Source organism: Colwellia polaris (genome assembly GCF_002104515.1).
In the GTDB taxonomy this organism is placed as follows: Bacteria; Pseudomonadota; Gammaproteobacteria; order Enterobacterales; family Alteromonadaceae; genus Cognaticolwellia; species Cognaticolwellia polaris.
Genome location: NZ_NBOE01000009.1, coordinates 1 through 57,671, shown reverse-complemented (window position 1 = coordinate 57,671; position 57,671 = coordinate 1). Strand labels below are relative to the sequence as shown.

Here is a 57,671-nt window from a genome sequence, read left to right as displayed (position 1 = left end):
CCGAATAATACAGAAAAACAGCCACTGATACCAACAAATATCATCAGTAGTTTAGCAGCTAGTGTTAATTTCATCGATAAAACTCCCTACTAAACTCACTGCAGCTTGTTGATGTTGTGCTAGGGTTTTACCCGACTTAACCCGAGGCTTTAAATCATGATCGCCATCATCAAAGAAATGTACTTGGCAACGAGGTGATATTTTATAGCTGTTAACTTCTGCTTTACTGCCTAAGGCATCTCTGTCACCTTGCAGTATCAAGACAGGAATTTGGCTTTCTTGCAGCGGTAACAAACGTAACTTTTCTGGCTTTTTTATTGGGTGAAATGGATAACCTAAACAAACCACTCCTTTAATGTTATGCATACCCATAAAAGATTTATTATTTGCTAGCGTTGCCGCTACTCTGCCGCCCATAGATTTTCCACCAATAAATATTGGCAAATCGGTTTTTACATGAGTGATTAATGACTGATAACAATCGATCAATACTGGCATTCTATCAGGTGGTCGCCTTTTGCCATCAAGTTTTCGTTTATCCATATAAGGAAAATTAAAACACAATACATTGAGGCGCTGTTCGTTCATCAGCTGAGTTAATACTTCCATATACTCATGGTTCATATCAGCCCCAGCACCATGGGCGAAAATAACTAAAGCTTTCGCGTTGTCAACTTCAAAAAACATACTACTCATCGTAGCTTCACTGTTTATAGACCCTTTTGGGCTAACCTTTAAGTTATTATTACTCACACCAATTGTCCTTCATCAATTACCGGTTGTTCATCAGCCACAGTTTGTAATACCCATTCTCTAAATGCCGTTATTTTACCTAGTTCTAACTGTTGCTCTCGACAAACGATATAGTATGAATTTTTACTGATTAATACTTCTTTAAAAGGACAAACCAGTCGCCCACTATCAATATCAGGCTTAGCTAGTACACTATGTGCAAGTGCAACGCCCTGCCCGTGAATGGCAGCCTGAAGTACCATAGCAGAATGGCTAAAAATGGGGCCATGATTAACATTCCCTCCTTTAACATTAACGTGCTTAAACCATCGTTTCCAATCACGTCTGGAGGTATCATGCAATAAGGTATGATTTGCTAGATCTTCAATACTGTTTAATGGCTTTTTACCATCAAGTAATAAAGGCGAGCAAACGGGGATCAAATACTCGGTATGCAACTGTTCAGCATGTATGCCTTTCCAACGACCACGGCCATAGTATATAGCCAAATCTACATCTTCAGTTAACGAGTTCTCGGGTTGATCAACCGCTTTAATCCGCACGTCAATATCAGGATGCAATAAATTAAATGTGTTTAATCTAGGTACAAGCCACTGTATTGCAAAACTTGGCTGTAAGCTAACAGTAATAGCGCCTTTTTCACCCCGAGCTAATAACCTTTCAGTGGCATCATGGAGGGCATTAAAAACATCTTTAATATCGAGATAATAAGATTGGCCTTCTTCAGTGAGTAAAAGCGACCTATTCTTACGCATAAATAATTTTATGCCTAAATTGTCTTCCAGTGCTTTTATTTGATGACTGATCGCGGCTTGAGTGACGAATAATTCTTCAGCTGCCTTAGTGAAGCTTAGCTGGCGAGCTGAAGCCTCAAATGCCCTAATAGCGTTTAATGGCGGTAGTCTGTTAGCCAAGATTCACCTTTAAAATATTTATATACTTATTAAAGTTATGCATATTTTATCAAATTAACCGCATAACCATGTCGGATTAGTTTTTCTAATGAATAACATTATAATTAGTCAGTTTAATATTTACCAGCATTACCTTACTATAGCCGCATTAGATGAAGGACTTCATCTTTACCCGGAATTAATCGGTGAGAATCAAACAGGCTCCCAACCCTTGTTTGCAATAGAAAAGAAAGAGTCCCAAAACATCTATAAATACTATTGACGTTTTATTACAGGTGACTTATGAAAAACATTATTAAACTATCAACCATCGCTATGTTCGCTTTAATTGCTAACACTGGCCAAGCAACACAATTAGTAGAAGTACAGGCTATCAACGCTGTTGAGCTGATAGAAACAACTAAATTACATCTAGCACAATCAATTAAATTGAATACGATAGCACTTAACCCTATCGAAAAAACAGCGCGTGCTCAAGTCGCTATGAACGACTCTACAAGCACTGAAAATGTAGATACCATCAGCAAAAGTATCACACTTGCTGAATAAGTTAAATTTACAAACTATAAAGGTGCTCGATGGCACCTTTTTTTGTTAGTTCACTTCAAAGTTAACTTATCATTCAACCCCACTCTATTTGACTAAAGTGAGTCAGCTTAGGTTTTATCTTTGCGTGAAATAACATAAAGCTTCTCAAGTAAATAGTCGACATCAAACTGCCTTTGAGCAAATTGCTTATCTTTAATCTCATGTGTTGCAATATATTCAATGTTAAAGTCAGAGAATAGACTATTCACGTCAGCTTCGGTTACCGCGAACGGCGGACCGCTTAATTGTGCCTGTGGAAACTCCACTGTTACTAAAAACAGACGAGTTTGCGATGAAAAAAACGTTTTTAGATGTTCTACGTATTTCTGCTGCATAACCTTGGGTAGTGCAATTAGCGCTGCACGATCATATATCCAATCGAGATTACCGATTAAATCAGGTGTCAGCTTAAAATAATCACCTTGTAATAAGGTAAGCTGCCGGCAAGTATAATGCTCGTACTCGCCTAGCTTTTGCTGTTTAAAGGGAAGATTGTTTTCGACAAAAAAGTCTTTGCAGGCAATGGCACTTAATTCATTACCTGTTACCTTCATCAGTCGAGCTAAGTAGCTCATATCGAGTGTTTTACCACATAAAGGTACAAAAACATGCTTATCTGTAGATACCAGCATTTTCTCGAAATACTGAGTTAGAAACGGGTGCACAACATGTTGGTGAAAACCTAGCATGTTGCGCTCCCAGCATTTATGCCAAAAACTATTTTCCATAGTGATTATGTCATTTGCATTTTTAGAACCGAGTTAAACGATTAGCCCGGAAATATGCGGTTGTTTTGCCAAACTTTACTGATGATTGCATCAAAAGATAAAGATGCCGCTTTTGAGAACTTTTCAGCCAAGCCCTTTTTAGTCGCATACTTAATTTGCACTATCTTATGAGATTTACAACGTGCTTGTAAGTAGTCATCACTGGTCTCTAGCTCATCAACAAGACCTAAATCTTTAGCTTGTGTACCAAACCAATGTTCTCCAGTTGCCACTTTAGCAATATCAAGGCTTGGGCGGTGCTCACTAACAAAATTTTTGAAGAGAACGTGTGTTTCTTCTAATTCTTCAACGAATTTTTCACGACCTTTCTCTGTGTTTTCACCAAACATAGTCACCGTGCGTTTAAATTCACCGGCAGTAAATTGTTCAAAGTCTACATCGTTCTTCTTTAATAACTTATGAAAGTTTGGTACTTGGGCAATAACGCCAATTGAACCAATGATAGCAAAGGGTGCAGAAACAATTTTATTAGCAACACATGCCATCATATAACCGCCACTGGCAGCCACTTTATCTACACAGGCAGTAAGCGGAATGTTTTTCTGGCGTACACGATCAAGTTGCGATGCAGCTAAGCCGTAGCCATGTACCATACCGCCGCCGCTTTCTAGACGAACAAATACTTCATCGCTCGGTTTTGCAACGGTTAATATAGCGCTTATTTCTTCACGCAACGAACCTACTTCTTTTGCGTCGATGCTGCCATTAAAATCTACGACAAACAGACGTGGAGTTTCAGTTTTTTCTTCGCTGTCGTCTTTACTTGCTTTTTTAGCAATTTTTGCTTGTTCTTTTTCAGCTTTCTTATCTTTTTTCTCTTTTTCTTTTAGTGCTTCTTTTGACAATAAGTGATGAATAATATCATCTTCAACTTCGCTGTATTGTTCAGATAAGTCGGTAATTTCTAAATCACCTTTTTTGCCGCCTTGTTTCATTGCTGACGATGCAATAGCAATAATAATCGCAATAACTGCTATAACAAATGTAATAGCTTTCGCTAAAAACAAACCGTATTCATACAAAAATTCCAATGTTTTTCTCCTAAACAACAAATTTACTTATTTTGGTTCTGTTGTTGTGTATTAATTTTAAAATTTATTCTATTAAACAATATGGGGTATTTAGTTAATAAATAAAGGTTAGACACTAAATTAATCGTTAAAGTTAACCGTGTAAATAACACCCAATAAAAAAGCCCTCAAACGAGGGCTTTTTTTAGACGTAAACTAAAACTTAGTCTTGTTTAACTACAGCAGCATCCGTCACTGTAATTAACTGTCCCATGCTCGCAAAGAATGTCGCAACTTGCGTTTGCATTTCTTGGGTAGCTCGTGCACTTAATTCAGCGTCTGGTGAAGCACCTGCTGCATCAGGACGTGGATCAAGAATCGAACTATGATGACCATTAACAAATCTTACTGCACCAGAACCCGGCGTTGTTTCGCTAATTCCAGGCAAACCTAAGAAAGCGATTGCAGGTTCAGTACCACCCATTGGTGTAAATGGCGCAGTATTAGTAACTGTTTGATCTGGCAAGTTGTCACCGCCGTTACCCACTACTTCAATTAAGTGTGTAGGCGTTTGGGTAGCTGCTAATGTTTGCACATAGGCAATTGGGTCACCTGAGTCAGTTACTGTTTGTGCTGCAAAAGTAAACTGTGCAAAACCTGCATCTAATGTTGCTTTTTGTTCAACCGTTAAAGCATTGTAAAAAGCAAAGTAGAAACCACTCAATTGCTCTTGAGTATAGTCGCTAGGTAGGTTTGCATCTACAGCCGCTTTAAAATCTGGCGACAATTCTAAAGTAAGGTTAGATTTTGCTAAGCCTTCAAATGCTGGTGAATCAAGGCCAAAGTTGGCTAACATTAATCCAGGCATAGCTAATGAAGTACTCGCGATGTTAAACAAACTATCAACTTGTGGGCTTAACTCAGTATTTGCTAAACCAACCGCATTCATACCATATATACCACCTAATGAATGACCTAACAGATGTACTTTAGAGCTATCGATTTTGATTGCATTACCTTCAGCATGAACACCACCTAAGAAGTTCATACCTAAGCGTAAACCTAATAAATCAGCAGTACTTTGACGAGTATTATCACGCATAGTTAACATGCTAGCTAAGTTTACATAATGTAACGTTGACACTGTGCTGGTGTTAATTTCGTCAACATCATCACCATTTAAATCAAAACCACGGCTACCATGTAGTGGTTGATCAATCGCGATAGTGGCGATACCAAATACAGATAAAATACCGGTGATAGGTAACATTTGCTCTTTAGAAGATGTAATACCGTGCACTAACATCGCTACTGGCCAACCGTTTTCAGGCTCTTCTAGCGCTGGTAATCCCATGCTAGCACGAACAGGGTTAGCCCAAGCTAGATCTGGTGTCGTCATTTGTACGTCAATTGGTAACATCGCACTCGTGGCTGGAATTGGATTAAACTTAGTTAAATTACGTTCAGTATCAATCGCCATAACTGAGCTTAAATCACGTAAGCCAAAATTCATACAAAAGCCATCATTTTCATCAAGAGGCCCAGCAGGAATTGCAGCAGGGTTGGCAGCTGCAAGACCGGCAAGTGTTGCACCTGAGTCGCATCGTGCGCGCCACCAGTCATTTACTGGCGCTAATGGGTTTTCTGCTGAAGGGACACCAGAATAGTACGGTAATGTAACAGAACCGCGAATATAGTTAGCTGCAGAATATAAAGGTACTAAATCTGCTGGGATCATACCGGTTAATACGGTAGCAACTGAAATACCTGTATCTTGCACACCAATGGCAGGATTGCCAGCTTGTGCAGCAGCAACCATTTGCGGTACACCAGCAGCCATTACTGACTTAACCGTATTTAATACAAGTGTAGTCGATTGAGTAGTCATTGCGGCACTATAAATAATAGTATCGCTATCTACCCCTGCAGCAACGAGTGCAGCTTCATAACTGTTAACTGCTGCTTGTAAGACTAACTGTGATTCATTACCCAAAGGTAAAGTGTTTATATCTTGGCGAGCTAATTCATAAGTGCTTGAACCAGCAATCGCTTTACCATTATTATCACGAAGATTGTTAGACATCATCATAATGTAAGTGGTTTCCGCTTTTAGCGGTTGCGTTGGAATAACCGTAACACTCGTACCAGCGCCTTGAGTAACAAAATCTTGTCCAAAAACTAATTCGCCAACAATTTTACAAGCAAGGCCGCGCTCTACTGCGGTACAGTCACTATCGTTAGCGTCTCCCCCCATAACCGCTTCAAAAATTCTTACTGAAGCAGGGTCTTGTGCGCTGCTGTTTTCTAAAGAAGTGCCAGCAGGGAAGTCAATAGCTAATGAGAATGGTTGAGAAATAGACCAACCATCAAGGGCGCTTATAGCAACAAAAGGATCAGAGCCATCGGTAGGGTCTTCAACAGGTATTTCTAAGGTACCGTCTTGTGTGCCAGAGAAAATCAAATCATTTGGAATAGAAAGTCCAGCAGCACCAGCTGCAGGATCAAATTTAACGCGTGCTGTCGCTGTTACGGCAGAACCATTTTCAGCAACTTCTTGTTCAACATCTTGTATGGTTTCGTCTCCACAAGCACTTAAACCTAATGTGCTGGCTATTGCGAGACTGAGTACTAGCTTTTTCATTTTATCTCCCCACGGTCTAGTCTTTATTTTATATGTTGAGAAGTTTTCTAAACATATATTTATTATTCTTCATCATTGTTGATTTTTATACTTATCCTAGCATTAACTTCAACTTGTTCGACCAGTCAAACTTAACTCAAGAATAGATCAAGTGCTAGTGATTTTTTCATTAATTAACAGTTTTATACTGAACATTTAGATTTCTCGCGAAAAAACTCGTCAGCCTAGTAGTGAAAGTAGTAGAATTATTAACAAATTTTTTAATCAATTAATCATATGTTTGAATACACAATAACACCACAGATTTTAGCAAACAAAACCATTTTAGTTACCGGCGCAGGTGCAGGAATTGGGCGCCAAGCCGCACTAACTTACGCAGAGTTAGGCGCAACGGTTATTTTATTGGGTAAAACCGTCGCAAAACTAGAAGCTGTTTATGATGATATTCTCGCTAAAGGCTTTCCTGAGCCAGCAATAGTACCTTTAGATTTAAAAGGCGCAACAAAACAAAATTATATCGATTTAGCATCAACGATTGAAAATCAGTTTGGTCAGCTTGATGGCGCATTACTTAATGCTTCTATCCTTGGTGAATTAACACCATTTAACCAAATACATGAACAAACTTGGCATGATGTAATGCAAGTCAATGTTAATGCGCAATTTTTGTTAGCACAAGCATTATTACCTGTATTGCTTAAATCGCAGAGCTCATCACTCGTTTTTACTTCTTCAGGTGTTGGCAATAAAGGTAAAGCGTATTGGGGGGCTTATAGTATTTCTAAGTTTGCGACTGAAGGTATGATGCAAGTGATTGCTGATGAGTATGATAACAGCGCACTTAGAACTAACGTTATTAACCCTGGCGGCACAAATACAAATATGCGCTCTTCAGCTTACCCTGCTGAAGATAAAAGCACTATCGCAGCCCCAGAAGATATTATGCCTTTGTATGTATATTTAATGGCTGATGATAGCAAGGCAATTAACGGTCAACGTTTGAACGCACAGTAGAGCATAGTGACTAGGTAAGTTTTTATACTTTTTAAAACATCGCACCGTTAACGGTAGACATAGGTTTAAACTTACTTCCTAAACTCTAAACTAAAAAGGCCAACAATAGTTGGCCTTTTATTTTTCTGCATATGTCTAGGTTACTGTCTAACTTGTGCCTTAAAGAACTAGCTATGAAATAACTTGTCTTTAACACATAGCTAATAGTTGATTTAGCTTAGCTTAGCGTAGTTCACGTCGCAAAATTTTACCTACATTAGTTTTAGGTAACTCATCACGAAACTCAACCAACTTAGGCACTTTGTAATTTGTTAAGTTTGCACGGCAGTGCTTAATTAATTCAGCTTCAGTTAAATTTGGATCTTTACGAACTACAAACACCTTAACAACTTCACCACTGGCTTCGTGAGGAATACCGACAGCTGCAGCTTCAAGCACACCATCATGGCTTGCTAAAACTTCTTCAATTTCATTCGGGAAGACATTAAAACCAGAAACAATAATCATATCTTTTTTGCGATCTACAATTTTGAAAAATCCATCTTCATCCATGCAAGCAATATCGCCTGTTGCTAACCAACCATCTTTTAAGATTTCATCGGTCGCTTCTTGGCGATTGTAATACCCTTTCATTACTTGTGGGCCTTTAACCCACATTTCACCGGCCTCACCAATTTTGGCATTACTACCATCTTCTAACACAATACGAATATCGGTTGATGATGCAGGTAAACCAATTGTACCGCTGTAATGTTGCTGGTTGTATGGACATAATGTTACTAATGGTGCACATTCCGTTAACCCATAACCTTCAAGTAAACGTGTTTTAGTTACGCTTTCCCACTTTTCAGCAACCGGACGTTGTACAGCCATTCCGCCACCTAATGACAATTTCAATTTAGAAAAATCTAACTCACTAAAGCCTGGCGTGTTCAATAAGCCATTGAACAAGGTATTAACACCAGTAATTGCCGTAAAGTCATATTTTGCTAACTCTTTAACAAAACCGGGCATATCACGAGGATTAGTAATTAATAAATTTGTGCCGCCTAAAGTAATAAAAGTCAGGCAATTCGCGGTTAAAGCGAAAATATGATAAAGCGGTAAAGCGGTAACAACCAACTCTTTACCTTCTTCTAGTTGTGGTTTAATTGCAGCTTTTGCCTGCTCTAAATTTGCAACCATATTACGATGAGTCAGCATCGCGCCTTTTGACACACCTGTTGTTCCGCCGGTATATTGTAAAAAAGCTAAATCTTCGCCTGTTAAGCTCACAGGGCTAAATGACAATTTTGAGCCTTTAGCAAGTACCTTATTAAAACGTTCGGTATTAGCAAGACTAAAAGCAGGTACCATTTTTTTAACGTATTTAACTACGCCATTCACAATAGCGCCTTTAACTGTACCAAGGCGATCACCTAATGACGTTAGAATAACTTTTTCAACCGGTGTTTTTTCAACAACTTTTTCTAAAATACTGGCAAAGTTTTCAATAATTAAAATAGCTTTTGTATTTGAATCATTTAATTGATGTTTTAATTCGCGGGCTGTATAAAGTGGATTAACATTAACCACGGTTAATCCGGCTAATAATGCACCAAAAAGTGCAATTGGATACTGCAAACAGTTAGGCACCATAATGGCAAATTTATCGCCTTTTACTAACCCTAAATCTTGCTGCAAGTAGGCCGCAAAGTCAGTAGCTTGGTCTAAAAGTTCACGATAGCTTATTTCAGCGCCCATATTAATAAACGCTGTTCGCTCGGCATAAACTTTCGTATATTTATGGAACATATCGACAATTGAAGCGTATTTATCTGGATCTATTTCAAACGGAACGCCGGGGGGATAACTCTTCTCAAGCCAAATTTTTTCCACAGTACCTTTCCTCTTTATACTCTTATACTTTAATAATGATACTTTTTAACAAATTTTTACTGGTCGATCCAGTTAATTTAAACACTTGTTTAAATTAACTGTAAAATGAGACTACATATTATAGCTGATTTAACACAAAAACTCGCTTAACTCACTTAATATACATTAATGCTTTTAGCTCACTTCTAACGCATTAATATGCGCATTTATAAGTTTTGCTGTTTGTTCTGGTTGTTCCATATGAACATGATGACCGCCGGCTAATTTATGTACATCAAGTGTTTTAAACAAAGGTCTAAAATGATTCAAACCTTTAGTTACCATAGACATGCCTTCGCTAGCATAAATCAACTGTACGGGTATTTTAATGTCCGCAATAACCTGTTCTGCTTGTGCCATACTAAAGCGGTAGGTTGATACAGATCGTAAGCGGTTGTCAGAGCGCCATCGAAAGCCTAAACCGGTTTCTTCGATGCCACGTTGAACAATTATTGCGGCGTTGGGTTTATCTAAATCTGATACTTGCACTCTAGCCTCAATGGCTGAATCAAGACTACTATGATATTTCTTAGCACTTACATCGCGAGTTAAGCGACTTAATATACCTTTACGTAATTGAGTCGTTGTTGTTTCTTCGTCAGATGTTAATAAGCCAATAGCATCAACCACAGTTAATGTTCTTACATGTTCAGGAAATGCAGCTGCAAACGCAGAAGCGATCATCCCTCCCATAGAATGCCCTACAATATCTACCGCTTGCCATTGTTGTGAACGGAACAAAGCCGTTAAATCATAGATCCAATCTACAAAATGGTAGTGAGCATCTACACTTCGATGATCAGAAAAACCATGACCTGGCCAGTCAATGGCAATAACATGGTAGTGCGATAAATAAGGAAGTAGCGGTTGAAAGCTCGCAGCATTATCAAGCCAGCCATGCAAACATAAAAGTAACTTCCCTTGCTCGTTACCATTACTGATACCGCTAATTTTTCGGCCGTTTACCTCAAAGGTTACCGTTTTAACTTTGTGATTGCTTGGCATAAAACTCCTTAAGTTAGACAATTAATATCAGGCCATGATGCAAGGTAAAAAGTTGTGTTCAAATTAACCTTTAGCGCGTAATGACACTTTACTCAATCTATAAATGGCGAATAATGCGACAGAAAACCAAATAGCAACCCAAATGACTTCAGGAATAAAAGTTAAGTCAGCTAACGCTGCTCCATCGCCGCGAGCTTGGCCATCAAGTAGATACAGTGGGCTCATCAAACTGTTAATTAACACTAATAAACCAGTAACTTGTAATATTTTTTGAAGATAATTATGTGCAGAGTACTTTATTTTCGCTAGTACTAAAGCGAGTAAAATTAAAACAATAAATAAGGTTAATAAATCACGCACCCAAAATAAAATACTACTGGCCAATAACCCAAGCAGTAGCACAGAAAATACCAAAGCAACTTTACGGTGAGTAGACGCTAGATAGAATATTAAACTGCCCCATAAAATAGCTCCGCCATATCCCATCAAGCTTATAAAAAATGCTGATCCGCCGCGCGTTGTACATAAACCAGCACCATTGGGAAATAGTTGTATTTTTACTATGCTACCGCCAGTGAGTATTGCCGTTAAACCATGGCTAATCTCATGAAAATAACTTTCTAACCACTTGAATGGAATAGAAATAAAAGGTAGTTGCAAGATAATTAGGGCAGTTAAAAACATTAACCAAAAGTGGTATTTAGGTTTAATAAGCATTATTGGAGTTTCGGTGCAGCAATGATAATTTATATCCTATACATCAGGCGTCAGGAAAAATTAGGCGAACAAGTCAACGCCGAAAATTTGTTGAATATCGTCACGTTGGGCAATGGCACCCACTGATTGATAAGCAGCGACAGCTAATTGATTTTGACTTGATGGTGAATCATAGCCGCTATTGGGATTGTTTGATTGACCATTTTGTTGATTACTTTGCTCTGCATTACGGCTATCAAATTGAGCAAGCTGGTCTCGCTCGATTAATGATATAGCTTGCTCGTCAAAATCTAGACGTTGTCGGCTGTTAGTGTCAGCTTGTGCGTTTTGAGCTTTATTTTCTTCGTTGTTAAGTTTTTCACGCGCAGCTACATTTTGGCGCTGTTCCTGGGCAGGTACAGCACTCGTATTTCCAAGTCTTATCGGCGCTTGGGCAGCTAAATTGGCGGAATTATTTATTTGCATGAAAGTAATTTAACAAATTCTAGTTAAGGTGAATACTATTTTTTTATCAGGTTAAAACCCTAGCTCGTCAGTAACTAGCGTTTAACCTATTCAATTTACGAGTATAGATACCACCAAAATTAATTAAAATATTATAAAAATTCATAAGAAATTATTAACTTTGTATAACTGTTTTAACTTAGAAAAATTAACGCCCGGGCAGTTTTTTCCAAGAAACAGTATCACGCACGTATTTAGGTTGCGCGTTTTCAGCATCAACGCTGTGTTTGTCAAAGTCTTCTTGACCAATTTTTAGCATAGCTGAAGCCGTTGGATATAAAATATCAATAGCATCAAGGTTAGAAATTAAACTGGCAAGTTCAGCATAAGCCCCCCAACCTGTTCCAACGCCGTAGGCGGGCAGCGTTAAACCTTGGTAATATTGAGCTACAAGCTCAGGAGACAATACTGTTTCTTGCGTTTTAGGTTGCATAATACCTTGTGAGTCTACCTCATAATAACAAGTGTAAACTTCTGACATGCGAGCATCTATAGCGGCAATAACGTTATGTACGCCTTTTTCATCATAAGCTTGCTGAGCCATAGCCTGTAAAGTAGACACGCCGCGCGCAGACAATTGTGCAGAAAATGCTAAGCCCTGTGTTACACCAATGCCGATGCGTACACCTGTAAAACTACCAGGTCCGCGGCCGAAGATAATCCCGTTAAGATCAGATAACTTAACATTCGCCTGTTTTAACACACTGTCTACCATAGGAAGTAAACGCAAACTATGCGATTGAGGACACAATTCATATTCACTGAACTGTTTGTCATTATATTTAATTGCTACTGAACATGCTTCAGTTGAGGCATCAATGGCCAGAAAATTCACGTAAAAAACCTTTTAGTAATACTTCATAACTTATTGGGCGAGTTTAACATTATTTTAAGTTAATCCCATAAACCTTTAAAGTTACAAGTTTGAATTTTAAAATGTAATAGATATAACACGATGAAAAAAATAATTAGCGCACAGTTGTGATAAATTTATTCAAAATCAACAAGGCTTGCTAAAAACGTTGCCGCTTGATTAATATCACGACTGCGTTTCATATCGGGTAAACTTTTAAGAAATACTTCACCGTATGGGCGATTTACTAATCTGTCATCACAGATAACCAGAATACCATTATCATTTACATCTCGAATTAAGCGCCCTACGCCCTGCTTTAAGGCAATAACGGCTTGAGGAAGTTGAATTTGCGCGAAAGGGTCTTTTCCTTGTCGTTTTACATCTTCACTTCGAGCCTGCAACAATGGGTCGTTAGGAGAAGCAAAAGGTAGCTTGTCGATAATAACACACGTTAACTTATCGCCTCTAACATCAACCCCTTCCCAAAAACTTGCAGTTGCAAGTAATACAGCACTGTCTTGCTCTACAAATTCTTCTAACAACTTACGTTTGCCCATTTGACCTTGAACCAACAAAGGGTTATCAATTTGCTGATTTAAAAGCTCTGCTACCTGATGCATAACACGATAACTGGTAAATAGCATAAAACAGGCGCCAGCGCTGGCTTCAATTAAGGGGGTAGCCAATTCACATAAAGCTTTAGCGCGATTCATATCATTAGCCGCTGGTAAATAACGCGGTATTATCAATTGTGATTGCTTTGCATAGTCAAACGGGCTATCGAGTAACAAGCTGGCTGAATTGTCTAAACCTAAGTGGCTTGAAAAATGTTTAAAAGCACCATCAACAGCCAATGTTGCTGAGGTAAATATCCAACCCGCCCCCGATTCTTTCACATAGTTACCAAATTTATCGGCAACAGATAATGGCGTTTTGTGTAGCACAACATGGCGAGGTGTTGTTTCATACCAAAAACTCATCCCCATGGCATCAACATCTGCCATGACTTCATATTGGGCTAATAAATTTACCGCGCGATCAAAGCAATTATCGATAGCCTCGTTGCGTGAAACGCAAAGTTTAATCACTTGATAAAGAAAATCTAAATCAGTTTTTAGTAGTTTAAATGCATGGGCAAACTGCTGTTGTTGATGTTTTTCGCGCCAGTTTCCACGTTCAGGGTCATAATTAAATAACAACCTAAATTCTTGACTCGTTTTTAACAGCTTTTCTGCCGCTTTTGCTAATTGTTTTACGTCAGTTAATTCTGTTCGATAAACTTGCATAACATCGCTGCAAAGGTCCAACATTTGTCGAGTAGAAAATGCCTCGCCAAAGTATTCACTGGCGATATCGGCTATCTGGTGTGCTTCATCAAAGATCATGACATCGGCTTTTGGGATTAACTCACCAAATCCACTGTCTTTTAACGCCATATCAGCAAAAAACAAATGATGATTTACCACAACAATATCTGCGTCAATAGCTTTGGTTCGTGCTTTTATTAAATAACAGTCTTCAATGTTAGGACAGTCTTTGGCCAGACAATTATCCACGGTGCTAGTAACAAATGGGAACACTGGAGAACCTTCAGTAACATTAACTAGCTCACCTATATCACCACTGTGCGTGCCATTTGCCCACGCTCGCACTTTAACAAAGTCAGCTAATGTTTGAGCATCAAGCTGCCCGCGCGATTGTTGGTATTGCTCTAATCGATAAATACAAAGGTAGTTTGCTCGCCCTTTTAATAAAGCGACTTGGGCGTTACTGGTAAGGGCTTTTCGTATTAACGGTAAATCTTTATGAAATAATTGTTCCTGAAGGTTTTTAGTGCCGGTTGAAACAATGATTTTTAGCTGGCCAGCATCTTTTTCAGCCTGGGCTTTATTTGCAATAAGTGCAGGGATTAAATAAGCAAAGGTTTTGCCTGTTCCTGTACCCGCTTCTACAATCAAACTATTTTTAAGTTCAATAGCTTTTGCTACTTCTAATGCCATATCAAGCTGAGCTTGGCGCGGAGAAAAGCCCTGAATAGCTTTAGCTAAAGCTCCTTGATGTGAAAACGCATGTTCAACAGCATTCATGATAATACGACATTACTAAATTTGCGCTCATTATAATCATCGCAGTAAAAAATAACAGGGGAATTATGGTCAAATTCCCCTCATGCCAACCAAACGAATACTCTATTAATTACTTAACACTGTTTTCATGTAACTGATCTCCAGCGCACTTAATGCTTAAGTAAGCAACCTTGTATAAATTCCAAATTAGTTTATATATAAATATCTAGGTGTGGTTTATCATCTTTTTCTGAAGAAACACTTTCACTATCGTCAAAGGTATCAACAAGCAACCCTGTTTTATCTTCAGGTACTGCTGAAGGCTCTTCAGCATCGCTTCTTGCGTCATTAGAATGGCTTTCTTTATCTGATATTTTACTTTTTTTTGATTGATATACAGCTGAATCTTCTAAGCCATCTATATCGTCAGAGACCGCATTTGCCGCTGCTCCCTTTGCTAATGCTTTAACTTTTAAATCTGTCGGTTTTATAGGAGTAGCAACAACACGGGTTAATACTGTAGTAAATATGTCCATTATCGCCCCCTTTAATTACTTTTTCGCCTGTTTAGTTATTTATGCTATATATACAACTCAAATCTAAGCTCTCATAACTCAGTTTTATGTTACTTAGAACTAAACAATACTAGCTTAGTTCAAAATTTCATACTAATAGGGTGTTAATCGCTTGATCTGGCCTAAAATTCAACGTACTGTAAGTGCAAATTAAAGTAACTGCTTTAATTTAATGTAGACTAAGCATTTAGCTTAAAGAACTAACTTACACATTTTAATGATTACTTAAGAGTAAATAAAACATGACTTTAAATCTGAACGCCATCCATCATCATCACCATCATACGGATTAGCTGCTCAGGTTTTTTCGCTGAGGGGCTTTGAACCTTTCAGCGGTGTAAGATAAAGAAAAATTAATTTCTAAACCCCCGAAAGAGTTCACCTCTCTCGGGGGTTTTCGCATTTTTATGGCTATACAATTGTATATACATGACAAATTTAACCATATTAAATGCGACTAAATAGATTAAGAATTTAAAAAATTTAATAGGAAAATAACATGACAACAGAACCACGTTTACGTATAGCAATGCAAAAATCAGGTCGTTTGAGCGACGACACCCAAGCACTATTAAAGCGCTGTGGCCTTAAACTTAATGTTACTGATCGCCGTTTACTTGCTCATGTTACTAATATGCCAATAGATATTATGCGCGTTCGCAGTAGCGATATTCCCGGGCTAGTAATGGACGGCGTTTGTGATTTAGGTATTGTTGGAGACAACACACTAGAAGAAGCGGCGTTAGAGCGTGCTTTAATGGGACAAAAATCGCAATACATTCGCACATCAGGTTTGAATTTTGGTGGTTGTCGTTTATCAATTGCCATGCCTGAAGGTTTTAACTATAAAGGTATAAAGAGTCTCGACGGACATAGATTCGCAACCACCTATCCGCAACTACTTAATCGTTATGCTAAGAAAAATGGTATTAATGTTGAGTTTTGTTTATTAAAAGGCTCAGTTGAAGTAGCACCACGTGTTGGCTTGTCAGACGGTATTTGTGATTTAGTCTCAACAGGTGCAACGTTAGAAGCTAACGGATTAGTAGAAGTTGAAGAAATTTTTCAATCAAAAGCCTCTTTAATCCAAACAGCCTCTTCATTATCGCCAGAAAAACAAGCGATTCTTGATACATTATTACCGCGTATTCAAGGTGTAATGAAAGCACAAGAAAGCAAATACATTATGCTACACGCACCTAAAGACAAAATTGCTCAAGTAAGCGCATTAATGCCAGGTAAAGAAACGCCAACCATTTTACCGCTAGCAGATCGTGACGATCTTGTAGCCGTGCACGTAGTAGCAACCGAAACATTTTTCTGGGAAACTATGGAGGAACTTAATGCTTTAGGTTGTAACTCTATACTTGTCATGCCAATTGAAAAAATGATGGGCTAAAAAATGAGCACAAATACTTCACAAAACGCGTTAAAGGCTTCCATTATTTGGCAAAATTTGTCAGCTAGTGAGCGAAGCTTTGCGCTTGCTAGACCGGCAATTTCAGAAAGTGCCTTATTAACACAGCAAGTAGAAAATATTCTTGCAAACGTGAAAGAAAATGGTGACAAAGCTTTAGTTGATTTAACGGAAAAATTTGATGGCGTGTTACTCCCTAATTTGCGAGTAACGCCAGATCAAGTTAAATCAGCAAAGAAACGATTAAGCGCAAAACGGTTAAAAGCCATTGAAACCGCTTATGGACAAATTAAACGTTTTCATCAAGCACAAGTTAATGACGATATTCGTGTTGAAACCACACCAGGCGTGGTTTGTACTTTAAAAACGGAAGCCATTGCCAATGTAGGCTTATACATTCCAGCCGGCAGTGCACCATTACCTTCAACCGTTTTAATGTTAGGTGTGCCTGCTCAACTGGCTAAATGTCCACGTAAAGTCTTGGTTTGCCCGCCAAATAAAAATGGCCAATTAGCTGACGAAATATTAGTGGCCGCCTCGTTCTGTGAAATTGACGAAATATACAGCGTAGGTGGAGCACAAGCTTGTGCCGCCCTCGCCTTTGGCACAGAAACTATTGCTCCGGTAAATAAGATATTTGGCCCCGGAAACAAGTATGTTACTGAAGCTAAAAAGCAGTTAGCTTCTCAGGTAAATGGTTTTGCTATTGATATGCCAGCAGGTCCATCAGAAGTACTGGTTATTGCTGATGCGAATGCCAATGCAAGCTTTGTCGCCGCAGATTTATTATCGCAAGCCGAGCACGGCCCTGACAGCCAAGTTATTTTATTGTCTGATAGCCAAGCATTAATCAATCAAGTGCAATTAGCGTTAGAAGCACAACTTGCGACTCTATCTCGTGCCAATATAGCGCGCCAAGCATTACAGCAAAGCCGCTTAATATTAACCAAAGACTTAGATCAAGCGGTTGAAGTTTCAAACGAATATGGCCCTGAGCATTTAATTGTTCAAACTGACAACGCTCAAGAATTATTAGCAAACTTGCGTAATGCTGGTTCAATTTTTGTTGGTGCATATACACCAGAATCAGCCGGTGATTACGCCAGCGGTACTAACCACGTATTGCCAACTTACGGTTACTCAAAAGTTATTAGCAGCTTATCGTTAGCGGATTTTTCTAGACGCTTTACCGTGCAAGAAATAACCCGCCAAGGATTAAGCGCTTTAGCTGAATGTATTTGTGAGTTAACTGACGCTGAAGGGTTAGATGCCCACAAGCGAGCAGTAACTATTCGTTTAGAAACTGATTCTGCGACTAATAGTTCGGAGGCATAAATGACTATTGTAAACAAACTTGCTCGTAAAGAGCTGATAGACATGGTGCCTTACCAGTCAGCACGCCGACTTTTTGCTAGCAGCAGTGCTACCGAAGGTAAAGTATGGTTAAACGCAAACGAGGCTTCTGGCTCAGGTAATTATCAAATCAGCAGCACGAGCATTAACCGCTACCCTGACTTTCAACCTGAAAAGTTGATCAGCGCTTATAGCCAATACAGTGAAGTATCAGCCGAAAACTTGTTAGCTACACGTGGCGCCGACGAAGGTATCGAGTTAATCATTCGAACATTCTGTACGGCTTATCAAGACAGCATTATTATATGTCCACCTACTTATGGTATGTATGCGATTAGTGCAGAAAATCACGGTGCAGATATTATTAAAGTGCCGCTGAACGAAACAATGTCTCTGGACTTAGCGGGCTTACAAGCACAAGTGGGCAAAGCCAAAGTGGTATTTTTATGCTCACCAGGTAACCCAACTGGCAATTTATTATCTCAGCAAGAGATTAAAACCGCGCTTGAGCTTTTTGCTGAAAGCGCTATTGTTGTGGTTGACGAAGCTTATATCGAATTTAGCCCAGAGCAAACAGTTGCAAGTTGGCTAAAAACTTATCCGCATTTAGTGGTACTAAGAACGCTATCAAAAGCTTTTGCTTTAGCCGGTTTACGCTGTGGCTTTACCCTCGCGAATAAAGAGGTTATTACCATGCTCAGTAAGGTTATAGCGCCTTACCCCATTTCAGCGCCCGTTGCAGATATTGCTAGTGAAGCACTCGCAAAACCGGGTCTTGGACAAATGAACCAACGCGTACTAGAAACAAACACACTGCGAGCACATTTAGCCACCTGGTTAGCAAAGCAAAGCTGGTGCAGTGAAGTCTTTAGCAGCGATGCCAACTTTATTTTATTTCGTTGTCAAAACAATGAGCTAAAAGATTTTATTTTTAATTGCTTAGTAGAGAACGATATTTTAATACGCGACCAGTCAAAGCAGCAAAATTTAGAAAATTGCTTACGTATTAGTATTGGCAGTGAACGCGAACTTTCATTATTACAACAAACTATCACGCAAAGTTTTACTAACAACTACGCTGCTAAAGCAACAGCCGAAACGTTATCACAAGAGAATTAATATGAGCCAAGAAAATATTTTATTTATCGACCGAGACGGTACTTTAATTGAAGAGCCAATTACCGATAAACAAGTTGATAGCCTAGAAAAGTTAGTCTTTGAACCGAACGTAATTCCGGTATTAATAGCCTTACAGAAAAAAGGTTTTCGCTTAGTTATGGTGTCTAACCAAGATGGTTTAGGTACCACAAGCTATCCACAAAGCGACTTTGATTTGCCTCACGATAAAATGATGGCGATGTTTGCATCACAAGGTATAACCTTTGATGACGTACTTCTTTGCCCACACTTTGAAGCAGATAATTGTAGTTGTCGCAAGCCTAAGCTAGGTCTAGTAAGCGGTTATTTACAGCAAGGTAAAGTGAACTTTGCTAACTCTTATGTCATTGGCGACCGTGATACCGATGTTGCGCTAGCTGCAAACATGGGCATAAAAGCGATTAAATACGATCGTAAAACCCTTAATTGGGACCACATCGCCGAGCAACTACTCACCAACCCAAGAGTGGCAAAAGTCGTTCGAACCACCAAAGAAACTGATATCAATGTCGCGATTAACTTAGACAAAGTTGGCGATATCAGCATAAAAACCGGCTTAGGTTTTTTCGATCACATGCTTGAACAAATTGCTGCACATGGTGGTTTTAGTATGCAAGTAGATGTTGATGGCGATTATCATATTGATGAGCACCACAGTGTTGAAGATACAGCACTCGCTTTAGGCCAAGCACTTAAACAGGCGTTAGGCGATAAACGTGGTATTGGTCGCTTTGGTTTTGTTTTACCCATGGACGAATGTCGCGCCGAATGTTCGATTGATCTATCGGGTCGCCCTTGGTTAGAGTTTGACGCCAAGTTTAGCGATAATATGGTTGGCCAAATGTCTACGCAAATGGTTTCTCACTTTTTCCGTTCATTAGCTGACTCAATGGCAATTACTTTGCACCTTTCAACAACTGAAGGTAACTGCCATCACCAAGTTGAGAGTTTATTTAAAGTTTTTGGTCGCGCATTACGTCAAGCCATTACTGTTGTAGGTGAAGATTTACCGAGCACCAAAGGATGCCTCTAGCATGAGTGAGAAAAAACAAGCTAACTATGTCATCGTTGATACCGGTTGCGCTAACTTAGCGTCAGTAAAGTTTGCCGTAGAACGTTTAGGTTTTGCGATTACTATTTCTGACGATGTAGATGTGATTAAAAATGCCAACAAAGTAATTTTACCCGGCGTAGGTAGCGCTCGTCATGCTATGGAAAACATAGTGGCAAAAGGTTTAGTAGAAACCTTGCAGCAACTAACTCAGCCAGTTTTAGGTTTTTGTTTAGGCATGCAATTAATGGCACGCACCTCTGTTGAAGGCGCAGATAAAAATGAAGTAGTGCAATGTTTAGGCTTAATTCCTACCGACATTACGCCTTTACAAGCCAACGACTTACGTTTGCCACACATGGGTTGGAATACCTTAACGCAAGTAGCCGAACATGCAATATTCAACGGCATTAAAGCTGATGATTATTTCTACTTTGTTCATAGCTTTGCTGCACCTATTTCGCAATATACTATAGCTCGTTGTCAATACGGCGCAGAGTTTTCAGCAGCCATAGCTAAAGACAACTTTATTGGTTGCCAATTTCATCCAGAACGCTCAAGTGCGCTTGGCAGTAAAATAATTAAAAATTTTTTGGAGATGTAAACCATGATGATCCCAGCAATTGATTTAATCGACGGAGAAGTCGTCCGGTTATTTCAAGGTGATTACCAACAGAAAACCAACTATCAATATAGCGCAAAAGAGCGACAAAACGTTTACGCAAAAGCTGGTGCTACTGTAATGCATTTTGTCGATTTAGACGGTGCAAAAGATAGTCATAAACGCCAATTAACTTTACTTGAAACTTTGGTTAAGCACGACACAATGATCATTCAAGTCGGTGGTGGTGTGCGTTGCAAAGAAGACGTACAACAGTTACTCGATTTAGGTGCCGACCGAGTGGTAATTGGCTCGCTTGCAATAAAAGAGCCTGACCTAGTGCGCACTTGGATCACAGAGTTTGGCGGTGAAAAAATTGTTTTAGCATTAGATGTAAAAATTGATGCTGACGGAAACAAAACCCTACCAACTCACGGTTGGATAAAAGACAGTGGCGTTAATTTAGAAACATTACTAGATGATTACATTGCCGCAGGCTTAATTCACGTACTTTGCACCGACATTAGCAAAGACGGTACATTAACCGGTAGCAACGTCGGCATGTATCAAGAACTTTGTCAGCAATACCCAAGTATAAAATGGCAAGCTTCAGGTGGTATTGGCTCATTAGACGATATAAAAGCGCTTATTCCAACCGGCGTTGACGGCGTTATATTGGGCCGCTCATTACTTGAAGGTAAGTTTACCTTAGAGGAGGCAATAGCATGCTGGCCAAACGCATAATTCCTTGTCTTGATGTTCGTGATGGTAAAGTGGTTAAAGGCGTGCAATTTCGAAACCATGAAATCATTGGCGACATAGTACCACTCGCGCAAAAATATGCTGAAGCGGGTGCTGACGAACTGGTTTTTTATGATATTACCGCGAGCTCAGACGATCGCGTTGTTGATAAAAGCTGGGTTAGCCGAATTGCAGAAGTTATCGATATTCCTTTTTGTGTCGCTGGCGGTATAAAAACAGAAGAAGATGCGAAACAAATTTTAATGATGGGTGCTGATAAAATCTCCATCAACTCCCCTGCTTTAAGAGATCCTAGCTTAATCGCTCGGTTAGCCGATGTATTTGGCCAGCAATGTATTGTTATTGGTGTTGATAGCTTTTTTAATCAAGACGCTAATAACGGTAAAGGTGAATATCAAGTTTACCAATTTACCGGTGACGAGGCCCGTACACAAAAAACGAAGTGGCGCACCTTAGATTGGATTCAAGAAGTGCAAAAACTTGGCGCTGGCGAAATTGTCTTAAATTGCATGAATCAAGACGGTGTTCGCCAAGGTTATGACATTAATCAACTTAAACAAGTAAGAGCCTTGTGTAATGTGCCCCTTATCGCCTCGGGTGGCGCAGGTGAAATATCACACTTTGTTGATGTTTTTCAGCAAGCCGATGTTGACGGTGCCCTAGCAGCGAGTGTTTTCCATAAAGGCATTATTGCGATGGATGAATTAAAGCAAACCCTAAGAAATGAGAAAGTTGAGATCAGATTATGCTAATTACAAATGACAATATTAGCCAATTGGCATGGGATAAAATGGATGGCATGATCCCAGCTATTATTCAGCACCAAGATACTGGTGCTGTGCTAATGCAAGGTTATATGAATGCTGAAGCGTTAGAGAAAACAATAACGACAGGCTTAGCCACTTTTTACAGTCGCGCCAAACAAGGTTTGTGGTGTAAAGGCGAAACCAGTGGCAACTTTTTGAAAGTCAGTCAAGTAGTAACCGATTGCGATCAAGACAGCCTGTTAATTGCCTGTCGCCCTCAAGGGCCTACTTGTCACCTTGGTACAGAATCTTGCTTTCCTGAGCAAAAACTTAGCCAACAGAATTTTCTTAGCCATCTTGAGCAAGTTATCGCTAGTCGCAAAAATGACGCACCTGCAGACAGCTACACCGCACATTTATTTTCACGTGGCACCACTAAAATGGCACAAAAAGTAGGTGAAGAAGGCGTTGAAGTCGCACTTGCTGCAGTGGCTGAAACCAAAGAAGATTTATTAGGCGAATGTGCTGATTTGTTTTATCACACCATTGTACTGCTGCAAGACCAAAATATAGAACTGAGTGAAGTTATGGAGGTGTTACAAGCTAGACACCAGAAAAAATAACTCTGCCAGCCAGATAACTGTCACTTATCGCTTATGTATCAAGTGGTTACCTTGTAGTTATCAGCAAGTTAATAATACACAAGTAACTTAGTTAACCACTTAATCGGTTATCTAAGCTGCTTTATTAACATTTTTATTAGCCAAGTTCCCTGCTTATCTATTTAGCTGCTTACCAGCTTAATAATCGAATATTTGTCGTCAAATACCAGCAAATTAAGTCAGAATATTAGCGTTTAGCGTTTGATCATTAATGTTTTGGTGTATATAATTCGCGCAATATTTTTTCATCTCGAAAAATTACGCTAAGGAAAGCACATTGTTAAAGTTTCATGCTATAAAAAAATACGGCTCCAAATTAAGGCCTAAACTGGTCAATCGTTTTGGTGAGAAAAAATATTATAGCCCCTCAGAAGTTAGATCCACTGTTTACCAAAAAAACTTCAACCCTAAATATTTACCTTTAGCGTATTTACTTTGTTTAGAGAAAAATGATTTAAAAAACGTATTATTTACCGAATATCCAGAACTCGATATTGAGCAGTATAGAATAGAAATTAACGACTATATTACGCGAAAGAAATACGGTGAATACTTTCAACGTTTAAACCATGAGCTAACAAATAATTGAACAACTTCAATATAGAAGTCAGATAATCAATTTACAATAATTAACCATGATGTAGTTTGTAATTTCTTTCCTCGCTATATACGCTATTTATTATTTCTGCTATTTTTATTTAACAAACAAAGATAATTTCTAATACCTACTCCAATAATTATGCTATCTAGGTTTTCATAAGAGAAACAAATAATTATAAGGCATAAGGTTTAATAAGTAGTTATTTTACTTATCAATTTTATAACGCAATGGTTATTCAACTTGATAAGTAGTTAATTTATATATTACGCATTATAAAACAACAATTAGACTTGAAAAGTTAATGGTATATGACAACTAAATTGAAAGATCGACCATTAGAAAACAAAATTATTTTGACCGGTAGCGCAGCGGCTGTTCTTGCTTTTATTCCTATTCTTTTATATAGCATTCAGATTCAAGATACCGTAGAAATAATACTATCGTTAATTGGAATGATGGCGATCTTGATTATATTCTTAGGTGTTTTATTCACCAATAAAACAAAAACATTTAGTTATTTACTTGCTGTTTCTGCTCAAATAATCATTTTAGTTGCTGTTGAACTCAGAGGTGAAAATTTAATTTATTGGGCTTTTCCATTAATAATTGCATGCTTTTATTTACTACCAACGATAGTCGCTAGTATTTTAAATGCAGCATTAATTACTGGCATTTTTTACCTCACCTACCAACAAGTTGATAACTTTATACTACTTAGAATTGTTGTAACCTTAATACTAACTAACGTTTTTGCATCTGCATTTTCGATATTTATGAAAAATAAAAATCAACAGCTTTTGCGCAGTGACAATTTAAATCAACTTCGTAATAAAATTCTTGAGTTAATTGCTAGCTCTGCGCCATTATCACAAATCCTGCCAGCCATAATACTCGGAATTGAAAAAGTGCACCCTAAAATGCTGTGCAGTATTTTACTCATTGATGAGTCAGGTAAAATACTATTACAAGGTGCTGCACCAAGCTTACCTACTTTCTATAACGAAGCGGTTCACGGTTTTGAAATTGGTCAAGGAAAAGGCTCTTGTGGCACGGCCGCGTTCACAAAAAAAAGGGTTATTGTGAGTGATATATCAACACACCCTTATTGGTCTGGTTGGGCTCCACTTGCAAAATCAGCCGGTTTATCAGCGTGTTGGTCAGAGCCTATTATCGACAGTAAAGATAATTTACTGGGCACCTTTGCTATTTATCATGGTAAAAAGTCTAGCCCAAATAAAACGCATTTTGCTTTAATTGAACAAATATCCAACCTTGTTCGTATTGCTATTGAACGCGACAAAGCTGATAAAACTATTTGGCATCAGGCAAATTTTGACAGTTTAACAAAACTGCCAAATCGTAATCTATTAATGGAGCATTTAAAAACTGCACTAGCGACTGCTAAACAAGAAAAAACCCAACTTAGTATCGCAATGCTAGATATTGATAACTTTAAAGATATTAATGACTCTCTTGGACACAATGTTGGCGATGAATTACTAATAGCAAGTGCTACACGTATCAAAAACTGCATTCGAAAAAATGATATCGTTGCCAGGTTAGGCGGTGATGAATTTATTATAGTACTGGTAGGCCCTACTACTTCTGTAGATATTGAAAACATAGGGCAAAGTATATTGGTTGCTATTGACCAACCCTTTATTATCGACGAAAAAAGTGTTCACTGTACGGCAAGTATCGGTATTGCTACTTATCCTAACGATGCTATTCATATAGATTCGCTGCTAAGAAATGCCGATCAAGCTATGTATAATGCTAAAAGTTTTGGCCGCAATAGTGTTCAACTATTCACTGAAAATATGCGAACTGACTTTCTTAAACGTATGGAAATTATTAAAGATTTACGTATTGCTTTAGCCCAAAAACAATTTCATATGGTTTATCAACCTATTGTTAACTTATCAAACAACAAAGTATTAAAAGCTGAAGCACTGATCCGTTGGCAACACCCTGAAAAAGGTTTAATTTCGCCAATAGATTTTATACCGATTGCAGAAGCAACAGGTTTGATAGTAGAGATTAGCGAATGGATATTTTCTGAGGTATCTGAAAAAGTGAAATACTGGCGAGAAACAATTTGTCCAGAGCTAATGATCAGCATAAATACATCGCCAGTTCAGTATAAAGACCAAGGAAAGCAAATTACCGCTTGGGTCGAGTCAATGGCAATACAAAATCTTCCTACGCAAGCTATAGCCATTGAAATTACCGAAAACCTATTAATGGAAAACCAAACAGAAGTTGTTCGGGTACTTGATCAAATTCGTCAACAGGGTGTTGCTGTTGCCATTGATGATTTTGGTACTGGATACTGTTCATTCTCATACTTGAAAAACTATGCTATCGATTACTTAAAAATCGATAAAAGTTTTATCCAGAAAATGTCAGCAGATACTAAAGATGCAGCTCTTTGTGAGGCCATTATAGTAATGGCCAGTAAACTCAATATTGATGTTATTGCAGAAGGCATTGAAACCGTTCAACAAAAGGAGTTTTTAACACAAGTTGGTTGCCTTTATGGCCAGGGTTATTTATTAGCAATGCCAATGTCTGATATCGATTTTGAACAATTACTGACTAAAGATACAATACCGAAATAAGCACTATAGCTTAATTTATATCGTCCTTAATAAGTAACTTCATTGATAAATAAGGCTGGTATTATTAACGATACTTCACAATTGATTATTGCTGTACAGCCTGCCTTTAAGGTATCTTAGTTGTTAAAGAAACATGATAAAAAACGATATAAAATGAGTATACCTACCGATAAGCTATGGAAAAATAAAACGTTCGAGCAACTAAATACAACCGAACTTTACGACTTACTTAAGTTAAGAATTGATATATTTGTTGTCGAACAAAGTTGTTTTTATCCTGACCTAGACAACCTTGACCGCCACCCAGATACTCAGCACTTATTTTGCTATCAAGCAGATGTAATGACAGCATATCTTCGTATTCTTCCTAAAGGGCTAACTTATCCAAACAACATCAGTATTGGACGAGTTGTAACTGCCCAAAGTGCTCGCGGAAGCGGCCTTGGCCATGAATTAATGCGTAAAGGTTTAGCACTGTGCCTTAATATTTTCCCTAATGATACGGTAAAAATCTCAGCACAAGAGCACTTAGAAAAATACTACAATCAACATGGTTTTGAACGTGTGAGCGAGATGTACTTAGAAGATGATATTCCGCATATTGCTATGCTTAAAACGCGTTAAGTTAAACGTGCAAAACTAAAAAAGCCAACTGTAATGTTGGCATTTTTATAAGAAATAAAAAACGACTTAAGTTTTAGGCAAAAACAAATAAGCGAATATTTTCTATCGATAAAACGAGTAATACGATAAAGGTTGCCAATACACCTATTTGACGAGGCTTAGAGCTACCAATTGTTTTACTAATTCCTATAGCATGCGATAAGCGAGCTAATAATAAAACACCACCAAGTAAGTGTAACATTAACGCTGACGCGCCATTTATTTCATAACAGCCCATTAGTATTAATGCCAACGGAACATATTCTGAAAAATTGCCATGAATACGAACACGTTTAGCTAAGGTTGAGCTCTCACCTGTACCTATACCAACCTTAGCACTCAAGCGTTCACGAATTATATTAATTGAAAATCCTATAAATAAGAGTGCTAATAGGCTTGCATAAAAGCCAGTTATTGAAAGCGATGTCATGGTGTTTCCTTTGAGATTAATAATGAATAAATTTCAACTATTGCGAAATATTAACGATTAAGCACTTAAATTCATAGCAGTATTTACACTTTATACATTGCAAATTATCAATTCTCGTAAATACCACTAAATACGGCTATGAAGTAAATTAACTCGCTGTAAGTATTAGATTACTTCAACGTCAGGCAATTTTAACAATGATAAAAAATGAAATGCTTTTGATTAATAGCAGGTCTACTATGATTAACTACATAACGCTTTATACATCCACTTTTTAGACGTGAGATAATTATGAAAAAAATTCTAGGCTTAGTTTTAACATCTTCGGTACTTATTTATGCATCGTTAGGGCATACAGCTGAAAGCAAGAAAGCCATTTTAGCTGGCGGTTGTTTTTGGTGTATGGAATCAGATTTTGAAAAGCTCCCCGGCGTTACCAATGTTATATCTGGCTTTACTGGCGGAAAGATAAAGAATCCCACCTATAATGGCGATCATACCGGCCATTATGAGGCGGTAGAAATAACTTATGATCCAACATTAGTCAGCTATCAAGCTATACTCGATCATTATTGGGTAAACATTGACCCATTTGATGCCAAAGGGCAATTTTGCGATAAAGGTCCAAGTTACCTAAGTGCTATTTTTGTCGCTAACGAGCAAGAGCGTAAACTCGCTGAAGCAACAAAGTCAGCAGTAAAAGCAGAGTTTCCTGATCAAACGGTTGTTACGCCTATATTAAACACTAGTACCTTCTACCCTATAAAAGGGAAAGAAAGTTATCACCAAGATTATTATAAAAACAACCCGATTCGATACAACACCTATCGCTGGCGATGTGGCAGAGATAGCCGTTTAGACGAAATTTGGGGGGACAGAACAACGCATTAATTACATTAGTTTTATGTAATGTCACGAAAATTAAGCTGCAGTAATGTTGCTGAATTTAAATTATGGCTCGTTAATCAATTCAATAAACGGTAGCGGTTTAGATAAAGCTTCGTAGCAAGTTTAATAGTAAACTTAAACGCCATATACAAAAAAGCTCGCCTAAGCGAGCTTTATCATTTTAACGTAACATTGTTTCTCTTAAGTTTAACTTAAGATAGTTTCTCATCTAACAATGCACTAACTTGTTCAACTGGCTGAGTGCCGTCAATGGTTAAATAAGCACAAGCATCTGCTTTAGCTTCAGCCTGGTAATAAGCAACAAGTGGCTTAGTTTGTTCATGGTAAATGCCTAAACGCTTACGCACAGTAGCTTCTTCATCATCAGGACGAATCGCTAAATCATCGCCAGATACATCATCTTTACCTTCCACTTTCGGTGGATTATAAACGATATGATAAACGCGACCAGAGCCAGCATGAACACGGCGACCAGCCATACGTTCAACAATGACTTCGTCTGGTACGTCAAATTCAATAACATAATCAACCGCAACGCCATTTTCTTTCATTGCGTCGGCTTGAGGAATAGTGCGAGGAAAACCATCAAGTAAAAAACCAGCTTTACAGTCATCTTGAGCAATACGCTCTTTAACTAAACCAATAATTAATTCATCAGAAACGAGCTGACCTGCGTCCATTACTGCTTTAGCTTTTTTACCAAGATCAGTACCTGCTTTAATTGCAGCGCGAAGCATATCACCAGTAGAAATTTGTGGAATGCCAAATTTAGCCATTAAAAATTGTGCTTGAGTACCCTTACCGGCACCAGGTGCACCTAATAAAATAATGCGCATTTAGTATAACCCTATTTAATAAATGAATTGGTTTTCGAAATTGCAAACACTATACATTTTCAAAGGATTTCAAACAAGTGGTAAGCACTGCAAATAAACAAAAAAGGAGCTAAAAAGCTCCTTTTTTTGACTAAAGTCTAACGACATTATGACTTAAGTAGTATTCAACCTAAGTTGTTACTATTTAGTCAGGCTTAGCATTAACTTGTTTAAGCGTGACACAAATGTAGCAGGGTCTTTTAAGCTGCCACGCTCTGCCAACATCGCTTGTTCAAATAAAACTTCAGCCCATTGCTTAAATTGCGCATCATCTTGTTCATCAGCAACGTGTTTAATTAAGTCATGTTCAGCGTTAATTTCAAAAATTGGTAATGAATCAGGTACTTCTTGACCAACCGATTGCATTAACTTCATCATTTGGCTGCTCATGTCATGCTCGTCAGCAACAATACACGCTGGAGAGTCAGTTAAACGTTGTGAAATTTTAACGTCTTTAGCTTTGCCTTCAAGCGCTGTTTTAATACGAGTAACAACAGAATCAAATTCTTGTTCAAGTTTTTCTTGAGCTTCTTTAGTTTCTGCATCATCCATATCGCCAAGGTCTAAACCGCCACGAGTTACAGACTGTAATTGCTTACCGTCAAACTCAGTTAAATGGCTTACTAACCATTCATCGATACGGTCAGACATTAATAAAACTTCAATGCCTTTCTTGCGAAATACTTCTAAGTGCGGGCTATTTTTAGCGGCTTCAAAGCTGTCTGCAACCACATAATAAATTTTATCTTGGCCTTCTTTCATACGCTCAATATATTGGGCAAATGAAGTACTTTGCATACTGTTATCTTGATGTGTAGAAGCAAAGCGCATAAGTTTTGCAATACCATCTTTATTGGCTGCATCTTCTGCTGGACCTTCTTTAAGCACTTGGCCAAATTCATTCCAAAATAGTTGATATTGTTCAGTGTCTTTGTTGCCTAATTTTTCAAGCATTTTTAAAACACGTTTAGTACAACCCTTGCGAATTGCTTCTGTGATTTTGTTATCTTGTAAAATTTCACGTGATACGTTCAAAGGTAAATCGTTTGAATCTAATAAACCTTTCACAAAACGTAAATAGCTAGGCATAAATTGCTCAGCATCATCCATAATGAATACACGTTGAACAAACAGTTTTAAACCATGCTGTTTTTCACGGTTGTGCATATCAAATGGTGCTTTCGACGGGATATAAAGTAATGAAGTATATTCTGTTTTACCTTCTACTTTGTTGTGTTCCCATAAAAGCGGATCGCCAAAGTCATGTGAAACATGCTTATAAAACTCTTTATATTCTTCATCTGTAACGTCAGACTTTTCACGTGTCCAAAGCGCTGTCGCTTTGTTTACTGGCTCCCAAAGTGCTGGAACAGCATCGCGCGCTTCAATAGCAGGCGAAGTAACGTTTCCTTCATCATCTTTTACTTCAGCTACCGCTTCAACAGCAGGAACTTTAGGCGTTAACATTTCTACAGACACAGAGATATGATCAGAGTATTTAGTAACAATCGATTTTAAACGCCAATCGTCAGCATACTCACTTTCTTCTTCTTTTAAGTGAAGAATAATATCTGTACCACGGTTAGTTTTTTCAATTTTAGCTGTGGTGAACTCGCCTTCACCGGCACTTGTCCATTCAACACCTTCAGAGGCAGCAACACCTGCAGCGCGTGAACGAACAGTTACTGAGTCAGCAACGATAAATGCAGAGTAAAAACCAACACCAAATTGACCAATTAATTGTGAGTCAGACGCTTGGTCACCAGAAAGTTGTGAGAAAAACTCAGCCGTGCCTGATTTAGCAATAGTACCTAAATGCTCAATGATTTGGTCATGTGTCATACCAATACCGTTATCAGAAATTGTTAAGGTATTGTTTTCTTTATCACAACTTACACGAACACGTAAATCACCGTCGCCTTCATAGAGATCAGCGTTCGATAATGCTTTAAAACGTAACTTATCAGCGGCATCTGCGGCATTAGAAACTAACTCACGTAAAAATATTTCTTTGTTTGAATAAAGTGAGTGAATCATCAACTGTAATAGTTGTTTTACTTCGGTTTGAAAACCATGAACTTCTTTTTGACCTGCTTCTGACATCTTGAAACTTCCTAATCTAACTAACATGAAAACATTTGATAATTGTGCGTAGTAAACATTTTTGTTTAATACTCACTCGATAACTAACATGTGGGGGTCGCAAAAATGTTTTCAAGCACATAATTAAAATTTTATTCGAGCGCAAAATTCCACTGCGTTATATCTAAAGCCCTGAAACTGCATAAAGCCTAATAGAAGTAAGTAGGAAATGTCTTTTAAATACCCTACATCAAAAATAATAATTTGCTTCTGGCAACGTCAATCTTTACATTGAAGCCTCACCTTTTACTGCGCAAGTAAGGCGCAGACTTCTTTTATGAATAAGTGTCACACAGGGATTCAATATGCTTTTTGATCGAAATAACAATGCCGCTATTTTATTAGCAGGTATTTTGGCGTTAGTTATTGGTGTTGGAGTTGCGCGATTTGCTTTTACATCATTACTCCCTGCTATGTTAGAAGAAGACCTCAGTATTGCTTTTGCAGGCTTGTTGGCATCGATTAATTATGTCGGTTATTTATCTGGCTCAATTTTTTCAATTTTTATAAAAGATATACACGCCAAAGTTAAATTCTTTCGTATCGGCTTAGTTTTATGTATTTTAACATCCCTGGTTTTAGCCTTTAATGAAAATAACATTATTTGGTTAATATCACGTTTACTCGCAGGGTTCGGTGCTGCCATGGCACTTGTTGTGGGCTCGGCTATTGTGATGTCAAAGTTACAAAACACCAATAAAACTAAAGCAATGGGTATTCACTTTAGTGGCTTAGGCTTTTCTATTTTAGTGTCTGATTTAATTATGCGTGCTGTATTTTCTTCTGGCGGTAACTGGCAAAATGCTTGGTTCATATTAGCCATTGCAGGTACCGTGTTCGCTTGTTATTCAGGCTATATTCTCAGTTTTGAAAAACAACCTGCAGAGCAAGTGGTTAAACATAATTTTGATAAGTCACTATTTACTCCCCTAGTTATTGTATTGGCACTAGCCTACTTTACTGAAGGTGTAGGCATGGTAGTTCAAGCAACGTTTTTACCTGATATTGTTAACTCATTACCTGGACTTGATGGTTATGGTGGTTACGCTTGGTTAGCGGTAGGTTTAGCCGGTATTCCTTCTTGTATTATCTGGATGCGTTTAGCACACAAATATAACAGTATCGATATTATGATGGTGGCAATGGCCTTGCAGGTGGTTGGCATTTTAATCCCGATATTTTCCGCTAATATTTATCTTAATTTGATCAGCGGCATTTTATTCGGAGCCACCTTTATTGGGCTTGTTTCATTGTTTATGAATTATGGTGGCCAGCTCGCAGGTAAAAACCCAGTTTTTATTATGGGATTAATTACCGCAGCTTATGGAGTAGGACAAGTGGTGGCGCCGTTATATTGCGTGGCGTTAATCGCAAAATTTCATAATTACAATGCGGCACTTTATCTCACCGCGTTTATTGTTTGTTGTGGAATTTTATTACTTAAATATGCACAAACAAATTTAATTGTTAAAACACCTGTTAAAATTATTGGCTAGTATTTTACTGTTAAGCGCCATTCACTGCTACATTCACTGCTAAGTGTATTCACAAGTTAAAGCCAATAGACTTAGCAGAGTTCTGAGCAAAAAAGCTGAAAGATATAAAACAAGTTAGCACTAAAAGTTATAGTTTTTTCGCCCCGACAAGGCATGCGACAATGTATTACCGTCAACATATTCTAATTCACCGCCAACAGGTACACCATGTGCAATTCTTGATATTTCAACATCATAGGTTTGGGTAAGTTCAGCAATAAAGTGCGCGGTGGCTTCGCCCTCTACAGTAGGGTTAGTGGCTAAAATAACTTCACTAAATTGACCTGAAGCGAGTTGTTTTTCTAAAATATCTAAACCTAAATCATCGGGACCAATACCATCAAGCGGAGATAAATGCCCCATTAACACAAAGTAGCGTCCTTGAAACTCACCGGTTTGCTCTATCGCAATAACGTCGGCAGGTGTTTCAACAATACATAATTGCGTGGCTATTTTACGCTTAGGACTTTGACAAATTTCACATAGCTCTTCTTCTGTAAAATTACGACATTGTTGGCAATGACCAATATTTTCCATAGCGCGCGCTAACGTTTGAGAAAGCTTACTGCCACCATGGCGATTGCGCTCAAGTAAATGAAAAGCCATACGTTGTGCTGACTTTGCACCAACACCAGGTAAACACTTTAATGAATCAATAAGTTCTTGAACTAACGGGCTAAATTTCATTACGACTCTTTTGACTTAAATTGGTTTAAACTGAATTAATAAGTTTTTATTCACCTAACATAACCGTGTAAATGAATAATATTGAGCGCAGAGTTTAGCACTCAGTTTGCATGTTGATAATAAATAATTAAAAAATTTATCGAATATTACAAATAGGAAGGTAAATTGTACCGCATAGTGACGATTGTATTAGCAGCTACATTAGCTACATTGCTCAAATTAGATTAACTATTTTCTGTAACCTTAAATCTCTGCTAGCCTTTTTCATTGTAGAATTAATAAATTCATACGCTTCATCACCTAATAAGTTAAGATACCTGTAAAACAAATAATCATACGATACATTATAATAAAAACAATGCGTTATATATTTCAAAATTTTGAATTTGATAGTACAAGTTTAGTGCTGAAAAAAGATAATCAGGCGCTAGCTATTCGACATAATGAAGCCAAAGTACTCAAACTTTTACTGGAACATTCAGATAATGTTTTTAGTAAAGAAGAAATTTTATCTCATGTTTGGCAAGACAAAGTTGTATCAGAGCAGGCTGTTTTTCAAAGTATTAGTAACCTAAGAGCTCTTTTAGGTAATCAGGCAATAAAAACTTTTTCAAAACGTGGTTATCAATGGCAGCTCAATATTGATGCTATAGACTTAGTGAATGAAACCGAAAAGTCTAGTGCAAATGCAAATAAAGCAGAGCAAAAAACAAGTGATTTAGTTGAAACAAAAGCGATAAATCACTGGATAATATTAACGCTAGTTAGTATTGCCTTTCTTGTTTTTATAGCAATTAAGTTAATGAGTAGGCCAGCTCAAGAAGACAACAATTCGGTGATTAAAATTTCTTATATCCCGATGACTAACCAGCAAGAGTCTAAGGTTATTAAACTTGAAGATAATGCGTATTTTGATTTTACCGAATTATCTCAATTAAATACCGCTGACTTTCAAACCTCAGCTGAGCTTGAATACCCACTTTTAGCAGCACAGCATCCCTTAGTGTTAACTGGCTCGTTGCGTAATCATAACAATCAGACTTATCTCGACTTTATGCTAAAAGGTCCATTTGCTAATTGGCAAGGTCAAATCTCAGGTAACAATCAACAAACTGTTTTAAAACAACTGCAACAACACTTACAACAACCGGTTATTTATAATCTGCTTAATAGTGTTCAAGCTCCAGAGCTTCAGCAAGCCAACTTATCCATTGCTCATCAACAAGCGCCAAATGATCTCATTATTCTTGGTCAGCTTATTAATACCTACATAATGGTGGGTGAGTTAGAAAAAGCCATGGTAATGGCAAACAAATTGGAGAATATTTCTGCAACACAAAACCAAATACAATATATTGGCAATGCGTTACTCTTTCAGAGTGAAATTTTAACCTGTAAAGAGCTGTTCGATTTAAGTGCCGAGAAACTTACGAGTGCTATCGAGCAATTTCAAAAAATTAATGATGTAAAGCGACAAGCCGATGCTTGGTTTGCACAATCTTGGTTAGACCATCATAAGAAAGATTACCCAGAAGTTAAACAAAGCCTACTTAAGTCAGCACAGTTAGCATTTAATGCTCAAGATAAAGAACGAGAGTTAAGTGCTTTAACTTACCTTTCGGTATTAGCATACAAAAATCATCAAGAAGAAGATAAATATCTTTATTTAAAGCAAGCTGAAAACAAAATGAAGGCGTATAAATTACCAAGCTACCATTTTGCTATTGTGCCTTATCACTACGCTATTTTTGCTAAAAATATAGAAGATAAAGAGCCACACTTAAAACAAGTGCTAAAGCTTGCCGCTTTAACGCCTGATTTTTGGGCTGCACAAAATAGTCGTCAACAATTAATGAAATACTATATAAGTCAAAAAAACCTGTTAGATGCACAAATGCTGCTCGATAATATTAATACAGATAATGCTCAGAATTCATATTTAAGAACCTTGCTGGCACAAGCACAGAAAAATGATACGGCATTTTTTACTTATGCTGCACGCACTTTTGAACAAGCAGAGTTAGCTGGTGATACCTACCTTAGTTTAGATATGGCTTTACTGCTGTGTAGTACAAAAATCAAACAAAGTAATCATGCTTTTTATTGTCAGTATATTAATGAAAAGTCTACTGACTATTGGCGACGCAATAATGAAGAAAAGTTGATTGCACTTAACTTATAAGATCATCTTAAAGTTGAAGAGATTAATTACAATAACGCCAGCACTAAAGCCAGAAGTTAAGCCACGAATAAGGCTAGCGTTATGTTGTATGTTTAAGACTAATCGTGTTTAAGGTTTATCCAATTTAGCTTCCAGTGACTATCAAGTGACTTTAATGTCAGTTTACTGTTGCCTTTCTCAAGGTAAATGGTAATTCCTGTTTGCGTTTTCCATTTGTTATAGCCACCTGTGCTAGTTATTCTTTCTCTTGCTAACTCTTTATCATTAACTAATATTGCAAAGCCTTCAGTATCTCGAGGAGCAGCTAAACGGTAAGTTAAATTATAATTTCCTGATTTTTCTACTGTCAGCTGATAAGTTATTATCGCTTTATCACCTATTCCCCTAGAGCCGGTTAAATTGAGTTTGCCGTCAATATCAGATGTTCTAGCTACACTAGCATCACTCAGCTCTGCGGCGGCTTCAGCTTCTATTCTGCCTGGAGCACGCACCCATGACGCTTGAGTTTTTACCCTATTACTATAATCGCTTTGTTGATGGTGCCTAACCGCGACAACAGTATATTCATATTGATGACTATCTATGTTCGCATCTTTAAAGGTGGTTTCAATTATATTTGCAGCTAATAATTTAAAAGTGCTACCCGTGGCGGCATTTCTATAGATTCGATAACTTTCAATATCAGTCTCTGCATTTTTGTCCCACGTTAGCGTCACCATTTCTGCTGTTTGATCCAGTGTTAAATTTTTTACCGTATCTGGGTAAGGTAAAATAGCATCTCGTTTTAATTGTTCGCTGCGCTGCGCTACTTTTAAGTCTTTGTAAAATTTTTTCGTGCTGTTCGATAGGCTTGGTGCTGCACCATCAAGCGCCAACCTAAAACCTTCTACTCCGCCAACAAAGTCTTCCCCCATAACACCTCTTCTACTAACAGGAAAAGTATTCCAGTGCCAACTACCGCCTCGTGCAACCCGATATTCACACTCGTTATTCTCCCAAGGCTTACCGTCACGGTGCGCGTCTTTATAATTATCTTTATAACAATCTGCAATAAATTCGACCACATTACTGATCATATCGTGTAAACCAAAAGGGTTAGGCTTATACATACCAACAATACTGGCATAAGCCGCGTGATCAACACAGTTAGATTTACCATTAAAAAAGTTCACATAGCTAGTACTAGCATCTCGTTGTAAAATGTTCTCACCGGTTAAATCAGCCGTGTTTTCATAGTCACAGACTAGGGTTTGTTCTGTGTCATCACCAAAGTAATATCGATTGCTTGTACCCGCCCTCGCGGCATATTCCCACTCAGCTTCACTCGGTAAACGATAAGGGTGGCCAGTTTCTTTTTTTAACCACTGAGCATACGCATTTTCCGCTTGCCAACCAATACAATTTACCGGTTGAAAGTCGCTAGTATTTAATGAGTTATTTTCCCAAGTTCCATCAGTTTTACCATAATTAAACCAACCATTGAGTTTATGGGTGCATTGAGAAGGCATTTTATAGCCTGTTTGTTCAACAAAGTGTCGAAACTCTTTCACAGTTACTTCATATTTTCCCAAGCTAAACTCAGATAGAGTAACTTTACGAATAGGCTGAGCATCTTCTTCGTCGATATCTCCCATCTTAAAACTACCCGCAGGGATAGTGACCATTATAGGCGCGATAAACTCACTTGCCGTTTCGTTTACATCTTCATTTTCATAAAATGCGTAACTATTTACTGAGAAAAAAAGTGGAATACATAATTTGTATGATTGCATTTAGCTGTCCTTTTTAAAGAGAAGCTAATAATGAAAACTTAAACAAATAAAATCTTATAAAAAATCTATAAATGGGGAAAATATAAAAATTATAGATTTAACATTTCATTTAAGAATATGTTTAGGCATGAGTATAATAATGTTATATAAAAACATCTCTCTTCAATTTTACCTACAGCAATTACAGGGTCAAAAATGCTCTCGAATATTATCATTACCCTTGCGTTATTAATTTTAAGCTTTATTGGCTTACAGCGATTATTTGTATTGCCGAAAAATATCTGGTTACTCTTTTTAGTGCAGCCTTTAGTTATGGCAGCATCACCAGTTATTGTTTTTATCGGAGGCATTTTAGCCACGAGTATGGGAGCGGATCCTGCATTAGTAACCTTGCCCGTTACTATCATGATACTGGGTGTGGCTAGTGGTGCTATTCCTGCGGCTTTATTAGCAAAAAATAAAGGGCGCCGTTTTGCTACATTTACCGGTTTTAGTGTTGGATTTTCGGGTACGTTACTCGCCGCAATTGCCGCATTAAACGGTAGTTTCGAGCTGCTAGTTTTAGCGAGTTTATTCTTTGGTGTTAGTACCGCATTTATTCAACAATTACGTTTTGCCGCGATTGAAAGCTTAAGTGATAGTAATGAAATACCTAGAGTGCTTTCTATTTTAATGCTTAGTGGTATTTTTTCTGCGTTTTTAGGTCCTGAAATTGCCGTAACCGCGAAAGACTGGGTTAGCTCGCCTTATGGCTATGCCGGTTCATTTTTATGCCTTGCTGGGCTCTTTGTTATTGCTATGTTATTCATGCTAAGTTTTAAAAACCCCGATGTAACACACAACAATAGTCCAGGTGAAGCTCGGCCGTTAAGTGTCATTATTAAACAACCTATTTTTATAATTTCGATTCTCTCAGCCGCCATTGGTTTTGCGTTAATGAGTTATTTAATGACCGCAACGCCATTAAGTATGCATAAATTACATGGTCATAGCTTAAACGATACAAAGTGGGTCATTCAAAGTCATATTGCTGCTATGTTTATTCCTTCTTTATTTACTGCGTTATTAGTTAAACGCATTGGTTTAAAGAACTTAATGTTAGCCGGCACCATTATTTATGCTGTGGTTACCGTTATTGCATTGTCTGGCGAGCAAGTAATACATTACTGGTGGGCATTAGTATTATTGGGTATTGGCTGGAATTTTCTTTTTCTTACTGGCACATCATTACTGCCACAAAGTTATCGCGACAGCGAGCGACATAAAGTGCAGGCGGTTAACGACTTTATTATTTTTGGCTTTCAGGCCACGGCTTCGTTATTAGCTGGATGGATATTATTTAAAGCGGGTTGGCATGTTGTGGTATTTACCAGTCTGCCATTTATTATCATTTTGTTTATAGTGAGTTGGTTTTACTTTAAAAAAGAGCGCGATAAAACTCGTCGGTTGTTAGCAAATAAAGCGGCCAATTAGCAACTGCCATGTTTTAAAAAATGCATAAGTGAGATAGCAATTTGAATACCTTAATAGTTTTACAACGAGGCGCACCTATATTGGCGGCTATTGCCAAGCCTGTAGACAAGATTAACACTGATGAAATAAAGCAGTTAATTGTTGATCTAAAAGCTACCGTTGCCGCCGAAAAAGGCGTGGGTATTGCGGCGCCACAGGTAGGTAAAAGTCTTCGATTATTTATTATGTGCTCTGCCCCAAATGAACGCTATCCTGATGCGCCATTACTTGCACCTAGTGTCATCATAAATCCAGAAATAATTGCAAGGAGTCATCAGCAAGAGTTAGCTTGGGAAGGTTGTTTAAGTGTGAAAGGCAAGCGTGCGCTTGTCTCTAGATATACCAGCATAGACGTTAAATATCTTGATGAAAACGCTACAAAGCATCATAAAACCTTAACCGGATTTCTGGCGAGAATTTTTCAGCACGAGTTAGATCACCTTGATGGCATAACCTTTATTGAGCGATTAAACGATGAAAGCGATGCCATTGACGAACAGCAATGGCGTCAACAAAACTTAAATAGCTAAACCTAATTAGCTACCCTCTTATTTTACCTTGTACTTATTCAAACAGAGCCTGAATAACAGGTGAATACGTATGCAGCTAATGTTGTAACTAATAGACTATTGCTAAGATGGAAATTAATAATGTTAACGTATTATTCTGTTAAAAAAATATTGAGACCGAAGAATAATAAAGATTAACGACAATTTATAACAATAAGAGTTCGTTTATGACCAACAAACCACAACTTAATTTTTGGCAAATTTGGAATATGTGTTTCGGCTTTATGGGAATACAATTCGGCTTTGCTTTGCAAAACTCCAACGTCAGTCGAATATTTCAAACCCTAGGGGCAGATTATTCAAATATGGCCATTTTATGGGTTGCTGCGCCAATAACGGGACTACTTGTTCAACCGATTATTGGCTATTTTAGTGACAACACTTGGAATCGATTAGGCCGACGTAAACCTTATTTTCTCTTTGGTGCAATCGCCGCTAGTTTGTCTTTATTTATAATGCCTAACTCCCCTACTTTATGGGTGGCAGCCGGTATGTTATGGATAATGGATGCATCGATAAACGTTTCCATGGAACCCTTTAGAGCCTTTGTTGGTGATATGTTGCCGAGAAAACAGCGTGCAATGGGCTATGCTATGCAAAGCTTTTTTATTGGCGTTGCCTCCGTTGTTGCTTCATCTCTACCTTGGATGATGACTAACTGGTTTAATATTAGCAATGTCGCAGAGCCTGGTATGGTTCCCGACACCGTAAAGTTTGCTTTTTATGCTGGTGGCGTAGTTTTTTTTCTCGCCGTTTTATGGACAATATATTCCACTAAAGAATACTCTCCTGACGAGCTAAAAGCCTTTCAAGAAGCTGAAGATAAAGATTACATTGAAGAAGACTTTATTGTCCGTAGCGCGCAAAAGTATCTCACCGGCGGTTTAATTTGGTTAGTGGTTGGTATTGTTAGTTTTGCTTTAGTGGCATTAAATATCGAACAACTAGATCAAAATTTATTTATTCTTGCTGGCGGTTTTTGTTTCTTTGGTATTTGTCAGTTAGTCGCCAGCTTAATGGCTAAAAACAATAGTAAAAATGGCTTCGCGCAAGTCATGTCTGACTTGTTTTCTATGCCCCAAACCATGAAGCAATTAGCCTTTGTACAATTTTTTTCATGGTTCCCATTTTTTGCTATGTGGACCTACACCACAGCAGCAGTTACTGATTTCCATTTTGGTAGCTCTGACGTAACTTCAGCAGCGTTTAATGAAGGTGCAGATTGGGTCGGTGTACTATTTTCAGCTTACAACTTAACCTCTGTCTTTGCTGCTATTTGTATTCCTTTGGTGGTTAAACGCTTTAATTTACGTATTGCCCACATGATTAACCTATTTTTAGGTGGCGCGGGCTTTATTTCATTCCTGTTTATTAAAGATCCAACCTTACTTATTATCTCTATGATCGGTATAGGTTTCGCTTGGGCTTCTATATTATCAATTCCGTACGCTATTTTGGCTAACGCTTTACCGGCTAAAAAAATGGGTTTATATATGGGAATATTTAATTTTTTCATTGTATTACCACAAATATTAGCAGCGAGTGTTTTAGGCTTCCTCATTACCAAAGTATTCGATAACCAACCGGTTTATTCGTTAGTTATTGGCGGCGTAAGTATGCTCATTGCAGGTTTATTAACACTCAGAGTAAAAGAGCCTGACTATTAGCAACAATCCCCTTTTATCATGCTTTAAAATTAACTCACTTTAGTAATCACAGAGCCTAAGTTGGTATACGTTAACGAACTTAGGCTTTTTAATTTAATCGTTAGCGGCTACTCAGTTAGCTAAATTTTTGGTTAGTTATGTAGATACTTGCTGGTTTACTTCCATGATGAGTTACTTGATTAGTTAGCGAGTCAATAGCCTAATCACTGGCCGCATTAGTATTCTTAACGATGCACTATTTATATATGATACTTTATATGGTTAACATTAAGTCCTTTCGTTAATAGCCAAAAAATGCTTGAATCAAGCGCTATGACGTTTAGTCAATTAATTCAGCAATGGGGAATTCATGCAAGTAAATATTATTAAAAAAGTGGCAGCCGTAGAAGACTTCTTACGTTTAAGAATAGTGTCAGGTTTAACACCACGCCCTGCTGAAGCCGCGAAAAGAGCCTTACCCAATAGCTTATTCGGCGTGCACCTTGTTGTTGACGATTGTACCGTCGCTATGGGAAGAGTAGTCGGTGACGGCGCGTTAAATTTCGAAGTTGTTGATGTCGCAGTCGATCCTAACTACCAAGGTAAAGGTTTAGGCAGTATCGTTATGCAAAACATTATGGGCTATCTTGAACAAAATGCGGTTGAAGGTGCCTATATTACTTTACTCGCTGACGTACCTCAGCTTTATAAAAAATTTGGCTTCGTGCTTAGTAGGCCCGCATGCGAAGGTATGCATTGGGAACCTAGCCCAATAAACAATACTTAGCTTCTTCGCATCTAGTAACCGACTAAAGATTTGAGTTTAAAAACTTAAACGGCTTCTTTATAAACTTAGGATTAACATGCTAAAAGCAATAATTGACTATCATCTTGATGAAGAAAACCATTGGGTTGCTCGCCTAGCGTGCGGACACTTTCAACATGTTCGTCACCAACCCCCATTTATTAATCGGCCATGGGTGCTAGAAAAGTCGACACGGAATGCAAAACTGGGCCAGAAGCTAAATTGTATTAAGTGTGATAATGGTGCCATTAAAGACTTTAAGCCGACAGGTTAATGCTTGTTATAGTGTATTTCAACCTTGTTTTAGCGCAGCTTAAACTACCTAAGGAAAGGGGAGAATCAATTAACCTGAACTCTGGATAATGAGTGCTTGATATTTAAGCGAACCAAAAGCTTAGGTAATAAAGTAAATGCTATAGCCAAGTGAACATCACGAATAGATATCATCAATGCTTCATTTTATGACATTTTTAAGGCAAAACGTTTATGAATAGCGCGCTATTTATCGACGTTTTAACGCAGAAAATGGCTTAAAAGGGAGCATTGAGCAAGTGCTGCTTATCCAGAGTTTAGGTTACATAACCTGAACTCTGGATAATGAGTGCTTGATACTCAAGTGAATCAAAAGCTTAGGTGGTAAAGTAAATGCTATAGCCAGGCGAACATCACCAATAGACACTATCAATGCTTCATTTTATGCCTTGAAAATGGCTTAAAAGGGAGCATTGAGCAAGTGCTGCTTATCCAGAGTTCAGGCTAACTACCACAAGATTTTCGTACAACCAATGTCGCTGGCATTAATTGCGTGTGTGCTTCTTCGCCGCTCACTAACTGTAGTAACTTATCAACTAAAATTTCACCAGCTAAAACGGTGTCTTGCTTAGCGGTAGTTAAAGCAGGAGAAGTTGAGCAAGCCGTAGCAATATCATCAAAACCCGCTATTGCCACATCACCCGGAACGTTATAACCCGCTTCTTGAATCGCTCGCATTGCGCCAATAGCAATTAAGTCGCTTGCAGTACAAATAGCATCAAACTTTATTCCTTTTGCAATTAACTGTTTAGCTGCTTGATAGCCCGATTCATCAGTAGAAATAGCATCAATTTGTAGGTTACTATCGACCTTAAGATTATTGTCTTTTAATGCTTGGCAATGACCAGTATAACGATCTAAAAATTCAGGAGAACCTGTGCTTACACCACCTAAAAACGCGAAATGTTGACGGTTATTTTTGATTACATGCTCAGTAACTTGATAACCGCCGTCGAAATTATCACAACCAACAGAAACTACTGACAGCCCTTTTACATCAGCCCCCCAGCGTACAAAATGAGTTTCTTGTTTGATCAGTTGAACAAGCTTTTCTTCATAATCTGTGTAATCGCCATAGCCAAGTAAAATAATACCATCTGCTTTGCGGGTGTCTTCAAAATCAGCGTGCCAATCGTTGCTCATTTGCTGAAACGATACCAATAAGTCGTAACCTTTTTTAGCGCTAGCGCGGGTAATGCTGCCCAACATTGACAAGAAAAATGGATTTATTAATGAATCATCATTGGTCGGATCTTCAAATAACAGTAATGCAATAGTGCCACTGAGTTGTGTGCGCAAACTACTGGCATTTCTATCAACTTTGTAATTTAATTCTTTAGCAATTTCTTGAACACGACGACGTGTTTCCTCATTTACCAACGGGCTGTTGCGCAATGCGCGCGATACGGTTGATTGAGAAACGCCGGCTCGATAAGCGATATCAAATGATGTTTGTTTTGCTCTCACGACACACCTATAAATGAAAAAATCTTATTCATATTAACCGAGGAAATAAGCTAAGTACATAAGTTAATTACCATTAGTGCTAGCAATAGTGAAGAGAAAATATAGGAACAAAACCAAACACTCCTTCTCTTTAATCAATGCTTGTTATCAGCCCAATATCTTATCAACCGTGCTGCTGTAAATATTTTCTTTAAAACTTATTAGTGTCAAAAAATAAAATAAATCGCATACAAAATGGCTAATCTGCATACGTATGCATGTAAATTTACTGATCTTTTTATTGTGCATACGTATGTAGTTTATTGCTCTAATTACTGACATCGGCATAATCAATTTACGCGTTAATTTAATATTTTGCTTTCACTGGCATTGAGCCAAAGCGGGTATTATCGACGATGGTAGCCCCATCGATTACATGCTGTTTGCATAACGGATTAAAAGCAGACATGACGTTGCTTCACTTTTTACTAACAATTTTAAAGTGAAATTTACCGGCATTAAAATGTCCGATTAAAGAGTTTGTAGTTATATGATCACCAACACAAAAACAACTGAAACCATTACGCCAAATCTTAGTGTGGCGGAAATAAGCCAGCGTATTAAGCACCACTTACAATTTACCCAAAGTGAGCAAAATGGTTGTGATAAAAAACCTGCTTACTGGCGTGCCACGTCTTTAGCGCTTAATGATGTTATTGTAGATAAACTACAACGTACTAAACTTCGCCAACAACAAAGTGAAGTAAAATCAGTAAACTACCTTTCTCTCGAATATTTAATGGGTCGTTTACTTTCAAACAATTTACATAATTTAGATTTATACACACCAACCCAAATAGCACTTAAAAACATGGGTTTTGAATTAGCCGACCTATGTGAGCAAGGTGCAGATTTAGCACTTGGCAATGGTGGTTTAGGGCGTTTAGCAGCCTGCTTTTTAGATTCACTTGCCACATTAGATTACAACGCTATGGGTTACGGCGTGCACTATCAGCACGGTTTATTCAAGCAAAGCTTTGTTGACGGTAAACAAATAGAACAACCTGATATGTGGCGAGAGTTTGGTAGCCCATGGGAAGTTTGTCGCCCGCAATCTAGTCAGAAAATAGCGTTATATGGTTATGTAGAAGACGTTGCTCAAACAGATGGCACAACAAAACCCGTTTGGCATGCCGGTAAAATGTTACAAGGTGTTCCGTGGGATGTTCCTATTGTTGGTTATAATTGTGAAACAGTAAATACCTTGCGTCTTTGGGAGTGTAGAGCAGAAGAAGCTTTTGATTGGGAATTACTCAATCGTGGTGACTATTTACAAGCCCATCAACAACAAGTTGCCGCTGAAGTTGTTTCTAAAGTACTTTACCCAAATGACGAGCATGAGGCTGGTAAAGAGTTGCGCTTTATTCAACAATACTTTTTCTGTGCTTGTTCAGTACAAGATATTATTGCCCGATTTGAAAATCAATATGGCGCTATTGCTGATAGCAATAATTGGTCAACATTTTGCGACAAAGTCGCTATTCAGTTAAATGACACCCACCCTACTATCGCTATTGTAGAGTTAATGCGTACGCTAATGGATGATCATAACCTTGAATGGGATAGCGCATGGGCGATTTGCCAAAAGGTTTTTGCTTATACTAATCATACCTTGTTACCTGAAGCATTAGAAAAATGGTCTGTAGCATTATTTCAGCGCGTATTACCGCGCCACTTAAACATTTTATACCGTATTAATGATGCGTTTTTAAATAATGATGTTGAATCATTATGGCCAAATAATAACGACATGCGCGCCCGCTTATCTTTAATTGAAGAAGGTAATGAACCTAAAGTTCGTATGGCGCACCTTTGTGTGATTACTGCTCATAAAGTTAATGGTGTAGCGCAAATTCATTCTGATCTTGTAAAACAAGATTTATTCCCAGAATTTAACCAATTATGGCCAACAAAATTAACCAATGTTACTAACGGCATTACCCCACGCCGTTGGCTAAAAGCCTGTAACCCGCTTCTAGCTAATTTACTCGATAAAACAATAGAGGGTGATTGGGCTAAAAACCTTAACATGTTAAGCGAATTAACCACGCTAGCTGAAAACAGCAAATTTCAAGCTGAGTTTATGACCATAAAGCAGCAAAATAAAATTGCTTTAACCAAAGAAATAAAAGCCTTAACCGGCATAACCGTTAGCCCTGATGCTATTTTTGACGTGCAAATTAAACGTTTACATGAATATAAAAGACAGCACTTAAATCTTCTACACATTATATCGCTTTATCGTCAGTTACTTGAAAACCCGGAACTCGATATACAGCCTAGAGTATTTATTTTTGGTGCTAAAGCCGCGCCGAGTTACCAGTTAGCGAAAGAAATTATTTACGCCACCAATAAAATTGCTGAAAAAATAAATAATGACGAGCGCATCCAAGACAAGTTAAAAGTAGTTTTCTTACCTAATTATCGTGTTAGCCTGGCTGAAAAAATTATTCCAGCGGCTGATGTTTCTGAGCAAATTTCAACTGCAGGTAAAGAGGCTTCGGGTACTGGCAACATGAAGCTAGCACTTAATGGCGCAGTAACAATAGGTACGCTTGACGGTGCCAATATTGAAATTGCAGAAGAAGTAGGTGATGAAAACATATTTATTTTTGGCTTAACCGTAGATGAAGTTAAAACCTTAGATACAAACGGTTATAACCCGTATCACTACTACGAAAATAACGCCGAAATTCGCGCTTGTTTAGACTGGTTAGATACCGACTACTTTACACCGGGCAAACCTGGCGAGTTATCTGCAATTAAAGACTGCTTTTTAACGGGTGGAGATCCTTACAAAGTATTAGCAGATTTTCAAAGCTATGCCGATGCCCACAAAGCATTAGATAAAGCTTATAAAAATCAACAACAATGGGCGAAAATGGCCATATTAAATACCGCACTAATGGGTAAGTTTAATTCAGATCGCTCAATTGAAGACTATGTAGAAAATATTTGGCACTTAACGCCATGTAAATCTAGTTAAGGTCAGCAAAGGCTCTATAGCTATTAATAGATCGACTGAAAAAATAAATAAGTTGTAGCTCAAACCGAGTAATTACTAACCGGTAAGTATTCGGTTTGTTTAACTTAAAAAGCAGCAACGGTGTTCTGGCATAAATTAATGCCCGTTCATCATTTTTTTAAAAGCACATTTATTGTCGAAATTAAAGCCAGTAAACAGTAGCTAGCAAAACTAAAAATACGAATTACTAGCACAGCTACCTTGTTTAGTTAGCTGTCACTTAAAAATTAAATCGCTTGCAGCTTTATGCTAGCGAAAAGTAAAGAGAAGATAGAATGAATTTAATTGAGAAACTTGCAGAACTCGTTGGCTTTCATACCACCTACACCAATTCATTTGGCGAGCAAGTATATGCTCAAGATCAAGCGAGACACTCTTTACTCAATGCTATGGGATATGATCTATCTTGTGAAGAAAAAATTGCCAATAGCATAACCGAATTAGAGCAAACCACTTGGCGAAATATGTTGCCACCATCACACATTGCTAAGTTTGAAGCTGATCATCATGAAATTATTATCAGCCTTGCTAGTGCTGAAGTAACTCAACTCGCTTTTGAAATAACCTTAGAATCTGGCGAAAAAATTAGCGATAGTATTTCATTGGCCTCATTAACTTTATTAGAGTCGATAACATTTGAAGATGCTAGCTTTAATAAATACCACTTGCCTCTGCCAAGCTTAGTACAAGGCTATCATCAATTAACGCTGCAATACGGCGAAAATAGCGCTTGTTGCCCTTTAATTTATGCCCCTAAAACATGTTACAGCCCACAAGAAGCATCGAAGGACAAAATGTGGGGCTACGCTGCTCAACTTTACTCGTTAACCAGTGAAGACAACTTAGGCATGGGTGACTTTGGTGATTTAGCAAAATTAGTTGAAAAGTCAGCCAAACAAAACGCCTCTGCGATTGGTTTAAACCCATTACATCCTTTGTATCAAAATAATCCAGCTCACCGAAGCCCTTATTCACCAACCAGTCGTTGCTTTTTAAATACCCTGTACATTGACTTAAAGCAGGTACCTAACTTTTTAACCTGTGAAGCAGCACAGTCACGCTTTAATAGTGAAGAAATACAAAACAAAATTGCTTATGCAAAACAAACAGAATTAATTGATTACCCTGCAGTAGCCGATGTTAAATTTGAAATTTTAGAACTGTTATTTCAAGACATTGATAACTTATCTCCTGCAGAAATAACCGAATTTAATGACTTTAAAGCTAATGAAGGTGAAGATCTAATACAGCTTGCCACTTTTGAAGCGCTCTATGAGCACTTTAGAAAGACAGATGAAAACGCTTATGGCTGGCCAGATTGGCCAGTGGCTTTTCAAACACCTGATAGCGCTGAAGTAAAAGCATTTCAGCAAACAGAGTCGAGCCGTGTTAACTATTTTTGTTACGTGCAATGGCTTGCTCATCGCCAATTAAAATCAATTGCCAACCAAGCAATAACATCAGGTATGCCAATTGGCTTATACCTTGATTTAGCCGTAGGTTGTGATGGCTCAGGTGTAGATGTTTGGGCAGACAAAGATGTTTATGTTGCTGGCGCAGCCGTTGGTGCACCGCCTGACGCTATGAATACCATAGGGCAAGATTGGGGACTAACGCCAATTAACCCTGTTGCTTTGCAAAAGCAAGGGTATCAACCACTGGTTAAAGCTTTACGCAGTAATATGCAATATGCAGGAGCATTACGCATTGACCACATTTTAGGGCTAATGCGTCAATATTGGGTAGCACCCGGCATGAGAGCCGATGAAGGTGTTTATATTACTTTTCCATTGGCAGACATTTTACGCATTATCGCTTTAGAATCTCGTCGCAATAGCTGTGTTGTTATTGGTGAAGACCTAGGTACAGTGCCTGAAGGTTTTGGTGAAATAATGGCTAGCGCTGGTTTGTTGTCATACAAAGTATTGTTTTTTGAGCGCTGGGAATCAGGATTTTTTATGCGTCCTGAGCTTTACCCTGCTCAATCTATGGTTACTATATCAACCCACGATTTACCCACACTAACAGGCTGGTGGATAGGTAAAGATCTTGAATGGCGTCAAAAACTTAGTCTTTATCCGAATGAAGAAATGGGTCAAAACGAGCGTGACAGCCGAATTATCGATCGTCAATTGCTAATCGATGCATTAGTAGATCTTAATGTTATCGATATAAGCGAAGCGCCAACACAAGCCCCTGCAAAAATGAACCGAGAACTTAGCTTAAGTGTGCAAAAGTATATGGCTAAAGCGCCAAGCCATATTCAATTAATTCCATTAGAAGACGCTTTAGAGATTGTTGAGCAAGTCAATATTCCCGGCACCATAGACGAACACCCTAATTGGTTGCAAAAGTTACCTGTTACCATTGAAGAATTTGATAAAACAAATTCGGTTAATGACTTAGCTCATGCAATGAACCAAGCAAGACCAAGACCAAGATCATAATCGCTTTTACATTTGTAAACTTAGGATAATAAAAACATGTTTAAAAAAAATAAACTATCCACTTTGCTGATATCGACCATAGCAATCTTAGCTTTTAGCGGCTGTAGCAATGAGCAAATAAGCAATGAGCAATTAAGCAGTGATAACAAAAGTGAAATAACGGCGGTAGATCAAGCAAAAATATCATCTAATGCTATAAATAAACAACGTAAAACGGCGGCTGATTTACCACATTATCTTGAGCGCGATGTACAAGAAGAAGTGTTTTATTTTGTTATGCCAGACCGTTTTAATAACGGTAATACGAGTAATGATTTAGGCTCAAAAACCCAACCCATTTCTGCTGGTGGTTTTGATAAAACGAATAAAGGCATGTTCCATGGTGGAGATATTCAGGGCTTAAAAGACAAGCTGCCTTACTTAAAATCATTAGGTATTTCCTCTATTTGGTTAACGCCTATTTTACGAAACCAAGCCGTACAAGCTGACAGCTCCGGTTATCACGGCTATTGGGTATTAGACTTTACCAAGATTGACCCACATTTAGGTAGCAATGAAGATTTAAAAGCGCTTATCGATAGCGCTCATGCAGAAAACATTAAAATATATTTTGATATTATTACTAACCACACCGCTGATGTGATCAAGTATGTTGAATGTCATGGTGAAGACGGATTGCAATGGCTCGTTAGTTCAGACAAAGGCTGCCCATTTAAATCAGCAGCACAAGTTGAAGCTGGCGATAAATACACCACAGTTATTCCAAAAGGCCATGAACAATTAAAAACACCAGCTTGGCTAAACGATCCTAAATATTATCACAACCAAGGTGATTCATTTTGGCAAGGCGAAAGCTCAAAGCGTGGCGACTTTTCTGGCCTTGACGATATCGATACCAATAATCCTGAAGTACTTAAAGGCTTAACCGATATTTTTAAAAACCTGATCACTGAATTTAAGCCTGATGGCTTTCGTATTGATACAGTTAAACACGTAAACACTGATTTTTGGGCTAAGTTCTCTCCTGCTCTAGTTGAGCATGCCCAAGGTTTAGGCATAAAGAATTTTTTTATGTTCGGCGAAGTGTATAGCTTTACTAGTAAAGAATTAAGTGAATACACCACCGCGGGAAACATGCAGTCTGTATTAGACTTCAGCTTTCAAAGTGCCATGGTACAAAACTTAATTGAGCAAAAAGGCACTAAAGTGTTAGCCAAGCTTTTTGCTAATGACATTGACTACTTAGATCACGACAGCAATGCTAATCAGTTAATGAACTTTACCGGTAATCATGACATGGGACGCTTTGCCTATATGTTAAAGCAGAGTGAGTTTAACTACAGCGAAGATCAAATGATCAAGCGTACATTGCTTGCACACGCCATGACCTACTTTATGCGTGGCGTACCAATTATTTATTACGGTGACGAGCAAGGCTTTGTTGGTGATGGCGGCGACCAAGCGTCGAGACAAGATATGATGCCATCGTTGGTTGAAAGCTATAATGACGACGATTTACTCGCAACCGATGCAACAACCGCTGACGATAACTTTGATATTAACCACCCTATTTACCAAAGCTTTGCTCAATATGCCGATATATTCTACCGCTACCCGGCTTTACGTCGCGGCGAACAACAAACGGTATTTCAAGCGGATAACAACCCTATATTTGCCGTTAGCCGTACGATGAAAAATAATGAGCTAGATAAAAATGCAAATGCGAGTAATCAAACGCTATTAATCGCATTCAACACTAGTGATAAAACTGCGAAAGCTAACCTTGAACTTAACGGCGCTAATTATCGATTGGTTGCAGGCAAGGGTAATTTAATGACGAAACTAAAAGATAAAGAAAGTCTTGAGTTGCCGCCATTGAGCTTCGTTATTTTTGAAAAAATATAGCGAGCTACCGCATAGTTAATTGTTAATTGTTAATTGTTAATTGTTAATTGTTAATTGTTAATTGTTAATTGTTAAGCAAAAAGAAAAACAACTTAGATTAATAGCGATATAAAGCCTGTAACAATTAAATTGTTACAGGCTTTATTATTTTCACAATAAGACTATCGAAAAATTGCTACAAACTTAGTTACAGTATTTTGATTTATGGAATCGCGCTATGTATTTGTAAAAGTAATGTACTTGTAAAAGTAATGTACTTGTAAAAGTAATGTACTTAAGTAAACTGAAAGGAAATAGCGTAAACGAATACGCAGCAAACAAGTGAACAAACTAACAACAAAAAGGAAGTTCCATGATTGATTTTGAAAACAAAGGTTTTTTTAAACTAAAGCAAGATGCCAGCTATGGTGAAAAGGTTGCTGATTTACTGTTAGACGATGAGCAAATTGTAGACTCATACAAAACCATGCGCGATGGCGTGGTGTTTACCACTAAACGAATAATTTCGGTTAACGTACAAGGTATTACGGGCAGTAAGAAAGATTTCACCTCGCTGCCATACAAAAACATTGTTGCTTATTCGATTGAAACTTCAGGCACTTTTGATCTGGATTCAGAATTAGAAATTTACTTTTCAGCGGTTGGCAAAGTCAGATTTGAATTTTCAGGCAAAACGTCAATGTTAGAAGTGTCTAAAATAATATCTGGCCATGCTCTATAATATTAGAGCTTAGCATTTTAATTTCGTTAGCTGTTTTGTAAGCTTTGTCATAGGTTAAATACATAGCTGAATTCTTCCAAGCTAGCGAAATTAAATACCTAAACAGTGTCTAATTCATCTAAAGCATTAAATTTTATTAAGATATTACTTACCTCCAACAAAAATTACTTCTTCTTTATTATCTAACCATAGCGGATATTTCGCCATTACCTTAGTAAACATAGGGCTTTGTAAATAGCGATTAAGCCACTCTTTTACATGCGGGTAAGGAGATTGCAAATACCACTGTCGCTCTATACGCGCAAATTGACGAATAAAAGGTAGTAAAGCAATATCGAGTAAGCTTTCGTGTGCCGACATTAAATAGTTATGCTCAGCAAGCCTTAGCTCGAGCATTTTTATATAATGCTCGCAAGCTTCTCGACACTCATCAATGTTAGTTTCGTGGTAACGTTTAGCACATTTATAAGCCTCTAAACGCTGTTTAAATTCAATATCAAATTCATCAATAAACGCTAACATTTCAGGCAATGCTTCTGGCTGATCGCTTTGCAGTAAATTATGCGGATCGCCACGGCGAAGTGCCCAAAGCATAATATCTCGGCTTTCATCGATAACTACATCTTGTACAGCGTTAATACTTTTATCTGCGTTATTGTTGGATAACTCACTGGCAGAGGCACTGCAATTTCCTAGCACGATAACTGGCACTGTGCCCTTTGGCGACGCTAAAAGCATTTCTGAAGGTTTATTACTTAGCACCAAGTCGCGAAGTGCAACCGGTTGCTGCGATTTAAAAATAGCAATACGTGCACGCATTGCATACGGGCAGTTTCGCAAAGAATAAAGAATAGGAAGTGACATAAGGAGACTCTTGAACAGGTGCTTTTTGTATTGTTGCAACTTTAACGGTATTCATTAGGGAAATATACGGGTAAAATCCCTGCTTTGAAATTTAGCGAACAAAAAAGTTGTACCAATGGAACATAAAATAGAATTATTAGCGCCTGGCGGCGATGTCGATGCAATTAAAGCAGCCATTATAGCAGGAGCTGACGCGGTTTATTGTGGCTTAGATACACTCAATGCCCGAAACCGTGCTTCTAACATTTCATTTGAGCAACTTATCGGTATTATTCGCCTAGCGCATCAATACCAATGCCAAATATTCTTAACCTTAAACGTTATCATTTTAGAGCGTGAATTTACCTCAATTGCTAAACTATTGAGTAAGCTAGTTAATACCACGTTAGATGGCGTTATCGTGCAAGATATTGGCATGTTTAACATTATTAAAAAGCATTTTCCGACCTTAGATATTCATGCTTCTACACAATTAACTACGCATAACATTGGTCAAATACCTTTTTTGAAAAAATTAGGCGCTTCACGCGTTAACTTATCTCGCGAATTAAATTTACGAGAAATTACCGCCATTAATAATGTTTGTGTTGAGCACGATGTATTAACCGAAGTATTTGTACATGGCTCATTGTGTGTCGCGTTTTCAGGGCTGTGTTACTCAACTTCAGCCAGTGTAGGTAACTCTGGCAACCGTGGCCGTTGTAGCCAAGCCTGTCGTGAAGAATATGAAACCACACCTTCGGGCCATAATTTCCCGTTAAACATCAAAGACAACTCAGCCTTTTTCGACTTACCTGCTTTAATAGAAGCGGGTGTACATTCATTTAAAATTGAAGGTCGTATAAAAGGCGCAAACTACGTTCACACGGTTGTTGATAGTTTCCGTAAGCAAATTGATGGTTTTTTAAATACCGGTGAATTAACCGAAGATGGCGAACGTCTTTATAAAGTTTTTAATCGTGACTTCTCTAATGCTTTTTTACGCGGTGATTTAAACCAGTCAATGTTTATAGATAACCCGCGCGATAACTCTAAAGTACATGCGGTGAGTAAATTTACAGCCGACGATAGCCAAGCGATTTCAGTAGTTCAAATTCAAGAAGTAGAGCAAAACCTACAAACAGATAAAAACGATATTGAAGCTGAAGTGGTTGAAAAAATTAAACACTTGAGTATTGAAAAAGTACCGTTAACGTTAAGCTTTTCAGCTCAACTTGATCAACCGTTAACCATTACGGTAACAACAACGGGCTTTTCTATTGAGCAAAATACTTTTACCGTGCAATCAACTAGCTTATTGCGCGCCAGTGAAAACGCCAGCATAGATAAAGCAACGATAGAGAAACGTTTTAAAAGCTTTAACAACGCTGAGTTTTTACTTAATGAACTAAATTTCGATAATCTAACTTCAGGCTTAAGCATTCCGTTTAAAGAGTTAACTGTTCTTAAAAACCAAATAGCTAGCCGTTTAAATAACGCCGTTGATATTATTCCTGAAGTTACCTTACCTAAATTAGTTAACCACCCGAAAGTATCGGCCAAAAACGCGAGTAAAGCTGAATTATCAATATTGATTTGTGATGAAGCTGACGCCGAGCTAGCCCATGTTACTAATGCCGACATTTACTTCAAACTACCTGACGCTTACAAGCGTGGTTGTACTAAGTACGTGAGTTTTTTACAGCAAAATCCACGTTTAATTCCGTGGTTTCCAGCCGTACTTATTGGCAAAGATTACGACGTAGCAGTAAATATTTTAGAACAAGTTAAACCTGCACTCATAGTTACTAACAACACCGGCATAGCTTTTAAGGCCAATAAATTAGGTATTAAATGGATCGCAGGACCATTTTTAAACACCACTAATTCATATGCGCTGTTAGCGATGAAAGAAGATTTTGATTGTAGTGGTGCATTTATTTCAAACGAAATTAATGCCATGCAAATAAAGCATATTGCGCGTCCTGAAAACTTTAAATTATTTTACAGTATTTACCACCCTATTTTGTTGATGACTAGCCGACAATGTTTCTTCCAACAAAGCGTTGGCTGTGAAAAACCACGTATCGACAATGGCTGTATGCTCTCATGTGATAAATCGACCAGTATTACTAATCTTAAAGGTGTGTCGTTCGCTATTGATAAACAAAAAGCAGGCTACCCAAGTATTTATAACCAAGATCAGTTTTTGAACATGGAAATTATTGACGACCTATCTCACATGTTTGACAGCTTTATGATTGATTTAACCAACATCGGCGCTGGCGATAAAGAATCTCCAGATAAAGCCTTGTTAATTCAGAAATTTGAAGCTTTATTGTCGAATAAATCACAAGATGAAGCGTCACCGGTAAAACAGCAACTTAATAATTTAGTGCCGGAATCAACCAATATTCAATATCATAATGGTTTGTAGACAGCCTCGAATTGGGCTAGTAAAGAGAAGATAAGAAACATTAAAGCCTCTAATTTACTTATAAGTAAATTAGAGGCTTTTTCACTTTATAAATATTAAATAATTGACCAAACGACTTTAGTTATCGACTATGGCACAACCCAACCGTTTCTCGCTTCGAATAATTTAAGATGTCACGCTTCTTAAAGACCTCATTAAGGTGCATTAAAATAGTCAATTAAAATGAGCATGACCGGAACAAAAAACAACTGTTTTTGTTCCGGTTGTATTGATGATTTAGGAAGCGTGTCTGTTTAATAAGTTGTGTGTGTTGAAATCAGACAACTAATCGCCCCCTTCAGCAAACCAATAGCTACTTACTATATAAAGCAGACTCCGGGCTAGTCAAACACCCGAATAAGGTGTCGGCTGCGCGAGACCTACTCTTATTTGTTATATTTTTAAAACTCCCAAACTACTTAGCCATTTATAGGCTTCATCTATATTTTGACAAAAATTTGTTTCGACATTAGTTAAAACAGAATGGCTATCTTCCATCAACATTTTTTGAATAGACAGACAACAAATCACAGCTTCATATTTTTGGTTATTAATATTGCCCCATTGATTTAACTTATCAATTTCATTCCACATTTCTGGTGTTGATAATTCCCATTGACTCATATCAACTAAACATGCCCAAGGTTTATCATTTATTGTTTCTACAAGTTCTTTGTACTCTTTACAAAGCCTTAAAACTGTTTGAATATTCCAAGAATCAAAACATTTAACAATTAATGTTTGATCAACTATTTTCATATCAAATGAACCGTGTTCTTGCATATAAACCTCAGAAAAATATAACAAGCCTTTAGAATTACTCGTTTGTTATTTATAATTTTTTAATCAAAATACTTTAACTGGATTGCTTTCTTTTAACAATTTAATAATGACACTCATCTTAAAGACCTAATTTAATAATGACACTCATCTTAAAGACCTCATCAAGATACAACAAAATTGTCGATTAAAATAAGCATGGCACGATCAAAAACCAACTATTTTCGCCCGGTTTTATTAATGATCTAGAATGAGTATCAGCTTAATATACAGCTATTAAAATATGCGGTGGAAAACAAGTTTTAATGCTTGCGGTCCACCTCAGGGCGTGTTGTTAGGAATACGACGCCACTAAACTTAAAAATTCATTTTCTAGTTTCTTAACTTTTAGTTCACTACAAACTGTGCAAATCTGCCTTTTATTCTTAGCCATTGGCAGCACCATTTCTCCTTTCATGCACTTTACGCAAATTTCATTTGTTTTACGGAAAGCGTAAATATCATGATCACAATTTGGTAAGGAAGCATAAATACGAGCGAACTCAGATAAAGGATAATAAATTGGAAGATCCAAGTATTTAAGCCTTTTTAATTTAGAAATCGCAGAGACATCCTCACTTTCAACTTTGAGTCTATGCAGATCAAGGAACTCAAGATTTGTTAAATGAGAAATAGCATCAATGCTTGATAATGATTGTTTACCAAACATTCCACCAGTGAATGTTAAGCCTACTAGATTATTGAGGTTTTTGATTGCTGAGATATCATTGATTTTTTTAAGTTCATGCAACTCTAACCACTTTAAGTTTTTTAATTTCTTCAAGCTTTCTAATGTTTCTAACTGTGTACAACTACCAATATATAATCGTTCGAGTGATTTAAGATCTCCAACGTTCACCAAATCAGTAATGCCATTTCCACTCCACTTAATAAATAGCGACCTTAATTTAGGTAGTCTAGAAACCGAGTCAAGTAGCCTTTGAGGTACTCGACTATAAAACCAGATATGCTCGACATGAGTTAGTGTTGGTATTAATGTAGCCCATTCGTCTACTAATTTCTTTTGCTTGGACGCAGATAAGTTTAGTTGAGTGCAAGCAATACGTAGGTCAGATTGCCCTTCATATTCAGAAGGAAAATTAATAGTTTTTGGGCATTCTTTACGGTGTTCCCATGACAGAAATTGTTCAATGCTTAAATCTACGTACGAATTCAAATAGTATTCCTAACGAGCCTGTAGAATTACTCGTTTTTTATATAATTTTTAATCAAAATACTCTAACTGGATTATTTTCTTTTAACAATCAAAAACGTCTACGTTTTTGGACGATTTTTATTTTTGCATCGTTAAAGGTTTATTATTTAAGATTATTTAAGATGACACTCAACTTAAACGTTATTTAAGATGACACTCAACTTAAATACAATAAAACCACATAGCATCGTTATTTAAGATGACACTCAACTTAAATACAATAAAACCACATAGCACTGATATTTCTCTGTTGTTGCCATAAATAAGCTTCACGATTGGCTATTAGCAACGGAAGATTATTAGTTTTCTCTTAAACGACACCAAAAAACCAACTTTTTGGCAAGTCTCATCCTC

48 protein-coding genes (1 of these 48 running past the window's edge) are annotated in these 57,671 nt (G+C 37.8%); 26 read left to right on the top strand and 22 right to left on the bottom strand.

From position 1 onward, the window contains the following. The 3 genes in view from B6A32_RS13885 to B6A32_RS13875 are tightly spaced (each overlapping or abutting the next) and all read right to left on the bottom strand, a layout consistent with a single transcriptional unit that may run on beyond the window. A protein-coding gene (locus B6A32_RS13885; RefSeq protein WP_085305093.1) for a DUF423 domain-containing protein crosses the window boundary here: on the bottom strand, positions 1 to 74 show its start. It extends 328 nt beyond the left edge of the window; 74 of the gene's 402 nt are visible here — the first part of the coding sequence; it begins with the start codon at positions 72 to 74; the stop codon falls past the left edge of the window. After that, positions 52 to 753, bottom strand: coding sequence for an alpha/beta family hydrolase (locus tag B6A32_RS13880; protein ID WP_233131426.1), 702 nt, complete (start codon positions 751 to 753; stop codon positions 52 to 54). Before B6A32_RS13880 ends, B6A32_RS13885 begins: the two co-directional genes overlap by 23 nt. Beyond that, a complete protein-coding gene (locus B6A32_RS13875; protein ID WP_085305091.1) occupies positions 750 to 1,667 on the bottom strand; it encodes a transcriptional regulator GcvA in 918 nt (305 codons plus the stop codon). Before B6A32_RS13875 ends, B6A32_RS13880 begins: the two co-directional genes overlap by 4 nt. 282 nt (positions 1,668 to 1,949) lie before the next feature. On the opposite strand from B6A32_RS13875, the gene B6A32_RS13870 reads away from it, so the two are divergent. Then, the gene (locus B6A32_RS13870) at positions 1,950 to 2,216 is read left to right on the top strand and encodes a hypothetical protein (RefSeq protein WP_085305089.1); all 267 of its coding nucleotides are present in this window, start codon (positions 1,950 to 1,952) and stop codon (positions 2,214 to 2,216) included. A 107-nt stretch (positions 2,217 to 2,323) separates the two neighbouring features. Here B6A32_RS13870 and B6A32_RS13865 read toward each other — a convergent pair whose 3' ends face one another. The 3 genes from B6A32_RS13865 to B6A32_RS13855 form a co-directional block, all read right to left on the bottom strand. Next, the gene (locus B6A32_RS13865; protein ID WP_085305087.1) at positions 2,324 to 2,983 is read right to left on the bottom strand and encodes a thiopurine S-methyltransferase; all 660 of its coding nucleotides are present in this window, start codon (positions 2,981 to 2,983) and stop codon (positions 2,324 to 2,326) included. A gap of 41 nt (positions 2,984 to 3,024) precedes the next feature. Then, positions 3,025 to 4,074: a protease SohB gene (sohB, locus tag B6A32_RS13860; protein WP_085305085.1), complete on the bottom strand. Its 1,050-nt coding sequence runs from the start codon at positions 4,072 to 4,074 to the stop codon at positions 3,025 to 3,027. A gap of 202 nt (positions 4,075 to 4,276) precedes the next feature. Further along, complete coding sequence (locus tag B6A32_RS13855) at positions 4,277 to 6,694, bottom strand: VolA/Pla-1 family phospholipase (protein ID WP_085305083.1); 2,418 nt, start codon at positions 6,692 to 6,694, stop codon at positions 4,277 to 4,279. A 276-nt stretch (positions 6,695 to 6,970) separates the two neighbouring features. Here B6A32_RS13855 and B6A32_RS13850 point away from each other — a divergent pair, with 276 nt between their 5' ends. Next, positions 6,971 to 7,708: a YciK family oxidoreductase gene (locus tag B6A32_RS13850; RefSeq protein ID WP_085305082.1), complete on the top strand. Its 738-nt coding sequence runs from the start codon at positions 6,971 to 6,973 to the stop codon at positions 7,706 to 7,708. A gap of 222 nt (positions 7,709 to 7,930) precedes the next feature. Here B6A32_RS13850 and fadD read toward each other — a convergent pair whose 3' ends face one another. The 7 genes from fadD to B6A32_RS13815 all read right to left on the bottom strand — a co-directional run bounded on the left by fadD (position 7,931) and on the right by B6A32_RS13815 (position 15,309). Next, positions 7,931 to 9,586, bottom strand: coding sequence for a long-chain-fatty-acid--CoA ligase FadD (fadD, locus tag B6A32_RS13845; RefSeq protein WP_085305081.1), 1,656 nt, complete (start codon positions 9,584 to 9,586; stop codon positions 7,931 to 7,933). A gap of 174 nt (positions 9,587 to 9,760) precedes the next feature. Continuing rightward, a complete protein-coding gene (locus B6A32_RS13840) occupies positions 9,761 to 10,630 on the bottom strand; it encodes an alpha/beta fold hydrolase (RefSeq protein WP_085305080.1) in 870 nt (289 codons plus the stop codon). A 63-nt stretch (positions 10,631 to 10,693) separates the two neighbouring features. Next, on the bottom strand, positions 10,694 to 11,347 hold the full coding sequence (locus B6A32_RS13835) for a M50 family metallopeptidase (RefSeq protein ID WP_085305079.1): 654 nt from the start codon (positions 11,345 to 11,347) through the stop codon (positions 10,694 to 10,696). Positions 11,348 to 11,407: 60 nt separating this feature from the next. Beyond that, complete coding sequence (locus B6A32_RS13830) at positions 11,408 to 11,812, bottom strand: hypothetical protein (protein WP_085305078.1); 405 nt, start codon at positions 11,810 to 11,812, stop codon at positions 11,408 to 11,410. Between the two features lie 187 nt (positions 11,813 to 11,999). Beyond that, complete coding sequence (tsaB, locus tag B6A32_RS13825) at positions 12,000 to 12,686, bottom strand: tRNA (adenosine(37)-N6)-threonylcarbamoyltransferase complex dimerization subunit type 1 TsaB (RefSeq protein ID WP_085305077.1); 687 nt, start codon at positions 12,684 to 12,686, stop codon at positions 12,000 to 12,002. A gap of 155 nt (positions 12,687 to 12,841) precedes the next feature. After that, positions 12,842 to 14,794, bottom strand: a complete 1,953-nt coding sequence (locus tag B6A32_RS13820) for an ATP-dependent DNA helicase (RefSeq protein ID WP_085305076.1) — start codon at positions 14,792 to 14,794, stop codon at positions 12,842 to 12,844. A gap of 191 nt (positions 14,795 to 14,985) precedes the next feature. Next, positions 14,986 to 15,309: a hypothetical protein gene (locus tag B6A32_RS13815; protein WP_085305075.1), complete on the bottom strand. Its 324-nt coding sequence runs from the start codon at positions 15,307 to 15,309 to the stop codon at positions 14,986 to 14,988. A 538-nt stretch (positions 15,310 to 15,847) separates the two neighbouring features. Between B6A32_RS13815 and hisG the strand changes: the two genes are divergently transcribed. The 11 genes from hisG to B6A32_RS13760 all read left to right on the top strand — a co-directional run bounded on the left by hisG (position 15,848) and on the right by B6A32_RS13760 (position 26,944). Then, on the top strand, positions 15,848 to 16,747 hold the full coding sequence (gene hisG / locus B6A32_RS13810; protein WP_085305074.1) for an ATP phosphoribosyltransferase: 900 nt from the start codon (positions 15,848 to 15,850) through the stop codon (positions 16,745 to 16,747). Between the two features lie 3 nt (positions 16,748 to 16,750). Continuing rightward, on the top strand, positions 16,751 to 18,100 hold the full coding sequence (gene hisD, locus B6A32_RS13805; protein WP_085305072.1) for a histidinol dehydrogenase: 1,350 nt from the start codon (positions 16,751 to 16,753) through the stop codon (positions 18,098 to 18,100). Further along, on the top strand, positions 18,101 to 19,237 hold the full coding sequence (hisC, locus tag B6A32_RS13800) for a histidinol-phosphate transaminase (protein ID WP_085305070.1): 1,137 nt from the start codon (positions 18,101 to 18,103) through the stop codon (positions 19,235 to 19,237). Position 19,238: 1 nt separating this feature from the next. Continuing rightward, entirely contained in the window at positions 19,239 to 20,309 is a 1,071-nt protein-coding gene (hisB, locus tag B6A32_RS13795) for a bifunctional histidinol-phosphatase/imidazoleglycerol-phosphate dehydratase HisB (protein ID WP_085305069.1), read from the top strand. A gap of 1 nt (position 20,310) precedes the next feature. After that, positions 20,311 to 20,931 carry an imidazole glycerol phosphate synthase subunit HisH gene (gene hisH / locus B6A32_RS13790; protein WP_085305067.1) on the top strand — a complete coding sequence of 207 codons (621 nt, stop codon included), beginning with the start codon at positions 20,311 to 20,313 and terminating at the stop codon, positions 20,929 to 20,931. A 3-nt stretch (positions 20,932 to 20,934) separates the two neighbouring features. Continuing rightward, complete coding sequence (hisA, locus tag B6A32_RS13785; RefSeq protein ID WP_085305065.1) at positions 20,935 to 21,672, top strand: 1-(5-phosphoribosyl)-5-[(5-phosphoribosylamino)methylideneamino]imidazole-4-carboxamide isomerase; 738 nt, start codon at positions 20,935 to 20,937, stop codon at positions 21,670 to 21,672. Then, positions 21,654 to 22,442 carry an imidazole glycerol phosphate synthase subunit HisF gene (hisF, locus tag B6A32_RS13780; protein WP_085305063.1) on the top strand — a complete coding sequence of 263 codons (789 nt, stop codon included), beginning with the start codon at positions 21,654 to 21,656 and terminating at the stop codon, positions 22,440 to 22,442. Before hisA ends, hisF begins: the two co-directional genes overlap by 19 nt. Further along, a complete protein-coding gene (gene hisIE / locus B6A32_RS13775; protein WP_085305061.1) occupies positions 22,436 to 23,059 on the top strand; it encodes a bifunctional phosphoribosyl-AMP cyclohydrolase/phosphoribosyl-ATP diphosphatase HisIE in 624 nt (207 codons plus the stop codon). Before hisF ends, hisIE begins: the two co-directional genes overlap by 7 nt. 316 nt (positions 23,060 to 23,375) lie before the next feature. Further along, the gene (locus B6A32_RS13770; protein ID WP_085305059.1) at positions 23,376 to 23,687 is read left to right on the top strand and encodes a hypothetical protein; all 312 of its coding nucleotides are present in this window, start codon (positions 23,376 to 23,378) and stop codon (positions 23,685 to 23,687) included. A gap of 320 nt (positions 23,688 to 24,007) precedes the next feature. Then, positions 24,008 to 26,320: a bifunctional diguanylate cyclase/phosphodiesterase gene (locus B6A32_RS13765; protein WP_085305056.1), complete on the top strand. Its 2,313-nt coding sequence runs from the start codon at positions 24,008 to 24,010 to the stop codon at positions 26,318 to 26,320. Between the two features lie 153 nt (positions 26,321 to 26,473). Beyond that, positions 26,474 to 26,944, top strand: coding sequence for a GNAT family N-acetyltransferase (locus tag B6A32_RS13760; protein ID WP_085305276.1), 471 nt, complete (start codon positions 26,474 to 26,476; stop codon positions 26,942 to 26,944). 73 nt (positions 26,945 to 27,017) lie between these two features. Here B6A32_RS13760 and B6A32_RS13755 read toward each other — a convergent pair whose 3' ends face one another. Then, on the bottom strand, positions 27,018 to 27,413 hold the full coding sequence (locus B6A32_RS13755; RefSeq protein ID WP_085305054.1) for an MAPEG family protein: 396 nt from the start codon (positions 27,411 to 27,413) through the stop codon (positions 27,018 to 27,020). A gap of 291 nt (positions 27,414 to 27,704) precedes the next feature. On the opposite strand from B6A32_RS13755, the gene msrA reads away from it, so the two are divergent. Beyond that, a complete protein-coding gene (gene msrA, locus B6A32_RS13750) occupies positions 27,705 to 28,304 on the top strand; it encodes a peptide-methionine (S)-S-oxide reductase MsrA (protein WP_085305052.1) in 600 nt (199 codons plus the stop codon). Between the two features lie 209 nt (positions 28,305 to 28,513). Here the strand turns inward: msrA and adk are convergent, their stop codons facing one another. Both adk and htpG read right to left on the bottom strand, forming a co-directional pair. Continuing rightward, on the bottom strand, positions 28,514 to 29,158 hold the full coding sequence (gene adk / locus B6A32_RS13745; RefSeq protein ID WP_085305049.1) for an adenylate kinase: 645 nt from the start codon (positions 29,156 to 29,158) through the stop codon (positions 28,514 to 28,516). A gap of 180 nt (positions 29,159 to 29,338) precedes the next feature. Continuing rightward, on the bottom strand, positions 29,339 to 31,300 hold the full coding sequence (gene htpG / locus B6A32_RS13740) for a molecular chaperone HtpG (RefSeq protein WP_085305047.1): 1,962 nt from the start codon (positions 31,298 to 31,300) through the stop codon (positions 29,339 to 29,341). Between the two features lie 344 nt (positions 31,301 to 31,644). Here htpG and B6A32_RS13735 point away from each other — a divergent pair, with 344 nt between their 5' ends. Continuing rightward, positions 31,645 to 32,835, top strand: coding sequence for a YbfB/YjiJ family MFS transporter (locus B6A32_RS13735; RefSeq protein WP_085305045.1), 1,191 nt, complete (start codon positions 31,645 to 31,647; stop codon positions 32,833 to 32,835). A 120-nt stretch (positions 32,836 to 32,955) separates the two neighbouring features. On the opposite strand, the gene recR is transcribed toward B6A32_RS13735, so the two are convergent. Continuing rightward, a complete protein-coding gene (gene recR, locus B6A32_RS13730; RefSeq protein WP_085305043.1) occupies positions 32,956 to 33,561 on the bottom strand; it encodes a recombination mediator RecR in 606 nt (201 codons plus the stop codon). 358 nt (positions 33,562 to 33,919) lie between these two features. On the opposite strand from recR, the gene B6A32_RS13725 reads away from it, so the two are divergent. Continuing rightward, the gene (locus tag B6A32_RS13725; protein ID WP_085305039.1) at positions 33,920 to 35,743 is read left to right on the top strand and encodes a winged helix-turn-helix domain-containing protein; all 1,824 of its coding nucleotides are present in this window, start codon (positions 33,920 to 33,922) and stop codon (positions 35,741 to 35,743) included. 98 nt (positions 35,744 to 35,841) lie between these two features. Here B6A32_RS13725 and B6A32_RS13720 read toward each other — a convergent pair whose 3' ends face one another. Then, complete coding sequence (locus B6A32_RS13720) at positions 35,842 to 37,515, bottom strand: SUMF1/EgtB/PvdO family nonheme iron enzyme (protein ID WP_085305037.1); 1,674 nt, start codon at positions 37,513 to 37,515, stop codon at positions 35,842 to 35,844. Between the two features lie 195 nt (positions 37,516 to 37,710). On the opposite strand from B6A32_RS13720, the gene B6A32_RS13715 reads away from it, so the two are divergent. From B6A32_RS13715 to B6A32_RS13695, 5 genes are all read left to right on the top strand, one after another. Then, complete coding sequence (locus B6A32_RS13715) at positions 37,711 to 38,988, top strand: MFS transporter (protein ID WP_085305035.1); 1,278 nt, start codon at positions 37,711 to 37,713, stop codon at positions 38,986 to 38,988. Between the two features lie 41 nt (positions 38,989 to 39,029). After that, complete coding sequence (gene def, locus B6A32_RS13710; protein ID WP_085305033.1) at positions 39,030 to 39,557, top strand: peptide deformylase; 528 nt, start codon at positions 39,030 to 39,032, stop codon at positions 39,555 to 39,557. A 206-nt stretch (positions 39,558 to 39,763) separates the two neighbouring features. Further along, positions 39,764 to 41,263: an MFS transporter gene (locus B6A32_RS13705; RefSeq protein WP_085305031.1), complete on the top strand. Its 1,500-nt coding sequence runs from the start codon at positions 39,764 to 39,766 to the stop codon at positions 41,261 to 41,263. A 349-nt stretch (positions 41,264 to 41,612) separates the two neighbouring features. Further along, on the top strand, positions 41,613 to 42,029 hold the full coding sequence (locus B6A32_RS13700; RefSeq protein WP_085305028.1) for a GNAT family N-acetyltransferase: 417 nt from the start codon (positions 41,613 to 41,615) through the stop codon (positions 42,027 to 42,029). 76 nt (positions 42,030 to 42,105) lie between these two features. Then, positions 42,106 to 42,321: a DUF3565 domain-containing protein gene (locus tag B6A32_RS13695; RefSeq protein WP_085305026.1), complete on the top strand. Its 216-nt coding sequence runs from the start codon at positions 42,106 to 42,108 to the stop codon at positions 42,319 to 42,321. A gap of 482 nt (positions 42,322 to 42,803) precedes the next feature. On the opposite strand, the gene B6A32_RS13690 is transcribed toward B6A32_RS13695, so the two are convergent. Then, positions 42,804 to 43,826 (bottom strand): LacI family DNA-binding transcriptional regulator, encoded by a 1,023-nt coding sequence (locus B6A32_RS13690; RefSeq protein ID WP_085305023.1) that lies wholly within the window; start codon positions 43,824 to 43,826, stop codon positions 42,804 to 42,806. Positions 43,827 to 44,355: 529 nt separating this feature from the next. On the opposite strand from B6A32_RS13690, the gene B6A32_RS13685 reads away from it, so the two are divergent. The 4 genes from B6A32_RS13685 to B6A32_RS13670 all read left to right on the top strand — a co-directional run bounded on the left by B6A32_RS13685 (position 44,356) and on the right by B6A32_RS13670 (position 51,963). Then, complete coding sequence (locus B6A32_RS13685) at positions 44,356 to 46,851, top strand: glycogen/starch/alpha-glucan phosphorylase (RefSeq protein WP_085305021.1); 2,496 nt, start codon at positions 44,356 to 44,358, stop codon at positions 46,849 to 46,851. Between the two features lie 314 nt (positions 46,852 to 47,165). Then, positions 47,166 to 49,337 carry a 4-alpha-glucanotransferase gene (gene malQ, locus B6A32_RS13680; protein WP_085305019.1) on the top strand — a complete coding sequence of 724 codons (2,172 nt, stop codon included), beginning with the start codon at positions 47,166 to 47,168 and terminating at the stop codon, positions 49,335 to 49,337. Positions 49,338 to 49,373: 36 nt separating this feature from the next. After that, positions 49,374 to 51,242: an alpha-amylase family glycosyl hydrolase gene (locus tag B6A32_RS13675; RefSeq protein WP_085305017.1), complete on the top strand. Its 1,869-nt coding sequence runs from the start codon at positions 49,374 to 49,376 to the stop codon at positions 51,240 to 51,242. Between the two features lie 352 nt (positions 51,243 to 51,594). Further along, positions 51,595 to 51,963 carry a PH domain-containing protein gene (locus B6A32_RS13670; protein ID WP_085305015.1) on the top strand — a complete coding sequence of 123 codons (369 nt, stop codon included), beginning with the start codon at positions 51,595 to 51,597 and terminating at the stop codon, positions 51,961 to 51,963. A gap of 144 nt (positions 51,964 to 52,107) precedes the next feature. On the opposite strand, the gene B6A32_RS13665 is transcribed toward B6A32_RS13670, so the two are convergent. Continuing rightward, the gene (locus tag B6A32_RS13665; protein WP_085305013.1) at positions 52,108 to 52,827 is read right to left on the bottom strand and encodes a glutathione S-transferase; all 720 of its coding nucleotides are present in this window, start codon (positions 52,825 to 52,827) and stop codon (positions 52,108 to 52,110) included. Positions 52,828 to 52,942: 115 nt separating this feature from the next. Between B6A32_RS13665 and B6A32_RS13660 the strand changes: the two genes are divergently transcribed. Continuing rightward, positions 52,943 to 55,243, top strand: coding sequence for a peptidase U32 family protein (locus B6A32_RS13660; RefSeq protein WP_085305011.1), 2,301 nt, complete (start codon positions 52,943 to 52,945; stop codon positions 55,241 to 55,243). 432 nt (positions 55,244 to 55,675) lie between these two features. Here the strand turns inward: B6A32_RS13660 and B6A32_RS13655 are convergent, their stop codons facing one another. Both B6A32_RS13655 and B6A32_RS13650 read right to left on the bottom strand, forming a co-directional pair. Further along, entirely contained in the window at positions 55,676 to 56,065 is a 390-nt protein-coding gene (locus B6A32_RS13655) for a hypothetical protein (RefSeq protein WP_085305009.1), read from the bottom strand. Between the two features lie 331 nt (positions 56,066 to 56,396). Next, entirely contained in the window at positions 56,397 to 57,278 is an 882-nt protein-coding gene (locus tag B6A32_RS13650) for a leucine-rich repeat domain-containing protein (protein WP_085305007.1), read from the bottom strand. Positions 57,279 to 57,671 lie beyond the last annotated feature (393 nt).

Bases quoted from the DNA above. Each gene is read 5' to 3' on its own strand.
- B6A32_RS13870 (WP_085305089.1), top strand. From the start codon at position 1,950: ATGAAAAACATTATTAAACTATCAACCATCGCTATGTTCGCTTTAATT.
- B6A32_RS13865 (WP_085305087.1), bottom strand. From the start codon at position 2,983: ATGGAAAATAGTTTTTGGCATAAATGCTGGGAGCGCAACATGCTAGGT.
- B6A32_RS13855 (WP_085305083.1), bottom strand. From the start codon at position 6,694: ATGAAAAAGCTAGTACTCAGTCTCGCAATAGCCAGCACATTAGGTTTA.
- B6A32_RS13850 (WP_085305082.1), top strand. From the start codon at position 6,971: ATGTTTGAATACACAATAACACCACAGATTTTAGCAAACAAAACCATT.
- B6A32_RS13840 (WP_085305080.1), bottom strand. From the start codon at position 10,630: ATGCCAAGCAATCACAAAGTTAAAACGGTAACCTTTGAGGTAAACGGC.
- B6A32_RS13835 (WP_085305079.1), bottom strand. From the start codon at position 11,347: ATGCTTATTAAACCTAAATACCACTTTTGGTTAATGTTTTTAACTGCC.
- B6A32_RS13830 (WP_085305078.1), bottom strand. From the start codon at position 11,812: ATGCAAATAAATAATTCCGCCAATTTAGCTGCCCAAGCGCCGATAAGA.
- B6A32_RS13820 (WP_085305076.1), bottom strand. From the start codon at position 14,794: ATGAATGCTGTTGAACATGCGTTTTCACATCAAGGAGCTTTAGCTAAA.
- B6A32_RS13815 (WP_085305075.1), bottom strand. From the start codon at position 15,309: ATGGACATATTTACTACAGTATTAACCCGTGTTGTTGCTACTCCTATA.
- hisG (WP_085305074.1), top strand. From the start codon at position 15,848: ATGACAACAGAACCACGTTTACGTATAGCAATGCAAAAATCAGGTCGT.
- hisD (WP_085305072.1), top strand. From the start codon at position 16,751: ATGAGCACAAATACTTCACAAAACGCGTTAAAGGCTTCCATTATTTGG.
- hisC (WP_085305070.1), top strand. From the start codon at position 18,101: ATGACTATTGTAAACAAACTTGCTCGTAAAGAGCTGATAGACATGGTG.
- hisB (WP_085305069.1), top strand. From the start codon at position 19,239: ATGAGCCAAGAAAATATTTTATTTATCGACCGAGACGGTACTTTAATT.
- hisH (WP_085305067.1), top strand. From the start codon at position 20,311: ATGAGTGAGAAAAAACAAGCTAACTATGTCATCGTTGATACCGGTTGC.
- hisA (WP_085305065.1), top strand. From the start codon at position 20,935: ATGATGATCCCAGCAATTGATTTAATCGACGGAGAAGTCGTCCGGTTA.
- hisF (WP_085305063.1), top strand. From the start codon at position 21,654: ATGCTGGCCAAACGCATAATTCCTTGTCTTGATGTTCGTGATGGTAAA.
- hisIE (WP_085305061.1), top strand. From the start codon at position 22,436: ATGCTAATTACAAATGACAATATTAGCCAATTGGCATGGGATAAAATG.
- B6A32_RS13765 (WP_085305056.1), top strand. From the start codon at position 24,008: ATGACAACTAAATTGAAAGATCGACCATTAGAAAACAAAATTATTTTG.
- B6A32_RS13760 (WP_085305276.1), top strand. From the start codon at position 26,474: ATGAGTATACCTACCGATAAGCTATGGAAAAATAAAACGTTCGAGCAA.
- B6A32_RS13755 (WP_085305054.1), bottom strand. From the start codon at position 27,413: ATGACATCGCTTTCAATAACTGGCTTTTATGCAAGCCTATTAGCACTC.
- msrA (WP_085305052.1), top strand. From the start codon at position 27,705: ATGAAAAAAATTCTAGGCTTAGTTTTAACATCTTCGGTACTTATTTAT.
- adk (WP_085305049.1), bottom strand. From the start codon at position 29,158: ATGCGCATTATTTTATTAGGTGCACCTGGTGCCGGTAAGGGTACTCAA.
- htpG (WP_085305047.1), bottom strand. From the start codon at position 31,300: ATGTCAGAAGCAGGTCAAAAAGAAGTTCATGGTTTTCAAACCGAAGTA.
- B6A32_RS13735 (WP_085305045.1), top strand. From the start codon at position 31,645: ATGCTTTTTGATCGAAATAACAATGCCGCTATTTTATTAGCAGGTATT.
- recR (WP_085305043.1), bottom strand. From the start codon at position 33,561: ATGAAATTTAGCCCGTTAGTTCAAGAACTTATTGATTCATTAAAGTGT.
- B6A32_RS13725 (WP_085305039.1), top strand. From the start codon at position 33,920: ATGCGTTATATATTTCAAAATTTTGAATTTGATAGTACAAGTTTAGTG.
- B6A32_RS13720 (WP_085305037.1), bottom strand. From the start codon at position 37,515: ATGCAATCATACAAATTATGTATTCCACTTTTTTTCTCAGTAAATAGT.
- B6A32_RS13715 (WP_085305035.1), top strand. From the start codon at position 37,711: ATGCTCTCGAATATTATCATTACCCTTGCGTTATTAATTTTAAGCTTT.
- B6A32_RS13705 (WP_085305031.1), top strand. From the start codon at position 39,764: ATGACCAACAAACCACAACTTAATTTTTGGCAAATTTGGAATATGTGT.
- B6A32_RS13700 (WP_085305028.1), top strand. From the start codon at position 41,613: ATGCAAGTAAATATTATTAAAAAAGTGGCAGCCGTAGAAGACTTCTTA.
- B6A32_RS13695 (WP_085305026.1), top strand. From the start codon at position 42,106: ATGCTAAAAGCAATAATTGACTATCATCTTGATGAAGAAAACCATTGG.
- B6A32_RS13685 (WP_085305021.1), top strand. From the start codon at position 44,356: ATGATCACCAACACAAAAACAACTGAAACCATTACGCCAAATCTTAGT.
- malQ (WP_085305019.1), top strand. From the start codon at position 47,166: ATGAATTTAATTGAGAAACTTGCAGAACTCGTTGGCTTTCATACCACC.
- B6A32_RS13675 (WP_085305017.1), top strand. From the start codon at position 49,374: ATGTTTAAAAAAAATAAACTATCCACTTTGCTGATATCGACCATAGCA.
- B6A32_RS13670 (WP_085305015.1), top strand. From the start codon at position 51,595: ATGATTGATTTTGAAAACAAAGGTTTTTTTAAACTAAAGCAAGATGCC.
- B6A32_RS13665 (WP_085305013.1), bottom strand. From the start codon at position 52,827: ATGTCACTTCCTATTCTTTATTCTTTGCGAAACTGCCCGTATGCAATG.
- B6A32_RS13660 (WP_085305011.1), top strand. From the start codon at position 52,943: ATGGAACATAAAATAGAATTATTAGCGCCTGGCGGCGATGTCGATGCA.
- B6A32_RS13655 (WP_085305009.1), bottom strand. From the start codon at position 56,065: ATGCAAGAACACGGTTCATTTGATATGAAAATAGTTGATCAAACATTA.